Origin of the sequence: Sphingomonas glaciei, from assembly GCF_023380025.1 — a bacterium.
GTDB lineage: Bacteria > Pseudomonadota > Alphaproteobacteria > Sphingomonadales > Sphingomonadaceae > Sphingomicrobium > Sphingomicrobium glaciei.
Map to the genome: position 1 here is coordinate 284,844 of NZ_CP097253.1, position 57,671 is coordinate 342,514.

Annotated in this window: 49 protein-coding genes and 1 pseudogene (2 of these 50 cut by a window edge); 38 read left to right on the forward strand and 12 right to left on the reverse strand. The window is 66.6% G+C overall.

Translation table 11 applies throughout. The features are described from left to right. The 15 genes from M1K48_RS01295 to M1K48_RS01365 all read left to right on the forward strand — a co-directional run. Nucleotides 1-603, forward strand: partial view of a TonB-dependent receptor gene (locus M1K48_RS01295; protein WP_319941186.1) — the end only. The gene continues 1,533 nt to the left of window position 1, outside the view; the window shows 603 of its 2,136 coding nt (coding positions 1,534-2,136); the start codon falls outside the window, past its left edge; it ends in the stop codon at nt 601-603. A gap of 158 nt (nt 604-761) precedes the next feature. After that, nucleotides 762-1,514 (forward strand): DUF2569 domain-containing protein, encoded by a 753-nt coding sequence (locus M1K48_RS01300; protein ID WP_249504089.1) that lies wholly within the window; start codon nt 762-764, stop codon nt 1,512-1,514. Between the two features lie 401 nt (nt 1,515-1,915). Continuing rightward, a complete protein-coding gene (locus M1K48_RS01305; RefSeq protein ID WP_249504090.1) occupies nt 1,916-2,128 on the forward strand; it encodes a Flp family type IVb pilin in 213 nt (70 codons plus the stop codon). Between the two features lie 98 nt (nt 2,129-2,226). Next, nucleotides 2,227-3,168 (forward strand): Flp pilus assembly protein CpaB, encoded by a 942-nt coding sequence (cpaB, locus tag M1K48_RS01310; RefSeq protein ID WP_249504091.1) that lies wholly within the window; start codon nt 2,227-2,229, stop codon nt 3,166-3,168. Continuing rightward, on the forward strand, nt 3,161-4,642 hold the full coding sequence (locus tag M1K48_RS01315; RefSeq protein WP_249504092.1) for a type II and III secretion system protein family protein: 1,482 nt from the start codon (nt 3,161-3,163) through the stop codon (nt 4,640-4,642). The genes cpaB and M1K48_RS01315 overlap by 8 nt, the downstream gene beginning before the upstream one ends. Next, nucleotides 4,632-4,925: a hypothetical protein gene (locus tag M1K48_RS01320; RefSeq protein ID WP_249504093.1), complete on the forward strand. Its 294-nt coding sequence runs from the start codon at nt 4,632-4,634 to the stop codon at nt 4,923-4,925. The genes M1K48_RS01315 and M1K48_RS01320 overlap by 11 nt, the downstream gene beginning before the upstream one ends. Before the next feature lie 10 nt (nt 4,926-4,935). Continuing rightward, on the forward strand, nt 4,936-6,606 hold the full coding sequence (locus tag M1K48_RS01325) for a TadE/TadG family type IV pilus assembly protein (RefSeq protein ID WP_249504094.1): 1,671 nt from the start codon (nt 4,936-4,938) through the stop codon (nt 6,604-6,606). Beyond that, a complete protein-coding gene (locus M1K48_RS01330) occupies nt 6,603-7,139 on the forward strand; it encodes a TadE/TadG family type IV pilus assembly protein (protein ID WP_249504095.1) in 537 nt (178 codons plus the stop codon). Before M1K48_RS01325 ends, M1K48_RS01330 begins: the two co-directional genes overlap by 4 nt. Further along, on the forward strand, nt 7,136-7,750 hold the full coding sequence (locus tag M1K48_RS01335) for a TadE/TadG family type IV pilus assembly protein (RefSeq protein ID WP_249504096.1): 615 nt from the start codon (nt 7,136-7,138) through the stop codon (nt 7,748-7,750). Before M1K48_RS01330 ends, M1K48_RS01335 begins: the two co-directional genes overlap by 4 nt. 10 nt (nt 7,751-7,760) lie before the next feature. Then, nucleotides 7,761-8,966 carry an AAA family ATPase gene (locus tag M1K48_RS01340; RefSeq protein ID WP_249504097.1) on the forward strand — a complete coding sequence of 402 codons (1,206 nt, stop codon included), beginning with the start codon at nt 7,761-7,763 and terminating at the stop codon, nt 8,964-8,966. 87 nt (nt 8,967-9,053) lie between these two features. After that, a complete protein-coding gene (locus M1K48_RS01345) occupies nt 9,054-10,361 on the forward strand; it encodes a CpaF family protein (RefSeq protein WP_319941215.1) in 1,308 nt (435 codons plus the stop codon). Then, nucleotides 10,361-11,362, forward strand: coding sequence for a type II secretion system F family protein (locus tag M1K48_RS01350; RefSeq protein WP_249504099.1), 1,002 nt, complete (start codon nt 10,361-10,363; stop codon nt 11,360-11,362). The genes M1K48_RS01345 and M1K48_RS01350 overlap by 1 nt, the downstream gene beginning before the upstream one ends. Before the next feature lie 4 nt (nt 11,363-11,366). After that, the gene (locus M1K48_RS01355; RefSeq protein ID WP_249504100.1) at nt 11,367-12,347 is read left to right on the forward strand and encodes a type II secretion system F family protein; all 981 of its coding nucleotides are present in this window, start codon (nt 11,367-11,369) and stop codon (nt 12,345-12,347) included. Next, the gene (locus M1K48_RS01360; RefSeq protein WP_249504101.1) at nt 12,347-13,324 is read left to right on the forward strand and encodes a LytR C-terminal domain-containing protein; all 978 of its coding nucleotides are present in this window, start codon (nt 12,347-12,349) and stop codon (nt 13,322-13,324) included. The genes M1K48_RS01355 and M1K48_RS01360 overlap by 1 nt, the downstream gene beginning before the upstream one ends. Further along, complete coding sequence (locus M1K48_RS01365) at nt 13,321-14,127, forward strand: hypothetical protein (RefSeq protein WP_249504102.1); 807 nt, start codon at nt 13,321-13,323, stop codon at nt 14,125-14,127. Before M1K48_RS01360 ends, M1K48_RS01365 begins: the two co-directional genes overlap by 4 nt. On the opposite strand, the gene M1K48_RS01370 is transcribed toward M1K48_RS01365, so the two are convergent. Beyond that, the gene (locus M1K48_RS01370; protein ID WP_249504103.1) at nt 14,119-14,643 is read right to left on the reverse strand and encodes a D-Ala-D-Ala carboxypeptidase family metallohydrolase; all 525 of its coding nucleotides are present in this window, start codon (nt 14,641-14,643) and stop codon (nt 14,119-14,121) included. The two genes, M1K48_RS01365 and M1K48_RS01370, sit on opposite strands and share 9 nt — an antisense overlap. A 307-nt stretch (nt 14,644-14,950) precedes the next feature. On the opposite strand from M1K48_RS01370, the gene M1K48_RS01375 reads away from it, so the two are divergent. The 12 genes and pseudogenes from M1K48_RS01375 to M1K48_RS01430 all read left to right on the forward strand — a co-directional run bounded on the left by M1K48_RS01375 (nt 14,951) and on the right by M1K48_RS01430 (nt 27,764). Continuing rightward, complete coding sequence (locus M1K48_RS01375) at nt 14,951-15,739, forward strand: AraC family transcriptional regulator (RefSeq protein ID WP_249505293.1); 789 nt, start codon at nt 14,951-14,953, stop codon at nt 15,737-15,739. A 236-nt stretch (nt 15,740-15,975) separates the two neighbouring features. Further along, nucleotides 15,976-16,287 (forward strand): STAS domain-containing protein, encoded by a 312-nt coding sequence (locus tag M1K48_RS01380; protein WP_249504104.1) that lies wholly within the window; start codon nt 15,976-15,978, stop codon nt 16,285-16,287. After that, nucleotides 16,284-16,652: a response regulator gene (locus M1K48_RS01385; protein WP_249504105.1), complete on the forward strand. Its 369-nt coding sequence runs from the start codon at nt 16,284-16,286 to the stop codon at nt 16,650-16,652. The genes M1K48_RS01380 and M1K48_RS01385 overlap by 4 nt, the downstream gene beginning before the upstream one ends. After that, a complete protein-coding gene (locus M1K48_RS01390) occupies nt 16,649-18,610 on the forward strand; it encodes a chemotaxis protein CheA (protein WP_249504106.1) in 1,962 nt (653 codons plus the stop codon). The genes M1K48_RS01385 and M1K48_RS01390 overlap by 4 nt, the downstream gene beginning before the upstream one ends. 1 nt (nt 18,611) lies before the next feature. Beyond that, nucleotides 18,612-19,121: a chemotaxis protein CheW gene (locus tag M1K48_RS01395; protein ID WP_249504107.1), complete on the forward strand. Its 510-nt coding sequence runs from the start codon at nt 18,612-18,614 to the stop codon at nt 19,119-19,121. Between the two features lie 83 nt (nt 19,122-19,204). Continuing rightward, entirely contained in the window at nt 19,205-21,133 is a 1,929-nt protein-coding gene (locus M1K48_RS01400; RefSeq protein ID WP_249504108.1) for a methyl-accepting chemotaxis protein, read from the forward strand. Between the two features lie 206 nt (nt 21,134-21,339). Then, nucleotides 21,340-21,486 (forward strand): annotated as a pseudogene (locus M1K48_RS14370) (hypothetical protein); the annotation flags it as partial. After that, complete coding sequence (locus M1K48_RS01410; protein WP_406697385.1) at nt 21,469-23,532, forward strand: methyl-accepting chemotaxis protein; 2,064 nt, start codon at nt 21,469-21,471, stop codon at nt 23,530-23,532. The pseudogene M1K48_RS14370 and the gene M1K48_RS01410, both read left to right, overlap by 18 nt. Continuing rightward, nucleotides 23,529-24,011 carry a chemotaxis protein CheW gene (locus tag M1K48_RS01415; protein WP_249504109.1) on the forward strand — a complete coding sequence of 161 codons (483 nt, stop codon included), beginning with the start codon at nt 23,529-23,531 and terminating at the stop codon, nt 24,009-24,011. The genes M1K48_RS01410 and M1K48_RS01415 overlap by 4 nt, the downstream gene beginning before the upstream one ends. A 61-nt stretch (nt 24,012-24,072) precedes the next feature. Next, nucleotides 24,073-24,936, forward strand: coding sequence for a CheR family methyltransferase (locus M1K48_RS01420; protein WP_249504110.1), 864 nt, complete (start codon nt 24,073-24,075; stop codon nt 24,934-24,936). Between the two features lie 3 nt (nt 24,937-24,939). Further along, nucleotides 24,940-26,022: a protein-glutamate methylesterase/protein-glutamine glutaminase gene (locus tag M1K48_RS01425; protein ID WP_249504111.1), complete on the forward strand. Its 1,083-nt coding sequence runs from the start codon at nt 24,940-24,942 to the stop codon at nt 26,020-26,022. Between the two features lie 41 nt (nt 26,023-26,063). Next, complete coding sequence (locus tag M1K48_RS01430) at nt 26,064-27,764, forward strand: hypothetical protein (RefSeq protein WP_249504112.1); 1,701 nt, start codon at nt 26,064-26,066, stop codon at nt 27,762-27,764. A gap of 13 nt (nt 27,765-27,777) precedes the next feature. Here M1K48_RS01430 and M1K48_RS01435 read toward each other — a convergent pair whose 3' ends face one another. Continuing rightward, complete coding sequence (locus M1K48_RS01435) at nt 27,778-28,863, reverse strand: AI-2E family transporter (RefSeq protein WP_249504113.1); 1,086 nt, start codon at nt 28,861-28,863, stop codon at nt 27,778-27,780. Nucleotides 28,864-29,022: 159 nt separating this feature from the next. On the opposite strand from M1K48_RS01435, the gene M1K48_RS01440 reads away from it, so the two are divergent. The 9 genes from M1K48_RS01440 (at nt 29,023) to M1K48_RS01480 (ending at nt 43,171) form a co-directional block, all read left to right on the forward strand. Next, complete coding sequence (locus M1K48_RS01440; RefSeq protein ID WP_249504114.1) at nt 29,023-29,400, forward strand: BlaI/MecI/CopY family transcriptional regulator; 378 nt, start codon at nt 29,023-29,025, stop codon at nt 29,398-29,400. A gap of 3 nt (nt 29,401-29,403) precedes the next feature. After that, nucleotides 29,404-31,224, forward strand: a complete 1,821-nt coding sequence (locus M1K48_RS01445) for a M56 family metallopeptidase (protein WP_249504115.1) — start codon at nt 29,404-29,406, stop codon at nt 31,222-31,224. A gap of 99 nt (nt 31,225-31,323) precedes the next feature. Continuing rightward, complete coding sequence (locus tag M1K48_RS01450; RefSeq protein ID WP_249504116.1) at nt 31,324-32,187, forward strand: hypothetical protein; 864 nt, start codon at nt 31,324-31,326, stop codon at nt 32,185-32,187. A gap of 109 nt (nt 32,188-32,296) precedes the next feature. After that, nucleotides 32,297-34,399 carry a TonB-dependent receptor plug domain-containing protein gene (locus M1K48_RS01455; RefSeq protein WP_249504117.1) on the forward strand — a complete coding sequence of 701 codons (2,103 nt, stop codon included), beginning with the start codon at nt 32,297-32,299 and terminating at the stop codon, nt 34,397-34,399. A gap of 165 nt (nt 34,400-34,564) precedes the next feature. Then, nucleotides 34,565-35,314 (forward strand): TorF family putative porin, encoded by a 750-nt coding sequence (locus M1K48_RS01460; RefSeq protein WP_249504118.1) that lies wholly within the window; start codon nt 34,565-34,567, stop codon nt 35,312-35,314. An 11-nt stretch (nt 35,315-35,325) separates the two neighbouring features. Continuing rightward, complete coding sequence (locus M1K48_RS01465) at nt 35,326-35,664, forward strand: P-II family nitrogen regulator (protein WP_249504119.1); 339 nt, start codon at nt 35,326-35,328, stop codon at nt 35,662-35,664. A gap of 13 nt (nt 35,665-35,677) precedes the next feature. Next, on the forward strand, nt 35,678-37,087 hold the full coding sequence (locus M1K48_RS01470) for an ammonium transporter (RefSeq protein ID WP_249504120.1): 1,410 nt from the start codon (nt 35,678-35,680) through the stop codon (nt 37,085-37,087). A 188-nt stretch (nt 37,088-37,275) separates the two neighbouring features. After that, entirely contained in the window at nt 37,276-41,757 is a 4,482-nt protein-coding gene (gene gltB, locus M1K48_RS01475) for a glutamate synthase large subunit (RefSeq protein WP_257794158.1), read from the forward strand. A 4-nt stretch (nt 41,758-41,761) separates the two neighbouring features. Next, the gene (locus M1K48_RS01480) at nt 41,762-43,171 is read left to right on the forward strand and encodes a glutamate synthase subunit beta (RefSeq protein WP_249504121.1); all 1,410 of its coding nucleotides are present in this window, start codon (nt 41,762-41,764) and stop codon (nt 43,169-43,171) included. On the opposite strand, the gene leuD is transcribed toward M1K48_RS01480, so the two are convergent. Genes leuD through ilvC form a run of 7 tightly spaced genes read right to left on the reverse strand, consistent with a single transcriptional unit; the run spans nt 43,162 to nt 50,844 of the window. After that, nucleotides 43,162-43,734 carry a 3-isopropylmalate dehydratase small subunit gene (gene leuD, locus M1K48_RS01485; protein WP_249504122.1) on the reverse strand — a complete coding sequence of 191 codons (573 nt, stop codon included), beginning with the start codon at nt 43,732-43,734 and terminating at the stop codon, nt 43,162-43,164. The two genes, M1K48_RS01480 and leuD, sit on opposite strands and share 10 nt — an antisense overlap. Then, on the reverse strand, nt 43,731-45,185 hold the full coding sequence (gene leuC, locus M1K48_RS01490; RefSeq protein ID WP_249504123.1) for a 3-isopropylmalate dehydratase large subunit: 1,455 nt from the start codon (nt 45,183-45,185) through the stop codon (nt 43,731-43,733). The genes leuD and leuC overlap by 4 nt, the downstream gene beginning before the upstream one ends. Then, entirely contained in the window at nt 45,182-46,276 is a 1,095-nt protein-coding gene (gene leuB, locus M1K48_RS01495; RefSeq protein ID WP_249504124.1) for a 3-isopropylmalate dehydrogenase, read from the reverse strand. The genes leuC and leuB overlap by 4 nt, the downstream gene beginning before the upstream one ends. Then, nucleotides 46,273-47,853: a 2-isopropylmalate synthase gene (locus M1K48_RS01500; RefSeq protein WP_249504125.1), complete on the reverse strand. Its 1,581-nt coding sequence runs from the start codon at nt 47,851-47,853 to the stop codon at nt 46,273-46,275. Before M1K48_RS01500 ends, leuB begins: the two co-directional genes overlap by 4 nt. Continuing rightward, nucleotides 47,850-48,107, reverse strand: a complete 258-nt coding sequence (locus tag M1K48_RS01505) for an ACT domain-containing protein (protein WP_249504126.1) — start codon at nt 48,105-48,107, stop codon at nt 47,850-47,852. Before M1K48_RS01505 ends, M1K48_RS01500 begins: the two co-directional genes overlap by 4 nt. Then, entirely contained in the window at nt 48,104-49,795 is a 1,692-nt protein-coding gene (ilvG, locus tag M1K48_RS01510; RefSeq protein WP_249504127.1) for an acetolactate synthase 2 catalytic subunit, read from the reverse strand. Before ilvG ends, M1K48_RS01505 begins: the two co-directional genes overlap by 4 nt. Before the next feature lie 2 nt (nt 49,796-49,797). Next, nucleotides 49,798-50,844, reverse strand: coding sequence for a ketol-acid reductoisomerase (gene ilvC, locus M1K48_RS01515; RefSeq protein WP_249504128.1), 1,047 nt, complete (start codon nt 50,842-50,844; stop codon nt 49,798-49,800). Nucleotides 50,845-51,220: 376 nt separating this feature from the next. Between ilvC and ilvD the strand changes: the two genes are divergently transcribed. Beyond that, complete coding sequence (gene ilvD / locus M1K48_RS01520; RefSeq protein WP_249504129.1) at nt 51,221-52,894, forward strand: dihydroxy-acid dehydratase; 1,674 nt, start codon at nt 51,221-51,223, stop codon at nt 52,892-52,894. On the opposite strand, the gene thrC is transcribed toward ilvD, so the two are convergent. The 3 genes from thrC to M1K48_RS01535 are packed head-to-tail and all read right to left on the reverse strand — an operon-like array spanning nt 52,891 to nt 56,899. Continuing rightward, entirely contained in the window at nt 52,891-54,192 is a 1,302-nt protein-coding gene (gene thrC / locus M1K48_RS01525; protein WP_249504130.1) for a threonine synthase, read from the reverse strand. The genes ilvD and thrC overlap by 4 nt on opposite strands. Continuing rightward, on the reverse strand, nt 54,189-55,136 hold the full coding sequence (locus M1K48_RS01530; RefSeq protein WP_249504131.1) for a homoserine kinase: 948 nt from the start codon (nt 55,134-55,136) through the stop codon (nt 54,189-54,191). Before M1K48_RS01530 ends, thrC begins: the two co-directional genes overlap by 4 nt. Before the next feature lie 8 nt (nt 55,137-55,144). Further along, entirely contained in the window at nt 55,145-56,899 is a 1,755-nt protein-coding gene (locus M1K48_RS01535) for a homoserine dehydrogenase (RefSeq protein WP_249504132.1), read from the reverse strand. A 403-nt stretch (nt 56,900-57,302) separates the two neighbouring features. Here M1K48_RS01535 and M1K48_RS01540 point away from each other — a divergent pair, with 403 nt between their 5' ends. Continuing rightward, nucleotides 57,303-57,671: the 5' portion of a GntR family transcriptional regulator gene (locus M1K48_RS01540; protein ID WP_249504133.1), read on the forward strand. It continues 345 nt past the right edge of the window; the window shows 369 of its 714 coding nt (coding positions 1-369); its start codon is at nt 57,303-57,305; its stop codon lies off the right edge, out of view.

Sequence of the window (57,671 nt, forward strand, 5' to 3'; positions counted from 1 at the left end):
AAGTCGGTGCAATATGAGATCGGGGCCAAGGCCAGGATCGGTCGGCTGAACGGCAGCATCGCCGCCTTTCGGATCACCCGTCCGACCGCCTTCGCAGTGCCCGATGCCGCCAACCCCGGGCTGCTCCGCTTCGGGCAGTTTGGCGACCAGCGCAACCAGGGGGTCGAGCTGACGGTGGACGGGGAGCTGAGCCCGGGGCTGCGGCTGATCGCCGGCGGGTCGTGGATCGACGCGGAGCTGCGCCGGACGCCAGGAGGACTGCAGGACGGCAGGGACGCGCCGGGAGTGCCCAACCTCCTCGCCAATGCCAATGTCGAATGGGACGTGCCGGCGCTGAGCGGGCTGACGCTGACCGGGCGGGTGGTCGCCACCGGCAAGCAGCCGGTCGACGCCGCCAATACGCTGGAGATCGGCGGGTGGACCCGGTTCGATCTGGGCGCGCGCTATGTCGCGCTGGTCGCCGACCGGCCGCTGACCCTTCGTGCGGGCGTCGATAATGTGGCGAACAGGCGTTACTGGGCGTCGGCGTTCGAGACCTTCGGCACCTCGCTGCTGCAGGGCCAGCCGCGAACCGTCCGCTTCTCCGCCTCGATGGACTTCTGATTGGCGGCGGGCGACGCTTGACATCGGTCGCGGCTTGGAACCCTTTAATGCCCCGCGACATTAACCATGTTGAAAGAAGGTCGGTGGGATAGGGGCGTTTGGCTGTTGGGAATCAGGACAGGCGCGTGACCATATTCCGTCATCCTCTGGTTCGTTCGGTGAACGACCAACTCCATGCCCGCTCGCTGACCCTGCTGTCGGGGCTTGAGAATAATCTCGCGCCGATCGCCATCTGGTGGATGACCGTGGTCGCGCTGGCCGCCGCCTTGCGGGTGGCGGTCAGTCCGCTGGCTTCCGTGGGTCCCGCCAGCATCGCGCCTTACCTTCTGCTGGTGTGCGCGCCGGCGGCGAGCTTCCTGCTGGCGCTGCGCTGGTTCGCCGACGGACCGGTGATGCCGCAGCCGAGCCTGCGCCTGGCGCGGGTCGGGCGCTGGCGCGACGTGCCGCGGGCGGAGGCGGAGCGTCACCGGCTGTACGGCACCAGCGGGATCATGGTCAGCCTGCTGATCGGCATGCTGATGAACGTGCCGGTTCGGGCCGCCGAATATCTGGTCACCATGCCGGCTATCCCACCGCACGTGCCCGGCTGGCTAGGCGTGCTTCACCAGGCGATGACGCTGGACGTGGTGATCCTCAGCAGCCTGTATGTCGTGGCCTTCGCCATGGCCCTGCGCCGGGCACCGATATTCCCGCGCTTCCTGCTGTTCGTGTGGCTTGTCGACGTCTGCGCGCAGCTGCTGATCGCCCAGGCGGTGATGGCGACGGCGGTGCCGGCGAATGTTGCGGCCTCGCTTCACGAGCTGCTGCAGGGGAACATCACCAAGGTCGCGATCAGTGTCAGCCTGTGGCTGCCCTACCTGCTGCTGTCGACCCGCGTGAACGTCACTTTTCGCCACCGGGTGCCGCGCTAAGCGCTTGGGAATGCACTGAGTCGTTGCTGCGCCGTTCTGTTTGAACGCGCGATCAGGGCGCCTCGCCGCCATTTTCGTCCCACGATGGAACAAATGCGACAAACCGTTTTCTGGAAGAATTCCAACGAAACTGCTGCCAATTCAGCAGGTTAGTGATCCATGTTCGCATTGTTAGCATTAACCTGGATTAAAATTATTCGTTGACTCTCAATGGTGGTTAGCAGTTTCTTAAGGCAGCCGAGCGGGCCAAGGGGGCGCAATCGGGGTGTCGTAGCGGAGGGTCGGTGAAGCGATCGGCCGTTACGACACCGCCAAAGATTTTGAAGTTCAGCCCCCGCGGTGCGTGACGCTCATCTGAGGCGTCCCGATACACTGGACGTCTCCTGGAAAGGGGATTTTCCATGACCTTCATTAACATGCTTCGTGACGAATCCGGCGCCTCGGCGGCCGAATATGCGCTCATCCTCGCCATCGTCGGTTCGCTGATCGCAGCCTCGGCGCTCGCGCTCGGCAACAACATCGGTGAGGCCATGGACGGCGCTGGCAATCGTATTTGCGATCCGGCTGGCGCTGCTCCCGACCTTTGCGGCGGCGTAGTGGAAGAGGGCGACTGAGGGTCGCAGGGGATCGCCGGACACACCGGCGGTCCCCTCTTTTCTAAGCGTGCAACGAGTTTGCGTAAGCCTTTGATGCGTTCAGAAGGCGGGGGAAAATGAAGAGACAATCCGTGATTGCTCTGGCTGCTGCGCTGGTCTTCGGACTGGTCGCCGTATTCCTGGCCAACACCTATCTCCTCGCCGGCCGCAACGCCCAATCTCCTGACGGAACGACCAAGATCGCGGTGGCCAATGTGCCGCTCGACTTCGGGACCGAACTCAAGCCGGAGATGATCCGGCTCATCAATTATCCGACCGACGCGCTTCCCGCCGGCAGCTTCCAGAGCGCCGCAGAGCTGGTCGGAGGCAAAAATCGCCGAGTGGTGATCGCGCCGATCGCGGTCAACGAAGCGATCCTGGCGACCAAGATTTCGGGCAAGGGCGCCGGCGCCTCGATCGCCGCGCTGCTGCCCGACGGCAAGCGCGCGGTGTCGGTCCGGATCAACGACGTGTCGGGCGTGGCCGGTTTCATCCAGCCCAGCGACAGCGTCGACGTCCTCATCACCCGCGAAATCGCCAACGGCGAAAGCCGGCAACAGGTCACCGACGTGTTGCTGCAGAACACCCGGGTCATCGCCATGGGTCAGCGCGCCAAGAACGAGACGGGCAAGCCGGCGGTGGCCAAGACCGCGACGCTGGAAGTGACCCCGATCGACGCGCAGAAATTGGCGCTCGGCCAGCAGGTCGGCGACCTCAGCCTCGTGCTGCGCAAGCCGGGCGAACGCGACGATGTCAGCCTGGTCGAGACCGTCAGCCTCGATGACCTTCGCTACGGCACCTTCGCCGGTACCTATGGCGGGGCGATGCGCGCCGCCAACCTGACCATGCAGGCAGCCCCGCAACGCTGGCGCCCGGCGGCGATCGCCGCGCCGCGCCAGCCGGCTCGCCAGCCCGCCCGCGCCGCAGCCGCGCCGCGACCGGCGCCGGTCCGCAACAATGTCGACGTGGTCAGGGGGACCACCGAAACCAGCTACGAAGTAGGGGGTGCCAGTGGCTAAGGGGATGATGCTCGCGGCGCTTGGCGCCGGAGCGCTGCTGCTGGGGGCAGCGCCGGCGGCGGGGCAGGTCGCCGCGATCAGCACCGCCGAGGGGATGCATGCGGGCGAACTGGTCGTCCCGGTCGCCAAGAGCCAGGTGCTGCGCTCGGACCGGCCGTTCGCCAAGGCGCTGATCGGCAACCCGGAAATCGCCGACATCCTGCCGCTGAACAGCACGTCGCTGTACGTGCTGGGCAAGAAGGCGGGGACCACCAGCCTGACCCTGTACGACCGCAACAGCAACCTTATCGCGGTGATGGACGTGGCGGTCGGGCCCGACGTGCTCGGGCTTCGCCGCCAATTGTCCGAACTGCTCCCCGCCAGCCAGGTCGGCGCGCGGCTGAGCAACGATTCGATCGTGCTGGAAGGGATCGTGCCGAGCGGCCCCGCCGCCGACCGCGCGGTCCAGCTTGCCAGCACCTATGCGCCGGGCAAGGTCGTCAACCTGCTGTCGGTCGGTTCCTCGCAGCAGGTGATGCTGGAGGTCCGCTTTTCGGAGGTCAAGCGATCGGCGCTGCAGCAAATCGGGGTCAGCACCTTCGTCGGCTCGGACGGCGGCAAGCTGACCGGGGCGATCGGGGGCGGGGCCGGGCTGGTCGGCGGTGGCCCGCCGACGCTGGCGGCGATCACCGACAGTTTCGGGATCATCTCCCGCACCTTCCGGGCGTTCGGGACCAACTTCAACCTGACGCTGGACGCGTTGGAGCGGAAGGGGGCGATCACCACGCTGGCCGAGCCGACGCTGATCGCCTTGTCGGGTGAGACGGCGAACTTCCTTGCCGGCGGCGAATTCCCGATCCCGACGGTACAGGGTAGTGGCGGGTCTGATGATGGCGGCGGCGGCAGCCGGGCGATCACCGTCGAATTCAAGCCATTCGGCGTCAGCCTTGCCTTCACGCCCACCGTGCTGGCCGACGGGGTCATCAACCTGGTCGTCGCGCCGGAAGTCAGCTCGATCGATCCATCGGCCTCGGTGATCATCAACGGCCTTCGAGTCCCGGGATTGCAGACCCGCCGCGCCAAGTCGGTGGTCGAACTGCGCGACGGCGAAAGCTTCGCCATGGCCGGCCTGATCCGCAAGGACTTCCAGGACACCATCCGCCAGGTCCCGCTGCTGGGCTCGCTTCCGATCATCGGCAGCCTGTTCCGCTCCAGCGGCTTCCAGCGCGAGGAAACCGAGCTGGTGATCATCGTCACGCCGCGGCTGGTCCGGCCGGTGCGCCCCGATCAGGTGAGGGCGCCGACCGACCGCGTCCAGCCGCCGGCTCCCGCCGACCTCATCCTCCTTGGACGCACCGACACGGGCGTCGGGCCAGCGCCCGAGGTCGGGGTCAACAACCCGCCGCCGGCAACCGGCGGGGCAGGTGGGATGGCCGCCAAGACGGCGCCCAAGGGTCCGACCGGTTTCGAAGGGGATTATGGCCATGTGCTCTAAGCTGTTGCCGATCGCGGCTGCCGCACTCCTCCTGACCGGATGCAACACAATCGATGCCCGCACCGGGTCGGCCGATCGCCAGTTCGGCGAGGCGGTGGCCTGGAACAAGGCGGTGCAGACCATCAACCCGGATCCCGTCTACACCGCCGAGGCGACCCCGGCGGGGAGCGACGGCGCCAAGGCGGCCGCAGCCAGCCAGCGTTACCGCACCGACAAGGTCAAGCAGGTCGAGGCGATCGGCACCTCGAGCGGCGGCGCGGCAAGCGGCAGCGGGCCGCAATAGGGAGTGTGCAATGCTGCGCTCGATCAAGAGACTGGCCAGGGCGAAGCAGGGATCGGTAGCGCCGATCGTTGCCCTGTCGCTGGTCGGCCTGATCGCGGCCGGCGGCCTGGCGGTTGATTTCGCCCAGCTCGCCAATCTCGATACCGAATTGCAGAACGCCGCCGACCAGTCCGCGCTGGCCGGAGTGACCCAGCTGGACGGGCAAGACGGCGCGATGCAGCGGGCAAGAGCCGCTGCGCGGGCGCTGGTCGCCAACGATACCCGCTTCGCCAACGACGCCAACGCCGACGGCCAGGCGGCGACAGTCGCCAACATCTATTTCTATGCCTCGAGCCCGGACGCCGAGGCAGACGAGAACCGGATCGAGGATACCGCACCGAGCGAAGGGGAGGCCGATCCGGACAGCCTCGCCAAGTTCATCCGGGTCGACATTACCGCCCGCCAGGCCCGCTACGCGATGACGCCGATCGTCGGGCTGGTGAACTCCGGCAACATCGCGGCATCGGCCGTCGCCGGGCTTGGCTCCGCCATCTGCAAGACACCCCCGGTGATGATCTGCAATCCGGCCGAGACCGGGGCCGAAGCGGAGGATGTGACTCCTGGTTTCGACGCGTCGCTGTATATCGGAAAAGGGCTTCGACTGGTGTCGGTCGGCGGTGGCACGGGGGGATGGGCGCCCGGCAACTTCGGCTATCTCGACTCGAACGGTGGATCTAACGGCGCCCCTGGACTGCGAGAGGCGCTCGGCTGGACGGCACCGCCGGGGGAGTGCCAACCCGGTAATGGTGTCGATACAAAGCCCGGCGCAACCGTCACGGTCACCGACAGCCTGAATACCCGCTTCGACATCTACGACGGGGATGTGAGCTGTCCATCCGGCGGCAACTGCCCATCCTCGGTGAATGTGGTCAAGGACACCAATCGGCCGGGGAACGCCAACGGCGGCAATGCCTGCAAGCTGCATAATCAGGGCTGGAGCCTGCCCAATACCGGTGTCCGCTACTACGGGTACGATTACCCGCGAACCAATGCGGCGTTGCCGACGTCCATCATTCCGCTCGCCATGGGGCATCCGCGGGATATCTGCCACTCGGTCGGCAGCGGAGTCAGCGGACACTGCAATGGACCGATCGGCACCGGCGTGTGGGATCGCGACGCCTATTTCCGGACCAATTACCGGCGTTCCGACGGGACGTACTGGACCGGCGGAACCGCTGCTGGATCGTGGCAGGATAACACCGATCTGCCGGCCAATGCGACGCGCTACGCGGTGTACGTCTGGGAAATCGCGAACCGCGGCGACGTGATCGACGGCGTAACCGTGCTGGGGCCCCGGGTGGCGTCTGGAACCGGCGCCAACGCTGCCACCGCTTACGGTCAGTCGCAGTGCAGCATCCCGAAGGGGCAGGGCGCCCCGCTGGAGCCCGGCGAGAACACGATCGACCGGCGTCGCATTTCCGTGGCCGTCGTCAACTGCCTCCGCGAAGGGGTGAATGGCGCCGAGGACGACCTCGAAGTGGTCAAGTGGATCGACGTCTTCCTCGTCGAGCCGTCGATCAATCGTGAGCGGACCGGCGCAGGGGACGTTTATGTTGAGGTGATCGGCGAGACTTTGTCGGGGGCGGCAGGCTCGACCGGGGGGCAGGTGGTCCGCCGTGACAAGCCGTATCTCGTGAAATGACCGGGCTTCGCGCCATCGTCCGCTGCGAGCGCGGTGCGGCCGGGGCCGAGATGGCGCTGGTATTGCCGCTGCTGCTGGTCCTGATGGTCAGCGCGTTCGAGCTCGGCAATTATTTCCGCGAGTGGCATACCCTTTCCAAGGGCGTGCGCGACGGTGCCCGCTTCGCCGCACGCCACGACTTCGCCGACTTCGATTGCGGAACCGCGACCGCTGCGGACAACGTGGTTACCGCCACCGAGGAAGTGGTGCGCACCGGCGTCGCGAGTGGGACCGCCGACCTCTTGCCAAACTGGGACAGTGCCGAAGTCGTGCTGTCGGTCGAGTGCTCGTCGAGCGTAATAACTGGCGTCGATGGAGACGGCGAGGACATCAACGAGGAACTGGCCGGGATCTACCGCGGTGCCGAGGATGGCGCGCCAGTGGTGACTCTGACCGTTCGCCTGCCCTATCGCGGACTGTTCGGTCAGTTCGGCTGGAACGGCTCCGGCCTCAATATCGCGGCAAGCGAGCAGGCAGCGGTGATGGGCGTATGATCCGCGCGCTGCTCAAGGACCGCAGGGGCGGCGGCGCGGTGGAGTTCGCGCTGGTTCTGCCGATCCTGCTGACCTTCCTCTTCGGGATCATCGATGCTGCCCGCCTGGCGTGGGACTATAACCGCATCGCCAAGGCGACCCAGATGGGCGTGCGGATGGCCGCGGTTACCGATGTCCTCGACAGCGGCCTCGAAGCGGAAAGCTACGTCGGGTTCGTCACCAGCGATGGAAGAACTCTCACCCAAGGCGACCGCATCCCGCAGGACGCGCTAGGGCAGCTGGTTTGCACCGAGGATGGCTGCTCGTGCGCCGAGGAAGGGACTTGCCCCGACGCTGGCACTTTCAACGGTGACGCCTTCGCGGACATCGTGGAAAGGATGGCCGCCATCTATCCCGAGGTCACGTCGGACAAGGTTCGCATCACCTACAGCGGCTCGGGCCTCGGCTATGCAGGCGATCCGAACGGGATGGACATCTCTCCGACTGTCACGGTCAGCATCGTCGGAATGCAGTTTGAGCCCATTTCCCTGCTCGCTTTGGTCGCTCTCCCGCTTCCCGACTTCCGCACCAGCCTGGTGATGGAAGACGGCGTCGGCAGCACCAGTAATTGAGGTCAGACAAGTGAGCGCCATGAACCAGCAGGATACGGCCAAGGCCTGGCGCTTCCAGGGGCGCGAGGCCGAGATCCACCTGTACCTCAGCGCTGCCGAGGGCGACATTGGCGCGCTAATGGGCGCGCGGGTGCTCGGCCTTCCGCTGACTCTCAGCATCGTGCCGGTGTCCGACTGGATCGATGCCACCGACATGGCGCGCGCGGCGGTGGCGGTGGTCCAGGTCGACGCTGATTCACCTGCGTCGATCAAGCGGTTCGAGCGTCTTGCGGCGGCCAATCCCGACACGCCGCTGATCGCCGCCGCCTTCAATCCGCCGCTGGCACTGGTTCGATCGCTGCTGCGCAGCGGGGCCCACGATGTGCTTCCGCTGCCCTTGTCGCTCGATGATCTCGTCACCTCCATCGCCCCGCTGGCCGAGCAGGTGCAGCAGAAGGAAGTCCATGCGCTTGCCGGCAAATCGCGGCTGATCACCTTCAGCAAGGCGCGGGGCGGAAGCGGCGCCACCGCGCTCGCCACCCAGCTTGCCTGCCGCTTTGCCGCGCGCGAGGCGGCGGCGGGCCGTGAAGCCTGCCTGATCGACCTCGACGTCCAGTTCGGCGATGCTGCCTTCCAGCTTGGGCTGACGCCCAAATTCTCGCTCACCGACGCGGTCGCGGCGGGATCGCGGTTGGATGGCGAATTGCTTCGGTCGATCACGACGGTCCACCCGAGCGGCCTGCATGTCCTTGCCGCTCCCGACGAGATGCTGCCGCTGGAAGGGCTCAACAACGACCAGGTGCTGGCCGTCGTTGAGCGCGCGCAGCGGGCGTTCGGGACCGTGTTCGTCGACCTTCCCGCCAACTGGACCCACTGGTCGCTGTCGCTGGCGGCGCGTTCAGACCTGATCCTGCTGGTCGCCGACCTCAGCGTCGCGGGACTGCGCCAGGCGCGGCGCCAGCTGGACCTCCTGCAGGAACAAGAACTGGGCGAGGTGCCGCTCGAGATCATCCTCAATCGTCACGAGAAGAGCCTGTTCGGGTCGGTCAAGTCGGGCGATGCCACAACGGCGCTGGGGCGCGACGCGCGTTTCACCGTCGCCAACGATCCCGCCACCGTCAACGCCGCCATCGAGCGCGGCGTGACGGTCGATGAGGTCAAGCGGAAGAGCGCGTTCGGAAGCGACCTCGACCGGCTCGACAAGGCGCTCGTCGATATCCTCGGACTGGAGCGCTGATCCATGTGGCAGATTCGCAAACCCCAGCAGCACCAGGATAGTCCGCCGGACGAGGAGAAGGTGGTTCCGCTCGAAGAACGGCGGCTGATGAATGTCGGCGATGCTGGCGCCTTTGCCAGCCGCGACGCTAACACCGAGCTCAAGGTCGCGCTTCACCAGCGCTTGCTCGACCTCATCAATCTCGCGGCACTCGAGACTATGTCGCGGGCGCAGATCCAGGACGAGATCGGCGAGATGGTCCAGGAGGAGCTCGCCAAACAGAACCATGCGCTGAACCAGATCGAGCGGCGCCAGCTGGTCGACGACGTCATCGACGAACTTCTCGGCCTCGGTCCGCTCGAGCCGCTTCTCAAGGATCCGACGATCACCGACATCCTGGTCAACGGCCACAAGCGGATCTTCGTCGAGCGCTATGGTACGCTAGAACTGAGTTCGGCGCAGTTTAAGGACGACCGGCACCTCATCCGGATCATCCAGAAGATCGTGTCGGCGGTCGGCCGGCGGGTCGATGAAAGCTCGCCGCTGGTCGACGCGCGGCTGGCCGACGGAAGCCGCGTCAATGCGGTGGTTCCGCCGCTGGCGATCGACGGCCCGCTGCTGTCGATCCGCAAGTTCGCCAAGGTGCCGATTTCGATGGACCGGCTGGTCGAGATCGGGTCGATTCCGCAGGCCATCGCCGAGGTGCTCCAGGCGATCGTGCGGTCGCGCCGCAACGTGCTGATCTCCGGCGGCACTGGCTCGGGCAAGACGACCATGCTGAACGCGATGTCGGCGTACATCGGCAACAGCGAGCGGATCGTCACGATCGAGGACAGCGCCGAACTGCAGCTCCAGCAGGTGCATGTCGCGCGGCTGGAAACCCGGCCGGCCAACACCGAAGGCAAGGGCGAGATCGCGCAGCGCGACCTGGTCAAGAATGCGCTGCGCATGCGGCCCGACCGGATCATCGTCGGCGAAGTGCGCGCCGGCGAGGCGTTCGACATGTTGCAGGCGATGAACACCGGGCACGACGGGTCGATGACCACGGTCCACGCCAACACCGCGCGCGACGCCGTGTCCCGTGTCGAGCAGATGATCGGCATGTCGGGGATCGACATTCCTGCCCGCTCAGCCCGCGCGCAGATCGCCTCGGCGATCAACATCGTGCTTCAGCTGGTGCGGCTTGCCGACGGCCGCCGCCGCCTGATCAGCGTGTCCGAGATCATCGGCATGGAAGGCGATGTGATCACCATGCAAGAGATCTTCCGCTTCCGGCAGACCGGGCGGTCGAGCGATGGCGAAGTGCTCGGCCGGTTCGAGGCCTCGGGCATCCGTCCCCGCTTCCTCGAGGACGCGATGAGCCACGGCATCATGCTGTCGCCCGACCTGTTCCGGCCGGACGTGAGGTTCGATTGATGACCGACAGTCTGCTGCGCATCCTGATCCTGGTGCTGGTCTTCGCGGCGGTCCTGCTGCTGGTCGAGGTGCTGCTCGGCGGATACCTCCGCGCCCGTTCGCGCGACCGGTCGATCAACCAGCGCCTGCAGCTGATCGGGCGCGGACAATCGCGCGCCGACACCTTCAGCACCTTGCGCCGGCACAATCTCGATATCGTCAGCCGGGTGCCTGGGCCGTTCAAGGGTGCGGTGCGCAAGCTGGAGCGGACGTTGCTGGCGACCGGATTGCTGATGCCGACCGGGCGCCTGCTGCTGCTGCTCGGGCTGGCGCCGGTGATCCTCATGGCTGCCATCGTCGTCATCATGCTGGCCGCCGGCGCGCCGATCGGGGCCGGCCGTCTGCTGCTGGTCGGCACCATCTCGATCCTGATCGGCACCTTCTTCCCGCTGATGATCCTGTCGCGACGAGCGCAGAAGCGGCGCAAGAAGATGCAGGAGCAATTCCCCGTCGCGCTCGATGTGTTCGTCCGCGGCCTTCGCGCTGGGCATCCAGTGGCGGCGGCGCTGGACCTGCTGACGGTCGAAATGCCCGATCCGATCGGCTCGCAATTCGGCCTGGTGGTCGACGAGGTCACCTATGGCGCCGAGCTTCGCGATTCTCTCGCGGCGTTGGCCGAGCGGTGGGACCTCGACGACATGCGGATGTTCGTGGTCAGCCTGTCGGTGCAGAACGAGACGGGCGGCAATCTGGCCGAAATCCTCGAGAATCTGTCGCGCGTGATCCGCGATCGTCAATCGATGCTGATGAAGGTCCGGGCCCTCTCCAGCGAGGGGCGGATGACGGGCGTGATCCTCACCCTGCTTCCGGTCGCGACATTCAGCGGGCTGTTCCTGCTCAACGCGAAATTCTACCTCGACGTGGCCGACGATCCGTTGTTCGTCCCTGGCTTCCTTGGTCTCGTCCTGCTGTACTGCATCGGATTCTTCTCGATCCGGCGCCTGGTCGATCTGAAGGTATAGGGCCATGGTCGAGCTGCTTGCCCAGAACCAGATCGCGCGCATCAGCCTGCTGGTGCTGCTGTTTGCCGCCGTCGCCAGCGGGGCCTATTTTGCGGTCAACTGGCTGGCGATCCGGCGCGACCTTCGCCGGCGGCTCGAACCCGCCGGCGGCCATGCCCCGGTCGACTTCGCCCCGGGCCAGAGCCTGCGCGGCGATCCGAGTGCAGGGGCCTGGGGCAAGCTGATCGCCAGGATCGAGCAGTCCGGCCTCAGCCTTGCCGATACCAAAGACCGCGAGCTCCGCCAGCGCCTAGCGGCGGCGGGGTTCACCAGCCCGATCGCGCCGAGGCTGTATACCCTGATCCGGCTGTGCCTGGTGCTGTTGCTGCCGGTCGCGGTGCTGGTTGTGAACTGGCTTTCGGCCGACCCGCCGAGCATGATGGTGATCTACGTCGAGGCAATGGTGGCGGCCCTTGTCGGGCTCTACGTCCCGACCCTGGTGGTGCAGGCGAAGAGCGATCGTCGGCGCCAGGCGCTGGTCAATGGCTTTCCCGACGCGCTTGACCTGATGCTGGTCTGCGTCGAGGCGGGCCTGGGTCTCGAGGCGGCATTCAACAAGGTCGGGCAGGAGATGGTCCAGTCTCACCCGCTGATCGCCGAGCAATTGAGCCTCCTTGTCCTGGAATTGCGTGCCGGACGGAGCCGCGAGGATGCGCTTCGCCGGCTCGCCGACCGCGCGGAAGTAGACGAGATCCGCGCCTTCGCGACCCTGCTCATTCAGTCGACCAAGCTGGGTTCGTCGATCGGCCAGACATTGCGCATCTATGCCGCGGAAATGCGCGAGAAGCGGCGGATGCGGGCTGAGGAAAAGGCCCACAGGCTGCCGGTGCTGCTGTCGATCCCGCTGGTAGCCTGCATGCTGCCGGTGATGATCGGCGTGTTGATGCTGCCGGCCGTGATTCGGGTCATCCGCACCATTCTTCCAGCCATGCAGGGGGCAAGCTGATGAGGAAGATCCTTGCGATCGCGGTGGCGGCGCTCGCCGCTTCCGGTTGTACCAACGGCGGAACGCTGACCATTAGGCCGACGGGCAACGCCCTGGCGCAGGGCGCGCAGTCGTTGCAATTCCGGGTCAACGAAGCGCAGGCCCATCTCGCACTCGGCAACGTCGCGCTAGCCTCCGAGGGCTTTCGCCGGGCCTTGCGCGACGATCCCGCAAGCGTCGCCGCGCTGGTCGGACTGGCGGGCTGTTACGATCGCATGGGCCGCTTCGATCTGTCCCGCCTGCACTATGAGCGCGCGCTGGCGCTGCAGCCGACGGACGGCGGCATCCTTGCCGCCTTTGCCGCCTCGCTCGATCGCTCGGGCGCGAAGGAGGAAGCGGGAAGGGTGCGGACGGAAGTGGCATTGCGGGCCCGGCCGGAAGGCCGCGTCGCTCCGGACCTTACCGCGCTTGTCGCCGCGCTCGACCTTGACCGGTCGTCGGCGCTTACCGAGGGCGGTGTGCTGTCCTGGCTGTCGCCCGCGCCACAACATCCGCTCGTCAAGCTGGCGCAGGAACACAAGGCCGGGCCACGGCTGGAGCGGTCCGATCTTGGCGAGGTCATCCTGCTCACCGGCAAGGCACCGCATTGGCAACCGCTGCCGACGCCGAAGCTGGCACGGGCCCGCGAGGTCAGGCCGCCGCTCGGGATTGGCAGCGCACCGGTGCGGATCACCATCCTCAACGCCGGTACTGGCGAAGGTCGCGCGGCCGAGACCCGGCTCCGGCTCCGGCAGTTGGGCTGGACCGGCATCGCGATCGCTAACGCCGTCCGGGCGCTCGACCGGACCGAGCTCGTCTATCCAGCGGCGCTGGAGCAGGAAGGCAAGCGGCTGGCCCGGCAATTGAAGGTATCGTCGCAGGCGCGGCGGTCGGACACGGTGGATCGCATCATCCTCCGGCTCGGCCGCGACAGCGCGGGCAGCGCCGGACGCACATGATCCTGGCGCTCGCCGCGCTGCTGGCGATGTCACCGCCGGCACCCGTGGCCGACCCGGTGGGCGAGGCCGCCAACGCCCTGTCGCACGGGCGCGGGGTGCAAGCCCGCGAGATGATCCGCGCCGCCGTCGCCAGCGGTGCGTCGGGCGCCGCGGTCGACCGCCTGCTCGCCGACCTCGCCTTTGCCGAACGGCGCTGGCCCGAAGCCTCGGCCCGCTATGCCGCCTTGATGGAGGGTGGCGACCGAAGCAGCCATGTCCTCACCCAAGCCGGGATCGTCGCGCTCGAGCAGGGCGACCAAGCTGCGGCGATCCGCTTGCTGGACCGGGCCGGGGCAATGCCGGACGCCGGATGGCGCGCCCTGAACGCAAGGGGCGTGGCCGCCGACCGGGCGCAGGACTGGGGCACGGCCGATGCCGCCTATGCGCGGGGGTTGCGGATGGCTCCGGCATCGCCGGAGTTGCTCAACAACCTTGGCTGGTCGCTGTTGCTGCGCGGACAATGGAGCGAGGCGCAGCAGCGCTTTGCGCGCGCCGCGGCATTGGCCCCGGCCAACCCGCGCATTGCTGCCAATCTCGACCTTGCCGACTCGGCGCTGCTTGCCGACCTGCCCGTCCGCCGCGCGGGCGAGAGTGGAGCGCTCTACGCCGCCCGGCTCAACGATGCCGGGGCGCTCGCGCTGCGCGTTGGCCACCTCGGCAAGGCACGCGCCGCCTTCGCACGTGCGCTTGAGACCGATGATCGCTGGTTTGCACGGGCCGCCAACAACCTTGCGCTGACCGGCGCTGCCGCTCTTTCACCGTAGCGAGGCGGTCTGCCTGTCGGAGCTGGTCACCGGCATCGTCACGAAGCGAAAATAGTCCGCCTCGCGGCTGACCTCTGCCAGCTGGTCAGTCCGGCTGCGCTGGCGCGGCGTGACCGCTCCGTCGCTGAAGGCGAAATGGCTGTGATCTCCCTCGTCGAGGGATTCGATCAGGTGATAGCCACGCCGCCTGAGCTCGGCTGCTAGAGCGGCATGGCTGACGCTGGGCGAACGGGCGACATCCATCGCGCGGCCGAGCAGGTGCCAGCTGTTGGGCACACCGCCCACGCGGCGATTGCGCTCGGCCGAGCGGATGGTGCTGGTCACCCGGCCGTAGCTGCGGGCGACGCCGGCGGCTGCAGCGAGATTGAAGCGGACCGTGCCGAGAGGCAACTGCCGGCGTGTCGTGACCGGCGACGAGGTAGCAGGAGCGGGCCGCTGCACCGACCTGATCCCGAAATCGGTTGCAGGGATATCGACCGCTGCTCCAAGCAGCATCACCAATGCCAAAGTTATCATCAGCCCCTCCCCAATGACCGGGAGACTATAGCTTGATCCCGCATCTGCGTCAGCATGAAATCGCATCTTCGGGGAGTCGGCGGTCGTGCCCGATGGCACACTCCGGACTGCCATGAGGCAGCTTCGGCGGCTCGGGCCGTAAGGCGCGCGATCTTCTCTACACGAGGATGAGACAAACGAGGTCAGAACCGCAGTTTTTTGGAGAATAAGCAATCTTCGCTTATCGATAGCCATGGCTTCTACTGCATTGATCGACCTGGATCAGGGTCAGACTCGTCATATTGATGTACAGCGCTTGCCGATCGTGATGAATGGATTGCGGATCGAGCATATTCAGCTCGGGACATCCGCCCCCTACGAGTTCCGGAGCGTCGGATCGGCGCATTATATCGCTCTCCACGACCTTGCCCTTCGCGACGGTGAAGTGACCGTAGAAGGTCTCGCGCCGGTCCGCGGCAGGGATCTTCGCGACACGCTTACTTATGTCCCGCAGGGGCGTGCGATTTCCGGCTGGGCCGCGCCGGTCGACCGCGACAACAGCTTCACCGTGTTGACCTTCGAGCCGGCTCTGATCTCGGAAGCTCTGGGGGAGCGCTACCGCCGGGAGGCCCCCGGGCCACTGGTCTATGCCCGCGATCCGGCCCTGCTTCAATCGATGACGAAGCTGCGCCGGGTCGCCCGGTCGGAGCATCCAGATCGCCTCTATGCCGAAACGCTGTCCCTGGCTGTCGCGCTCGAGATATTCGGCGCTGTCGAGAGCGAGCATCGCGGACGCCTGTCGGCGCAGCAAGTCCGCCGCCTGACCGACTTCATCGATGCCAGGCTCGGCGGCAGTCTGACGCTTGGCGACCTTGCGGGGGCGGTCGGACTGAGCGGATCGCATTTTTCCCGCACCTTTACCGCTACCTTCGGCCGCGGCCCGCATCAGTTCACGCAGGAACGCCGGATCGCCAGGGCAGTCGAACTGCTTCGTCACAGCGCCAAGGAACTGGACGAGATCGCGAGCCTGACCGGCTTCGAAACCCCTTCGTCCTTTCGCCGCAATTTCAAACGCGTGACCGGCCAGACGCCGTCGTCATACCGGCGTAATAATTGACGGGCTGGCGGGCGCCCGACTTGCATGAACCCCGGGTGCCGGGAGGGCGCTTGTCGAGGCTTCCCGAGCGATGGGCCCTCCGTCCGATGTCCGGGATAAGGGGCTGACCGCAAATTTGCAGGCCTTTGCGCCGCAGGTCCGCGTGACCCTCTAAAACTCGCAATAGAGATCGTGAGAAACGCCCGGGCACAGCTCGGCCCGTAACGCTTGCGGCGCAAGACTCATGCGAGGCATTCGTGACTGAAGTTTTGAGGGTACCCAAGTCGGTGACGATCTCGTGCTCGGCGGCCTTCGCCCGGGACGTGGCGGGCAAGCTTGCGGAGCATGATGGGCTTTCACTGGATCTGGACGGTCTGGAGGAAGCCGATCTCAGCTTCATCCAGATCCTTCTGTCCGCACGCGAAACCGCGGCACAATGCAACAAGAGGTTGCGATTGGGGCGCCCGGCGCCCGAAGCCGTGCAGCACCTGCTCGAGCGCGGTGGTTTCCTCGACGGAGCCGGCGCGGACACCCAGGGCTTCTGGTCGGGAGAGGTTGCCTCGCAATGAGCGCCTCGATCCTCACGGTGGACGATTCGCCGAGCCTGCGCATGGCGATCCGCATCGCGCTGACCGGCGCGGGCTATGCCGTGACCGAAGCGTGCGACGGGCTCGACGGGCTCAGCAAGTCGCGAACCGCCAAGTTCGACCTCATCATCACTGATCAGAACATGCCGAACATGGACGGCCTTTCCATGATCCGGGAGCTGCGAAGCGACCCTTCGCAATGCGGGACGCCGATCATCTTCCTTACCACCGAGTCCGAGGAAAGCATGAAGCAACAGGCGAAGGCGGCCGGCGCTACCGGCTGGCTGGTCAAGCCGTTCGTGCCCGACCAGTTGATTAGGGTTGCGCGCAAGGTGCTCGGCCGATGAGCGCGAACGACCCTGCAGCCGCCTTCCTGACCGAAGCGGGCGAGTTGCTCGACGGGGTCGAGCAGGCCCTGCTCGATCTGGATCACCGGCTCGACGACCGCGACCTTATCGATACGGTGTTTCGCGGCCTGCACACGCTCAAGGGCTCGGGCGCCATGTTCGGCTTCGAGCAGTTGGCGAGTTTCACCCACCATTGCGAAACCGCCTTCGACCGCGTGCGCAAGCAGCTGACGCCGGCGAGCCGCGACCTGGTCGCGGTGGTCCTTGCGGCGCAGGACCACATGCGCACCCTGCTGGAAGACAGCAGCGACGACACGGTCGCGGCCGGCGCAGCGATCCTCGAGCAATTGCGGGGCGTTATGGACCGGGCGTCCGAGGTCACGGAGCGCGCTTCTCCACCGCAAAACGGCTGGCATCTGAACTTCTGGCTGCCCGTCGAAGCCATGGCCAACGGCACCAATCCGCTGGTGCTGCTCGACGAACTGCGCGCGCTTGGCGAATGCCGGGTCACCGCGCTGACCGACCGGGTGCCGCCACTGGATGAACTGGCCGCGACGGATTGGCACATCGGCTGGTCGGTCGAGTTGCGCGGCGACATCAGCCGGGGCGACATCGACGACGTCTTCATTTTCGTCAGCGACGACATGGAGCTTCACCTCCAGTCGCTGAGCGGCACTGACAAGCCGGGCGCGATCGAGGTGGAGAACGAGCCGGCAGCAGGTGGTGATCAACGGGTCAAGGCTGCGAACGATGGCGGACCCACGACCGGAAAGACGGCGGATACCGTCCGTGTCCCGGCTGAACGCCTCGACCTGCTGATGGACCGTGTCGGCGAGTTGGTCATCGTCCAAAGCCGTTTGTCTCAGCTGGCGCAGGGCGGCACTGGGGCCGCTACGCCAACCCTCCATTCCATCTCGGAGGATATCGAGCGGCTGGCGGGCGAATTGCGCGACACCATGATGGTGCTGCGAATGGTCCCGGTCGCCAGCCTGTTCGGACGCTTCCGGCGCCTTGTCCACGATCTGGCGCGGGACACCGGCAAGTCGATCGAACTCGTCACGGAGGGCGAGACCACCGAGGTCGACAAGACGGTCATCGAGCGGCTGGCCGACCCGCTGATTCACCTTATCCGCAATTCCTGCGACCACGGTCTTGAGGGAGCCGGAGAGCGAGAAGCCGCCGGCAAGCCGCCGACCGGCCAGATCAAGCTGTCGGCGCGCCAGGCGGGCGGCGAGGTCATCATCGACATTCGTGACGACGGCCGCGGCATCGACCTCGAGCGGGTTCGCGCCAAGGCCGAGGCGCAGGAACTGGTCGCGCCGGGCCAGACGTTGAGCGATCACGACACCCTGCAGTTGATCTTCCACCCTGGTTTCTCGACCGCCCAGCAGGTCACCAGCCTGTCAGGTCGCGGCGTCGGCATGGACGTCGTCAAGCGCACGATGGAAAGCCTGCGCGGGACGATCGATGTCGCCAGCGTAGCGGGTCGCGGATCGACCATCTCGCTGCGGATTCCGCTGACCCTCGCGATCATCGACGGGCTGCTGATCCGCGTCGGCACCGCGCGCTACGTCATTCCGCTGTCGGCAGTCGAGGAATGCATCGAGCTCAGTACCGACGAGGACCGCCGGTCGGAAGGACGCAGCCTGATCACGCTGCGCGACCAGCTCGTGCCCTTCATGCGCCTGCGCGAACTGTTCGCCAGCCAAACCTCGCCCGACCTGCATCAGAAGATAGTCATCATCTCCACTGGCGCAGAGCGAGTCGGACTGGTGGTGGATCAGATCATCGGCAGTCACCAGACGGTGATCAAGCCAATGTCGCCAGTTCACGGCGACGTCACCATCTTCGCCGGTGCGACCATCCTGGGCGATGGCAGCGTGGCGTTGATACTCGACGTCGCCCAGCTCCTGTCACTTGGCCAACAGCAGGAGGAACGGCTTCGCGCCGTTGCATAGCATGGGACAGAGAAACGATATCGGATGGAGCGAGGCCGGGGAGCTGGAGGTGCTGACCTTCGATCTTCACTCCGAGACCTTTGCCCTCGAAGCCGTATTGGTGCGCGAGATACTCGACCTGCTTCCCGAAACTCCGGTGCCCGGCGCAAACCCGCTGGTCGGAGGCGTGGTCAATTTCCGCGGCAAGATCATTCCGATCGCCGACCTGCGGCCGGCGTTCGGCTTTCCGGTAACGGAGGCGACGATCGACAGCCGCATCGTGGTGATCGAAATGGCGGTTGGCGACGGATCGATCCAGGTCGGTATCCGGGCCGACCAGGTCCATGAGGTGGCGACCCTTCGGCGCGAGGCCAGCGAGGCGCCGCCGGTGGTCGGGCTACGGTGGAGACCCGACTTCATTCGCGGGATGGTCCGCCGCCCTGGCGGCGGCGTCGTCCTCCCCGATCTCCCTTCCATCTTCGGCCCGCTCCTCGGCGGACCTGCCACGCCAGAGCTGGCGTCGGTACGGTGAGAAGATCGGACCGGTTTCCCATCAAGGAATGACGATGACGCCGCGGATCGCGGTCGTCGACGCTTTGCGAGAGGTTGAAGGCGATGTCTTTTCAATGGATTGGCGGAGTGAATTCGGATGCCGTGAAAGGCGAGCTCGTGCGCCTGGAAGCCGCTATCGCACGCGGTGAATTGAACGAGCGGGCACAACTCGCCGACGCCAATCGCCAGACCGATCAACTACTGGAAGCCATCAACCGGCTGCTCGATCGGGCACTGCGGCCGATCGACGACCTCGAGGATGCAATTGTCGCCATGGCCACTGGCCACGCCGCCGGCGATATCGACCTGACGATCCCCGTCGAGCGTTTCGCGGGCAAACCGGCGTTGGTGGCACGCCGGGTCAACGAACTGGTGGCGAGCCACATCGCGGTGAAGAAGCTGGCGATGGCATGCATCAAGGAGTTCAGCGAAGGCAATTTCGATGCTCCGATGGAGCAATTGCCGGGCAAGAAGGCCTTCATCAACGACACGATCGAGACCCTGCGCGGTAACCTTCGCGGCATCATCGCGGAGATGCGCCACATGGCCACTGAGCATGACAAGGGCGATATCGATGTCTTCGTACCGGCCGAGAAGTTCAAGGGCGATTTCGGTCTCGTCGCGCGCGGCGTGAACGAGATGGTCGCCGCGCACATCGCCGTGAAGAAGAAGGCGATGGCCTGCATCAAGGAATTCGGCCAAGGCAATTTCGACGCGCCGCTCGAGCAGTTCCCCGGCAAGAAGGCTTTCATCAACGAAACGGTCGAGACGTTGCGCGGCAATCTCCGCGACATCACCAGCGAGATCGAGCGGCTTATCGACGAAGCGACGGCGGGCAACCTTGCCGAGCGCGGCGACGATGCTCGCTTCGTGGGAGATTTCGGCAAGCTCGTCAGCGGTATCAACGGCATGCTCGACGCGATCCTGCTGCCGATCGTCGAAGGCAATCGAGTGCTCGACCGGATCAGCACCGGCGACCTCACCGAGCGGGTCGAGATCGCCTGCGAGGGCGATCATCAGAAGATGAAGGATTCCGTCAACGCGCTGGTCGACAGCCTTCGCACGATCGTCGGTGAGGTGAGCAGGGCCGCCGACAACGTCTTTGCCGGCAATCAGGAATTGTCCTCCAGCTCTGAACAGGTTTCGCAAGGCGCGACCGAGCAGGCGGCGGCGACCGAGCAGGCCTCGGCCTCGATGGAAGAGATGGCGGCCAACATCCGTCAGAATGCCGACAATGCCACGCAGACCGAGAAGATGGCGCGCCAGTCTGCCCGCGACGCGGAAGCCAGCGGGGTCGCGGTCGACAAGGCGGTGCACGCTATGCGAACGATCGCCGAGAAGATCGGAATCGTTCAGGAGATCGCCCGGCAGACCGATCTGCTGGCGCTGAACGCGGCTGTCGAGGCGGCGCGCGCGGGCGAGCATGGTCGCGGCTTCGCGGTGGTTGCCTCGGAGGTTCGCAAGCTTGCCGAGCGCAGCCAGAGCGCGGCGGCCGAGATCAGCACCGTGTCGTCCGAGACGGTCAAGGCTGCGGTCGATGCCGGCGAGATGCTGACCAAACTGGTGCCGGATATCCGCCGCACCGCCGAACTGGTGCTCGAGATCAGCTCGGCTTGCCGCGAGCAGGACATCGGCACGAGCCAGATCAACGAGGCGATCCAGCAGCTCGACCAGGTAACCCAGCAGAACGCTGACGCGTCCGAGCAGATTTCGACCACTTCGGAACAACTCGCTTCCCAGGCGAGCGAGCTACAGACCAGCATTGCCTATTTTCGCCTGGAGAGTGGAGGCCCTGCGCCAAGAAGCGCTGCTGCGCCGGCTCGCAAGCCCGCCCCGGTGGCCAAGAAGGCGATCGCCAAGCCGAAGCCCAAGCTTCGCGCTAAGGCAAACAGCGTTGCCGATCAGCAGGCCAGGGTCACCGGCTTCGCGCTTGATCTCAGCCAGGGTGGTCCGGACGCGGACGACGCCAACTTCGACGCCAAGGCCGCCTGACGGCGCTCTCCCGCTTGCAACCTCAACGACGATTTTAAGGAAGCTCCACCATGTCCTTCGCGTTGTTCGACCCGATTTCGCACGATCTACTCCTCGCCGAACTCGCCAGGGTCGGCGGCCAACTGGCGGAAGGCCGGTTGGCCGAACGCACCGACCCTTTGCTCGCAAAGGGCCGAACCAGGGATGCGCTCCAGGCCATCAACGAGATGCTCGACCAGGCACTCCGCCCAGTCAGCGCGCTCCATGAAGGGTTGGCGAGCGTCTGCGCCGAGCATGAACGGGGCGACATCGACGTCATCCTTCCGATCGACCGCTTTCACGGCGACTGCGCCACGATGGCGGGGCAGATCAACGACCTGGTCGCCAGTCACATCGCAGTGAAGAAGCAGGCGATGGCTTGCATCAAGGAGGTCGGCGAGGGCAATTTCGAAGCGCCGATGGTGCAGTTGCCGGGCAAGAAGGCCTTCATTAACGAGACGATCGAGACCCTGCGCGGCAATCTCAAGGGGCTCATCGCCGACATGCGCCATATGGCGGCCGAGCATGACGAGGGCGATATCGATGTCTTCGTACCGGCCGAGAAGTTCAAGGGCGATTTCGGTCTCGTCGCGCGCGGCGTGAACGAGATGGTCGCCGCGCACATCGCCGTGAAGAAGAAGGCGATGGCCTGCATCAAGGAATTCGGCGAAGGCAATTTCGATGCGCCGATGGAGCAGTTGCCGGGCAAGAAGGCCTTCATCAACGAGACGATCGAGACCCTGCGCGGCAACCTCAAGGGGCTCATCGCCGAAATGCGCCACATGGCTGCGGAGCATGACAAGGGCGACATCGACGTCTTCGTGCCGGCCGAAAAGTTCAAGGGCGATTTCGGGCTGGTGGCGCGCGGCGTGAACGAGATGGTCGCCGCGCACATCGCGGTGAAGAAAATGGCGATGACCTGCATCAAGGAATTCGGCGAGGGGAATTTCGACGCGCCGATGGAGCAGTTGCCCGGCAAGAAGGCGTTCATCAACGATACGATCGAGACGCTGCGCGGCAACCTGCGCGACATCACCGACGAAATCGGGAGATTGATCGCCAGCGCGACGATCGGGGACCTTGCACGGCGCGGCGAAGCGGGACGCTTCGTGGGTGATTTCGCCAAGCTGGTTAGCGGCATCAACGGCATGCTCGATGCGATCCTGTTGCCGATCGTCGAAGGCAATCGGGTGCTCGACCGGGTCAGCACCGGCGACCTTGCGCAGCGCGTCGAAATCGCCTGCGAGGGCGATCACCAGAAGATGAAGACGTCGGTCAATGCACTGATCGACAGCCTCCGCCTCAGCGCTTCCCTGGCCGACCAGATCGCCGACGGTGATCTGACGGTCGATCACCGGCCGCTTTCCGACAACGATACGCTTGGTCTCGCCCTTGTGCGCATGGTGGAGCGGCTGCGTGAAGTGGTCGGCAATGCCAATACGGCTGCGGACAGCGTGTCCTCGGGCAGCCAGCAACTGTCGGCCAGCTCCGAGCAGGTCTCGCAGGGCGCGACCGAACAGGCGGCCGCGACCGAGGAAGCCTCGGCCTCGATGGAACAGATGGCGGCCAACATTCGCCAGAATGCCGACAATGCCACCCAGACCGAGAAGATGGCACGCCAGTCGGCCCGCGACGCGGAAGCCAGCGGAGTGGCTGTCGACAAGGCCGTCATTGCGATGCGAACGATCGCCGAGAAGATCGGCATCGTCCAGGAGATCGCTCGCCAGACCGACCTTCTCGCGTTGAACGCAGCGGTCGAGGCTGCGCGCGCGGGCGAGCATGGTCGCGGCTTTGCGGTGGTCGCCTCGGAGGTTCGCAAACTTGCCGAACGCAGCCAGAGCGCGGCGGCCGAGATCGGCTCGGTGTCTGCCGACACCCTCAAGGCCGCGGCCGAGGCGGGAGAGATGCTGACCCGGCTGGTGCCCGACATCCGTCGTACGGCCGAACTCGTCCTGGAGATCAGCTCGGCCTGCCGCGAGCAGGATATCGGCGCAGCCCAGATCAACGAAGCGATCCAGCAGCTCGACCAAGTGACGCAGCAGAATGCCGACGCCTCCGAGCAGATTTCCACGACGTCGGAACTGCTCGCGACGCAAGCGGAGCAATTGCAGGGCAGCATTGCTTACTTCCGGCTTGCCGATGGAAAGGATCACCGGATCCAGGCGAAGACGGCGACCACCGGGCGCCTGCCTTCGGGCTCGGCCGAGGCCAGGGCAAAGCCCGCGCGGCAGCCCAAGGCGGGGCAGGCCGGCAAACCCAAACGTCAGGCCCGGGGCGAGACGGTGGCGGGACAGCAGGCGCGGATCAACGGCTTTGCGCTCGATCTCAACCACGGAGGCCCCGACGGCGATGACGCCCAGTTCGAAAGCCGGGCAGCATGAGTGGGGACCATGAACTGCAGGCCGTCACCTTCGGCCTCGATGCAGAACGCTTCGCCATCCCCGTATCGCTGGTGCGCGAGATCCTCGACTATCGCGAGACCTTTCGGATTCCGAACGGCCCCGATTACCTGCTTGGACTAACCGAATTGCGAGGGGAGGGGATCACCACCGTCGACCTTCGGCTCTGCCTCGGCCTGACGTCCGCCGCGCACACGCTCAGCACGCGGATACTGGTCGTCGATGTCCCACTTGCCGAACGGGTCATCACGCTCGGCCTGGTGGTCGATCGCGTGCTCGACGTCAGCACGTTCAAGGCAGACGAGGTCGGGCAGGCGCCGGATATCGGGTCTCGCTGGGCATCCGACTACATCGCCGGGATCGCCCGGAGCAACGAGGGCTTCGTCGTGTTCCTCGACATCGTCCGGATCTTTTCGGGCATGGATCTGACCCCGAACGTCCCCGTCGTCGCGGCTGCCTGACCGGGCCGGCGAAAGTGCCGCTCCGCATTCCCTCGAACCCCTATCCTCGCGGAGCCTGATCATGCTTCCTTCGGCGCAACTCTCTCACGCCCCGCCTTTGCTGTCGGACCGGATCAGCCAGCGCAATTTCAGTGCCCTAGCCCGCTACATCCACGAGACCGCTGGGATCCGGATGCCCCCGAGCAAGAAGACGATGCTGGAAGGCCGGCTGCGTCGTCGCCAGCGGGCGATCGGCGCCGCCACGCTCGATGACTATTGCGACTATCTCTTCGCCGAAGAGAATATCGAGTTCGAGAGCGAGTTCCTGATCAACGCCGTCACCACCAACAAGACTGACTTCTTCCGCGAAGCCTATCATTTCGATTACCTGCGCAACGTCGCTCTTCCCGGCTTGATCGAGCGGGGGGTGACTAGGCTTCGCGCGTGGAGTGTCGCCTGTTCAACCGGAGCTGAACCCTACACGATGGCAATGACCATCGACGACGCCTTCGCCGGCACCTCGGGGGCCAGCTTCACGATCCTTGCGACCGACCTCGACACCGAGGTGCTCGAGATCGCACGGAGCGGCATCTACCCTGCCGAGTTCGCCGATCCGGTCCCCCCCGCCTTGCGCAAGCGCTACCTGATGACGTCGTGCGATCCGGCTCGGCAGGAAGTCAGGATCATTCCCGCGCTGCGGCGCAACGTCGCCTTCGCCCGGCTCAACCTGATGGACAGAAACTATCCCGTCGGGGAGCCGATGGACGTGGTGTTCTGCCGCAATGTGCTCATCTATTTCGACCGCGAAACCCAGCTCAAGGTCGTGTCGCGAATTGTCGAGAAGATGGCGCCGGGCGGACTGCTGTTCCTCGGCCATTCCGAGACGATCGTCGGCCATGACCTGCCGATCGCACAGATCGGCAACACCATCTTTCAACGGAGCTGACGCATGGCGCGACCTGCCAACAAGATCCGGGTGCTGATCGTCGATGACTCGGCGATCGTCCGCAAGATCATGACCGAAGTGCTGGAAGCCGATCCCGAGATCGAGGTCATGGGAACCGCCTCCGACCCCTTCGCCGCGGCCAAGCGGATCCAGATCGAAATGCCCGACGTGATCACCCTCGACGTCGAAATGCCGCGGATGGATGGCATCACCTTCCTGCGCAAGCTGATGACGCAATGCCCGGTTCCGGTGGTGATGTGCTCTTCCCTGACGGAAAGCGGGTCCGAGACCCTGCTCCAGGCGATGGAAGCGGGCGCGGTCGACATCATCCTCAAGCCCAAGGTCGGCGTCGCGGATCATCTGGCCGAGCATAATTTGCAGATACGCGATACGGTCAAGGCAGCCGCCAAGGCGCGCATCCGCGGCCGCGCCCATGCCAAGCCGCTGGTACCGCAGGAAAAGCTGACGGCCGATGCGGTCCTTCCCCCGCCGACCCGGAGGGCGATGAGCCAGACTACCGAGATGGTGGTGTGCCTGGGAGCCTCGACCGGAGGAACCGAGGCATTGCGCCAGGTTCTTGAAGTGCTTCCGGCCAATTCGCCGGGGATCATCGTCGTCCAGCACATGCCCGAGCATTTCACCCGCGCCTTCGCCAAGCGGCTCAACACCCTGTGCCAGGCCGACGTGAAGGAGGCCGTCGACGGCGATGCCGTCTTGCGGGGCCAGGTCCTGATCGCGCCGGGGGGCAAGCACATGATGCTCGAGCGGCGCGGAGCCCGCTATTACGTCTCGGTCCGCGACGGTCCGCTGGTGTCGCGGCATCGTCCCTCGGTCGATGTCCTGTTCCGTTCGGTGGCGCAGGCGGCCGGGTCGAATGCGGTCGGCGTGATCATGACCGGCATGGGCGACGATGGCGCTCGCGGCATGCTTGAGATGAAGCAGGCCGGCGCCCGAACCTTCGCGCAGGACGAGGCGACGTCGATCGTGTTCGGCATGCCCAAGGAAGCGATCGCCCATGGCGGAGTGGAGAAAATCGTGCCCCTGGGCCTGATCGCGCACGAACTCCTGCAGGCTTCCGCCCGGTGAGCGGCGCGGCCTGCCACACGGCGATTGCCTGACCGGCGCTCATGGCTAGCGAGGCGATCACTGCCGGACCAGCGGCACCGACCGACGTCGATGTCACCATCGATCTGGTCGCGGGAAGGCTCGACTCCGCCTTTCTCGAGGCCGGAAGCGCCCTCGCCAGTGCCTACGACCTCGTCGAGACATTGATCGCCAGCCTTTCGGGGGTGGCCGGTGCGCTCGATCGTGGTGCCGCCAGCCGGGCCGTCGCCAATATGCAGGCGATGGGCGGGCGCATCGCGCAGGTCCCACAGATCGTGGCCGGGCGCGCCGCAGCGCTTGCGGATATCGCCGCCGCCGGCGCGCAGGTCGATCAGCAAATGTTCGGCGTTCGCCGGACTATCGAATTCCTCCGGATCTGCGGGCTCAACATCAAGGTTGCATCGGGCGGTCAGCAAGGCTTTTCCGGTTTCGCCGATCAGATGCTGGCCAGGCTCGACCTCAGCGAAGTCGAGATCAGCGCGATCCGCCGCGAAGCAAAGAAATTACAGGCGATGATCCCAACGGTCGTTGCCGGAGATCGCAGGCTCGCCGCGGAATGCGCGGCGATTGCCGCCGACGTTCCGCGCAACCTCGAGGCCAATGCGCTGGCGCTTCAGGATTACCTGAACGCAGCCGACGAACAGTCGGTGCAGGTCACGGCCATCGCCTGCCGCCTGCGCGCCCAGCTTGCCGAGGCGCTGGGGGCGATCCAGATCGGCGACATCACTCGCCAGCGGCTGGAGCATGTCGCCACCGGTTTCCGCCTGCTTGGGGCGTATGGCGATGCGTCGGGGGGAGAGTCTCCTGCGCAGGCTCCGGGCGCCGCTCAGGTATTGGGCTTGCTGCAGGCCCTCTGTGCCGCGGCGGTCGAGGACTTCGAGCGCGAGAGCCGCAAGCTGTTCGATTGCCAGCGGCTGATCGGGGTCGACATTGCCGAGGTGCTGGCATTGCGCCAAACCCAAGGAAGCGTCGCGACCAGTGGCGACCTGCTCCGGGCGCTTGAAAGCGAAGTGGCCGGTATCGGCTTGCTGACCCAGGGGTTGCGAGAGGCCGACCGGCGATCCCATGCGCTTGGCGGCGAAACCATCGCGACGGCTCAATGTCTGGGCCAGCGCCTGGCGCTCATCGATCGGATCACCGCCGAGGTCGACAACATGGCGTGGAACACCGACATCCGCTGCTATCGCATGGGTGACGCGGGCAGAGGTCTCGCTCGTATCGCCCAGGAAATCCGCGGGCTGGTCGGCACGCTGGAGGAGATTTGCAAGCGGGTCGACGCCGCCGTCATCCAGGTCAACGGCGCGGCGATGAGGATCGCCGGCGACATCGCGCTGGACGAGGGCGACGGGCAAACGCTTGAAGAATCCCTGGCCATCATCGGCGAAGGAGCAAAGCGAGCCAGCGCTAGTCTGGCGCAGCTCGACCGGCAGGCAAATTGTGCGGCGGAGGTGGTGGATACGGCAGGGGCGGCGATCGCCAGGATCGAGGAGCTTTGCACGCCGCTCCAGGCGATGGCGGGCGAGCTCGACCGGGCGGCCGGGTCGCAGCCGTTTGCGGGGATCGTGGACGTCGACGAGGCACGGGCGCTGCTCGACGGCATCTACCGTCTCTACACGATGGAGAGCGAGCGCCAGATCCACCGCCGTTTCCTGCCGTCCGCTTGCGAGCAATCCGCGAATGTCGAACCGACACCGGACGATGACGATGATGACGGGCTTTTCTGAGTGTCGCCGCTGATCAAGCGCCGGGACGCGAGGGCGGTGTCGTTCCCCTGGTTCGCTTGCGGACCGCGGCGGGGGTTCCGTCGTTCGACAGCACGACCGCTACCCAGCGGGAATTGTCGAATTGGGCGCAGATCAGCATGAGCGTGAGCGTCAGTGGCACGGACAGGAACGCGCCCGGCATCCCCCACAGGAATGACCAGAAGGCGAGCGACAACAGGGTGGCGACCGGACTGATGTTCTGGGCGTCGGCCTGCATGCGCGGATAGACAAGGTTGCCGATGATGAAGGCGACCAGCTGGATCCCGCCGAAGATGATCAGCGCCGGGGTCAGCGTCGGGAATTGCAGCAGCGCAAAGGCGGCGGGGGCGAGCGACCCGGCAGTCACTCCGACAATCGGGATGAACGACAGCAGGAACAGCAGGAAGGTCCAGAACAAGGCGTTCTCGAGCCCGACGGCAAACATCACGATGCTGGCCCCGGACGCCAGCATCACGCCAGTCAGCGTCTGCACCCAGACATAGGTCTCGATGTCCTTGCCGACCTGGCCGATACCCTGGAGGATCGAGCGTGAGCGCGCGCCGTCGCCCGTCGAGCCGCGAACCTTGCGGGTGACCTTTCGGCGCTCTGCCAACAGAAACGCGAAGTAGAGTATGACCAGTAGAAGGGTCGAGACCAGACCCTGCACACCGCCCAGCACCCGTCCCGCGACCTGGGGCACGTTGATGTTGCCGACCACGCCGGTCAGCTGCAGTGGTTGTTCGAGCTCCAGGGAGCGGCTGAGGTTCGCGAGGATGGCGTCGATACGGGTGTAGAGGGCAGGGGCTTGCGCGGCGATTTCGCTGACACCTTCGATCAGGACCATCATCGCCACGCCCAGCGTGACGATGATCAGAACGGCGGCGAACACCATCACCAGCCAGGTCGGCATCCACGGCCAGCGCTTGTCGATGGCATGGATCAGCGCCTGGACCAACACCACCAGTACGGCGGCGACCACCAGCGGCGTGATGATGTCCGCCAACCAGTGCAGCAGCCACAGCCCCGCCGCGACCCCAATCAGGGTGAGGGCGGCAGAATTGGGACGTGCAGGTGAATTCATGACCGCCAAACGAGCAACCTTCCCGATGCTTCCGTGGCCAAGCCTAGTTTCACCGCCGCCGTTCGTCGATGGCGCGAAATCGACCAACGACCGGCGGCAACGCTTGCCTTCAAGCTACAAATGTAGCACACGCTACAAATGTAGCCTTGGAGCCTGAATGTGCTGAACCGTCTTCCTCCCAAAGAACGCCAAATCGTCGACCTGCTGTATCAACAGGGCGCGATGACTGCCGCGGAAGTGACCGATGGCCTGCCCGGCGCGGTGAGCGGATCGGCGGTTCGCACCATGCTCAAACGACTCGAGGACAAGGGCTTCGTCCGCCGCGAGGAGCATGAGCGTGGGTTTCTCTACAGCCCGGCGGTGTCGGACCAAACCGCGCGCAAGTCGGCCTTGTCGGACGTGGTGCGGGTGTTTTTCAACGGCTCGCCGACCAGCGCCGCCAGCGCGCTGCTCGGGATGTCGGACGGGATCGAGGCAAGCGAGCTCGACGCGCTCGAGAAGATGATCGCGCAGGCCCGCAAGTCGAAGGGGATGTAAGCCATGGAACTGCTTGTCACCTTTGCGCTGAAGTCGGTGCTAATCGCCGGCGCCACGCTTGCCATGCTTCACTTCCTGCGCGGCCGATCGGCGGCGGAGCGAGGGATGGTGGCGCATCTCGGCCTCCTGTCCCTGGTCCTGTTTCCGCTCGGCGCGATGTTCCTGCCGCAGCTGGTGGTGAGCGCGCCGCTGATGGACGCCGCGCCGACCATGCCCGCGCAGCTGCCCGTTGGCCCGATCAGCGACACCCCGCCGCTGCCGGCCGCCGAGACCTTCCAGACGGTTGCGTCGCCCGAGCCGTGGTGGCCCTTGTTGTATGGCATCCCGGTGGTCCTGCTGCTGGCGGTGACCCTGCTTGCCGTGCTTCGGCTGGTCACGCTGCGGACCAAGGCCTCGGTGCTGGTCGAGCCGTCGTGGCTGAGCGCGCTCGCCCATGCCCAGCGCCGGATGAACTTCAAGAACGGCACCGCGCTCCTCACCAGCGGCGACCTTAAGTCGCCGATCAGCTGGGGCCTGTTCCGGCCGGTGATCCTGCTCAACGAGGAAGCGCTGGGCGCCAAGGCCGAGGCCGAGGCGATTATCGCGCATGAGCTGGCGCACGTCCGTGGGCTCGATTGGGCCAAGCTGCTGCTCGGCCGGATCGCGACCGCCTTGTTCTGGTTCAATCCCCTGGTCTGGATCTTGGCGCGCGAAGCCCATCAGCTGCGCGAGGAGACCGCCGACGATGCGGTGCTCGCCGCCAATGTCGAGGGGGTCGATTATGCCCAGTTGCTGGTCGGCGTCGCCCGCCACGACTGCAAGGGCCTGCTGCTCGGCGCCCATGGCGTCGCCCCGGGCAAGGGCAGCCTGACCCGCCGCGTCCAGCGGGTGCTCGACGGCACCCTGCCGCGTACCCCGATGGGCAAGGGCTTCGCCGCCGGCCTGTTCATGGGCGTGGTCGCTGCGGCGACGCCGCTGGCCGCCATTACCTTCAGCCCCCGGGCCAGCGACGGCGCGTCCGAAGCGGGCTTGTCGGTGGCCAAGGCCAGCCCGGCGGACTCGCTGCCATCGCTGGTCGCGCAATCGGTCGCCAATGCCACCGTCGTGACCACCGAAGCGGTCAGCGTCGCGGTCAGCGGCAAGCAGGCGGCGCTCGCCAGCGCGGCGGCTGCCAGCGACGCCGCAGCCACTGCCGTCGATCGCCGCGCTGTGGCCGAGGAAGCGCGCATGGAGGCAACCCGCCTGGCGATGGTCCATCCGCACCCCGCCCCCAATCCTCCGGCTGCACCGTTGCCGCCGGTCCCGCCTCGGCGCGGCAGCGTCGACGAGGCGATTGACCGGGCCATCGCCAGCAAGGCGCTCGGCATCACTCCGGAATATGCCGCCTCGATCCGCACCGCACTTGGCGGCCTGCACATCGACGATGGCGACCTGATGGGCCTGCGCGCGGTCGGTGCGACGCCCGACTGGGTGCGCGCCATGGCCCAGGCCGGCTACCGCACCAGCGATATCGGCGACCTGACCGGCGCGCGCGCGGTGGGTGTCAGCCCGACCTATGTTGCTGACCTCGCCAGCGCAGGCCTGCGCAATGTGTCGCTCGGCGACCTGACCGCGATGCGGGCGCTTGGCATCACCGGCGCCTCGATCAAGAAGCTGCGCGAAGCCGGCTACACCGGCCTGACGCCAGACCGGATCATCGAGCTGAGGGCCGTGCGGATCAAGGAATTCGCCACCGGGCGGAGCCTTCCGCCGCACAACTGGCCGCCCAACCTGCCGCGACGACCGCGTTCCGAAACGCCGGAGCCGCCCGAAGCGCCTGAGCCGCCCGAGCCCGACGCCGACTAAGCGCCGACCCGAAATTCCTCATTGCCGCCGCGAACAAGCGCCCCACCAGGGGTGAACGGGACCGGCTTGCCTGCACTCTTCGAGACAAGGAGCACCACCATGCACCGTTCGCTCTCCATCTGCCTGGCCCTGATCCTCGCCACGCTCAGCATCGCCACCACCGGCTTCGCCGCGGAAGGCGGGACGCTCCGCTTCGAACTGTCGGGAGCGAGCCGCGACAGGCTTCAGCTGTCGCTCAGCCGGATCGTATCCGCCAATCGCACCTCAGGCTCTTCGTTTGAGGTGCGCGAACTTGCCGGTTTCGACCGCGCAGCCTTGCAGGGGCGTGACGGAACGCCGGTCGGCTTCACACTGGTCCGGGAGGCGGGTCGTCTCGACTGCTCGGGCCGGACCGCGAACCGCCGGGCCACGGGCAGCTGCCGCTTCACGGGCGATCCGGCCTTCGCCGCCTACCTCGTCGCGTCGGGCATCCGCCAGCCGACCGAGGGCGAGTGGATCGACCTCACCATGGTCGGCGCCAAGCGCTCGCTGGTCGATGCGCTGAAGCGCGGCCGATACACGATGCCGACCCCCAACACCCTGGTCGGGATGAGCGCGCTGGGCGTGTCGCCCGACTATATCGCCGCCATGGCCGCCGCCGGCTACCGGCCGCGCAAGACCGAAGACTTCCTGCCCCTGAAAGCGCTCGACGTGTCGCCGGCCTATCTCGGTTCGCTGAAGCGGGTCGGTTATGACCGCGTTCCGGTCGAGGAGGTCATTCAGCTGAGAGCACTGGGCATCACGGCCGATTTCATCGCCGATTACCAGCGCCACGGCTTCCGTGACCTGTCGGTCTCGCGGCTGGTGCAGCTCAAGGCGCTCGGCATCCGTCCGCAGGAATTGGTCCGGCAAACATCCGGGCGGCGGGTGAGCCTGGTCACTGAACAGGATGCGCCAGTGATCATGAGTGCCCTGCTGCCCTAGAACGGCAGGTCACTCGTCGGTCTGTCGAACGGGACCGGTCGCTTGCAACTACTGCGCATCGCACATCGCGAAAATGCGCTGAAAAAGAATCCGAACAGGGGAAGAAGTTATGCGTGGTTTTCACCGCCGGGCGATGTTGCTTGGCTATGCGTCGACGATGGCATTGAGCGCGCCGGCGCTGGCGCAGGAAGCGTCGCCGCCCGCCACCGGCGATGCCCCCGCTCCGGTGTCCGCCCCCGCTGGCAACAAGCGCGTCTACACCCCCGCCGACTTCACCCGCTTTGCTCCGCGCACCGCGCTCGACATGCTGAACCAGGTGCCCGGCTTCTCCATTCGCGGCGAGGACACCAGTTCGCGCGGGCTTGGCCAGGCCTCGGGCAATGTGCTGCTGAACGGCAAGCGGATCAGCGGCAAGTCGACCGATCCGGTCACTGCGCTGCAGGCGATCCCGTCCGGCAACGTCACCCGGATCGAGATCGTCGACGCGGCGGAGGTGGATGTGCCGGGGCTGACCGGGCAGGTCGCCAACGTCGTTTACGAGGCCAAGAAGAAGATCGGCGGGCAGTTTAGCTATCGGCCCGAATTCCGCGCCCATTATGCCGATCCGCTCTACACCCGCGGCGACGTGTCGGTGAGCGGCACCAGCGGCCCGATCGAATATACCCTCAGCCTCAAGAATGACGCGAGCCGCAGCTCGGCCGGCGGTCCGACCATCATCAGTCGCGCCGACGGCAGCCTGTTCGAAACCCGCGACGACAGCTGGACCGGCAATTTCGATCAGCCGCAGATCAGCGGGCAGTTCAAGTGGGACGGGCCCGGCTCGTCGGTCGGCAACCTCAACCTGCTGGGACGGTCGTTCAACTATCGCTTCGAGGAGATCAGCAAGCGCGACCGGGCCACCGGTGCCGACGTCGAGCGGTTGCTCAGCCAGCGCGAGAAGGGCAAGAATTACGAGGCCGGCGCGGACTATGAATTCGCGCTCGGCGGCGGGCGTTTGAAGTTCATCGGTCTGACCCGTTCGTCGGACGAGCCATTCTTCCAGTCGGCGCTGCTGACTTATACCGACCTCAGTCCGAACGCGGGCAGCCGCTACGTTCAGGACGGCCGATCGAAGGAGTTGATCGGCCGCAGCGAATATCGCTGGAAGTGGGGCAAGACCGATGTCCAATTGTCGGGCGAGGCGGCGTTCAACAGCCTCGACCTCGTCTCGAAGCTCTACTCGCTGAATGCCAACGGCAGCTATGTCGAAGAGTTCTTCCCCTCGGGCACCGGCAAGGTCAGCGAGGATCGCTACGAAGGTCTGGTCACCATCGGGCGGCCGCTGTCGAAGGCCCTGTCGGTGCAGCTGGTGGCCGGCGGCGAGTGGTCTACCATCGTCCAGGAGGGTCCGGGCGGAAAGGAGCGCCGCTTCTTCCGGCCAAAGGGATCGCTTAACTTCGCCGCGCAGGTGACCCCGACCTTCAATGCCAATTTCAAGATCATCCGCCGGGTCGGACAACTCGACTTCGGGCAATTCCTTGCCCGCGTGTTCCTCGACAACGACAATCAAAATGCCGGCAATCCCGATCTGGTGCCGACTCAGCAATGGCGCTTCGAACTGGAGCTGGCCAAGGATCTGGGGCGCTATGGCAAGACCCGGCTCAACCTGGTCGCCGCGCTGTTCGAAGATTACGTCGACATCATTCCGATCGGTCTGACCGGAGAGTCGCCCGGCAACATCGACAAGGCGCGAGCCTATGCGATCGACTGGAACAGCACCTTCCAGCTCGACCCGCTCGGCATCAAGGGGGCCAAGGTCAACCTCAGGGCGCTGGTCCAGTTCAGCAACATCCGCGATCCGCTGACCGGCGAGAAGCGACCCTTGTCGAGCTTCACCGACCGCCTGATCGTGGCCGATTTCCGCCACGACATCCCGGGCAGCGATTGGGCCTATGGGGTGAATGGTGAGTATAGCCACGTCACCCGCGCCTTCCGTCTCAACGAAGTCGGACGGCAGTTCGAAGGGCCCGTTTGGGTCGGCGTATTCGTCGAGAACAAGGATGTGCTCGGCCTCACCGTCCGCGCCTCGGCAAGCAACCTCATCAACGCTCGCAGCCGGTGGGACCGGGTGGTCTACACCGGGCGACGCAACAATTCCCCGATCGACTTCGTCGAGACTCGCAATCGCCTGATCGGACCCATCTTCTCGTTGAGCGTTCGCGGTACATTCTAGGAGAGTCCGCAACGGGCGACTTCAAAGTCGTCACATTGGTGAAATATTCTCACGCACCTGCAGCATAATTGTGCGCTGCAGCAACGATGTGCATCATCCGCTCGCCGGCAGGAGTCGGAACGGGATCCCAAAAGGGGCCCGGTCGCCCGATCAGGGGGTGCAAAGATGCGACAACTTGCGATGATGATGACGGTGGCGGGTTTGCTAACGCTGCCGTCGGCCGCGGCCGCCCAGGATGCAGCGGCCAAGGCGCCGCCGACCGTGGTCGTGTCTGGCGGCGCGACCCTGGTGTCCGATTATCGCTATCGCGGCGTGTCGCAGACTGACCGGCGGCCTGCGCTCCAAGGGAGCCTGGGCGTATCCCTCGACAACGGGCTGTACGCGAGCATCTGGGGATCTTCGATCGACGATTATGTCGCCAACGGGTCGGACCAGGAGATCGATTTCGCCGTCGGGTTCAAGCGCAGCGTCGGCGCGACCACCTTCGACGTCGGCGTGCTCTATTATTACTATCCAAGCTCGGGCGGCATCAACACCGATTTCGTCGAACCCTATGTCGCGGTCAGCCAGACCTTCGGACCGGTCACCGCCAAGGCTCTGGCCGCCTATGCGCCCAAGCAGAACGCGCTGACGGTCGGCAATGGCAAGGAGGATAACCTCTACCTCGCGGGCGACCTTAGCGCCGCCGTGCCCAATTCGCCGATCAGCGTCACCGCGCACGTCGGCCGCAGCTTCGGGCCGAGCTACATCACGCTTGGCAAGGCGCATACCGACTGGAGCCTGGGGGCGAGCGCGACGATCAAGGGGCTGACCGCCGGCATCGCCTACGTCGACACCGACGCCTACTTCATCACGCCAAGCGGGCGCAACGCGAGCAAGGCCGGCATCGTCGCCTCGCTCGGCGTGGCTTTCTGAGGAGGGCGGGCGTGAAGTTCATCATCGCATATATCAAGCCGTTCAAGCTGGAGCCCGTCCGCGACGCGCTTCAGGAAGCCGGGATCGAGGGCATGACCGTGTCCGAGGTGCGCGGCTTCGGCCGTCAGAAGGGGCAGCCGGTCTTCTATCGTGGCGCTGAGTACAACACGACCTTCGTCCCCAAGATCAAGCTGGAGATCGCGGTAGCCGATGACCAGGCGCATGGCGTGGTCGAGATCATCGCCAACATCGCCCGGACGGACTCGATCGGCGACGGCAAGATTTTCGTCCTCGACCTCGAATCCGCGCTTCGCATCCGCACGGGGGATACCGACCATGATGCGCTCTGAGGGGAGGGGGAGAATGAATTTTGGACACTGGCTCGGGCGGGGTTCGGCGGCGCTGCTGCTGGCCGCACTCGCCGCGTCGCCTGCATGGGCGCAGGAAGCGGCGGCTGCGGCCGCGGCGGCTCCACCAGCACCAGACAAGGGCGACACGACCTGGATGCTGATCTCCTCGGCCCTGGTGCTGATGATGTCGGTGCCCGGGCTGGCGCTGTTCTACGGCGGGCTGGTCCGTGCCAAGAACATGCTGTCGGTGCTGATGCAGGTGCTGACGATCGTTGCCATTGCCGCGCTGGTGTGGGTCGGCTGGGGCTATAGCCTGGCGTTCACCGCCGGTAATCCCTTCATCGGCGGCTTGTCCAAGGCGTTCCTGAGCGGGGTCGACGCGACCACGCTGGCGGCGACTTTCTCCAACGGGGTCTACATCCCGGAATATGCCTACATCGTGTTCCAGATGACCTTTGCCTGCATCACTCCGGCACTGATCGTCGGGGCGTTTGCCGAGCGGGTGCGCTTCTGGCCGCTGATGCTATTCGTGGTGCTGTGGCTGACTGTGGTCTATTTCCCGCTGGCGCACATGGTCTGGTACTGGGCCGGCCCGGACTTCCTGCCCAACCAGCCGGGCGACTGGGGCCTGATCTATGGCTGGGGCGCGCTCGACTTCGCCGGCGGCACGGTGGTGCACATCAACGCCGGGATCGCCGGTCTGGTCGGCTGCCTCGTGATCGGCAAGCGGATCGGCTACAACAGCGAGCCGCTGGCGCCGCATTCGCTGGTGATGACGATGATCGGCGCTTCGCTGCTGTGGGTCGGCTGGTTCGGCTTCAACGCCGGTTCCAACCTTGAGGCCAACGGGGTCACCGCGCTGGCTTTCGTCAACACCTTCGTCGCCACCGCGGCAGCGGCGCTGACCTGGGCGGGGATCGAGCAGCTCATCCACCGCAAGTCCTCGCTGCTGGGCGGGGCGACCGGCGCAGTGGCCGGGCTGGTCGCGATCACGCCGGCGGCAGGCTTCGGCGCTCCAGGGACGTCGATCCTCCTCGGCGCTGTAGCCTCGGCGGTGTGCTTCTTCTTTGTTGCCAAGGTGAAGAACCGGTTCGGCTATGACGACTCGCTGGACGTATTCGGGGTGCACTGCATCGGCGGGATCGTCGGGGCGATCGGGACCGGCATCGTGGCCGCCCCCTCGCTCGGCGGGCAGGGCTTCTTCGACTATACGGTGCTGCCGGCTGTTCCCGGGACCTACGACATCGCCGCTCAGCTGCTGATTCAACTCAAGGCCGTGGCACTGACCCTGGCCTGGTCGGGGGGGCTGTCGTTCGTCCTGTTCTTCGTCATCGACAAGACCATCGGCCTGCGCCCGACCGTCGATGCCGAGCGCGAAGGGCTCGACATCTCCTCGCACGGGGAGCGCGCCTACAACCTTTGACCAGTTTGCGCCGGCCCTATCCTCCTCCAGGGTCGGCGCAATTCACTTTGCCGAACGTGCCGATCACTTAGCCATACAGGCCGTGAAGTTTTTTGCTTTGCGAATGGGATCCATTCGTGCACTTTCGCTGCAGCGCAACATCCTGGTTGCGGCGGCGGAGCAAGGCTCGGTAACGTAGGGACTGGCGGTTGGACGAGTGGACGGCAGGCAAGGGGCTGTATGACCCCCGGCACGAACATGACAGTTGCGGCATGGGCTTCGTCGCGCACGTCAAGGGCGTGGCCTCGCACGACGTCATCGACCAGGGCCTGCAGATCCTCGCCAATCTTCACCATCGCGGCGGGGTAGGGGCCGATCCCGACATGGGGGACGGCGCGGGCTGCCTGATCCAGATGCCCGACGCCCTGTTGCGCGACTGGGCCGGCGCGCACGACATCGTACTGCCGCAGTCCGGCGAATACGCTGTCGCCATGTGCTTCCTCCCGACCTGTGAAGAAAGCCGGACGGTCGCGCAGGATCGCTTCGTCCACTTTGTCGGCAAGGAAGGCCAGCAGTTCCTAGGCTGGCGCGACGTTCCGGTCGATCTCAGTGACCTTGGAGCCAGCGTCCGCGCAACCGTTCCGGCCATCCGCCAGGCCATCGTCGGTCGAGGTCCCGCAGTGCGCGACCAGGATGCGTTCGAGCGCAAGCTCCTGACGATCCGCAAGCAGACCCAGAACCCGCTGGCGGCGCTGGCCAAGGCGAGGGACCTGCCGGGGCTGGCCGATTTCTACATCGCCAGCTTCTCGACCCGGACCCTGGTCTACAAGGGGATGCTGCTGCCCGATCAGGTCGGCAGCTTCTACCAGGACCTGCGCAATCCGCTGACCCGCTCTGCGCTGGCGATGGTGCACCAGCGTTTCTCCACCAACACCTTCCCCAGCTGGCGGCTTGCGCACCCCTACCGGTTCATCGCCCACAACGGCGAGATCAACACGGTGCGCGGCAACGTCAACTGGATGAACGCCCGCCGCCGGACGCTGGAATGTCCGCTGCTGGGTGCCGATCTCGACAAGCTATGGCCGATCATCCCGCACGGGCAGTCGGACACCGCCTGCCTCGACAATGCGCTCGAGTTGCTGATCGCCGGCGGCTACTCGCTGCCCCATGCGGTGATGCTGCTGATCCCCGAGGCCTGGGCCGGCAACGAGCTGATGGATCCGAAGCGGCGGGCCTTTTACGAATATCACGCCGCCTTGATGGAGCCGTGGGACGGCCCGGCGGCGATCGCCTTCACCGACGGGCGGCAGATCGGCGCCACGCTCGACCGCAACGGCCTCAGGCCCGCGCGTTTCCTGGTGACTGACGACGACCTGGTGGTGATGGCGTCAGAATCGGGGGTGCTTCCGATCCCCGAGGAGAAGATCGTCCGCAAGTGGCGGCTCCAGCCCGGCAAGATGCTGCTGATCGACTTCGCCAGGCAGCGCATCGTCGAGGATGAGGAGATCAAGGCCGAGCTGGCCGATGCCGAGCCTTATGGCGAATGGCTGCGGGACACTCAGTTCAATTTGCAGGACCTGCCGGCGGGAGAGAACCCGCTGACCCGCCCGCCGAGCGACGAGGTGTTCCACCGCACTCAGTTGAGCTTCGGCTACACCGACGAGGACCTTCGCCTGTTCCTCAGCCCGATGGCCGGCCAGGCCGACGACCCGATCGGATCGATGGGCACCGACACACCGCTTGCCGTGCTGTCGGCGCGGCCTCGGCTGCTGTACGACTATTTCAAGCAGAGCTTCGCGCAGGTCACCAATCCGCCGATCGACCCGATCCGCGAAAGCATGGTGATGAGCCTGGTGTCGATGATCGGCCCGCGGCCCAACCTGCTCGGACGCACGGCCGGTACCCACAAACGGCTGGAGGTAAGCCAACCGATCCTCACCAACGAGGATCTGGAGAAGATTCGCTCGATCCATAACACGCTCGATGGCGCCTTCCGCACCGCCACGCTGGACGCGACCTGGCCGAGCGGCGGCGATGCCCAGTCGCTAGAAGCGGCGGTTCAGCGCCTGTGCTGGGAAGCGACCGAGGCGGTGCTGGCGGACATCAATGTCCTGGTGCTGTCCGATCGCAATGAGGGTGCCAACCGCATTCCGATCCCCGCGGCGCTGGCCACCGGGGCCGTCCACCATCACCTGATCCGGCAGGGCCTGCGCATGCAGACCGGGCTGGTGGTCGAGACCGGGGAGGCACGCGAGGTCCACCATTTCTGCGTTCTCGCCGGCTATGGCGCTGAAGCGATCAACCCCTGGCTTGCCTTCGACGCGATCGAGGATTTGTGCGAACGCGGCAAGCTGGCGGTGGCGCCCGAACAGGGCTGCGCCAATTACATCAAGGCGATCGACAAGGGCCTGCTGAAGGTCATGTCGAAGATGGGGATCTCGACCTTCCAGAGCTATTGCGGGGCGCAGATCTTCGACGCGGTCGGGCTCAACTCATCCTTCGTCGAACGCTATTTCACCGGAACGTCGACCAGCATCGAGGGCGCTGGCCTGGCCGAGATCGCAACCGAAAGCGCCGAGCGTCATCGCCAAGCGCATGCCCCGGCGGTCGGGCCGCTCAATGTCGGCGGCATCTATGCGCTGCGGACCGGCGGCGAGGCGCATGCCTGGACCGCTACCGGGATCGGCAATCTGCAGCATGCGGTGCGCGGCAATCTGCCCGATCGCTATCGCGCCTTCGCCGAGGAAGTGAACGCGCAGAACCGCCGCCTGCTGAGCCTGCGCGGGCTGCTCGAACTGCGGTCGGCGGGCCCGGCGGTGCCAATTGAGGACGTCGAGCCGGCGTCGGCGATTGTACGCCGGTTCGTCACCGGGGCGATGAGCTTCGGGTCCATCAGCCGTGAGGCGCACACCACGCTGGCCAAGGCCATGAACCGCATCGGCGGCAAGTCCAACACCGGCGAAGGCGGGGAGGAACGCGAGCGGTTCGGCACCGACGAGCGCTCCGCCATCAAACAGGTGGCGTCGGGCCGTTTTGGGGTCACCGCCGAATATCTGGTCAATGCCGACGAACTGCAGATCAAGGTCGCGCAGGGGGCCAAGCCGGGCGAGGGCGGACAGTTGCCCGGCCACAAGGTCGACGCGCACATCGCCGCCGTGCGTTACTCGACCCCCGGGGTCGGCCTGATCTCCCCACCGCCGCATCACGACATCTATTCGATCGAGGATCTGGCCCAGCTGATCCACGATCTGCGCCAGGTGAACCCTTCCGCGCGTGTCTCGGTCAAGCTGGTGTCGGAGGCCGGGGTCGGCACGGTTGCCGCCGGCGTCGTCAAATGCACAGCCGACCATGTCACAATCTCGGGCTATGAGGGTGGCACCGGCGCCTCGCCGCTGACCTCGCTGACTCATGCCGGTTCGCCGTGGGAGCTCGGCCTCGCCGAAGCGCAGCAGACCCTGGTGCTGAACGGCCTTCGCGACCGGGTGACGCTGCAGGCCGACGGCGGGCTGCGCACCGGGCGTGACGTCGCGGTCGCGGCGCTGCTTGGTGCCGACGAGTTCGGCTTTGCCACCGCGCCGCTGATCGCCGCCGGCTGCATCATGATGCGCAAGTGCCACCTCAACACCTGCCCGGTCGGGATCGCCACCCAAGACCCGCGCCTGCGCGCCAAGTTCACCGGCGAGCCCGAGCATGTGATCAACTATTTCTTCTTCGTTGCGGAGGAATTGCGCGAGATCATGGCCGGGCTCGGCCTGCGCTCGCTGGACGAGATGATCGGTCGCACAGACCTGCTCGCGCCGCGATTGTCGGTGGAGGGGCCCAAGGCAAGCGGCATCGATTTGTCGCGGCTGCTCCACCGCGCCGACCCGCAGGCGCCGCGCCGGTTCGGGAAGGCCGTGCCAGCGCTGGTGCATCGCCGTATCGACGAGGCGATCGTCGCGGCGCTCGATACTCCGTTCCCCGCCAGGCTGGAGCTGGCGGTGGGTAACAGTGATCGTTCAGTCGGCGTGCATGCCTCGGGCGAGATCGCGCGGCGGCATGGCCATGAGGGCCTGCCCGAAGGCGCGATCCATATCCGCCTGACCGGCACGGCGGGGCAAAGCTTCGGCGCGTTCCTGGCGCACGGTCTGACGCTGGAGCTGGTCGGCGACGCGAATGATTATGTCGGCAAGGGGCTGAGTGGCGGGCGGCTGATCGTCCGCCAGCCACCGACCTCGAACCGCGATTCAGCGGGCAACATCATCGTCGGCAATACTTGCCTTTATGGCGCCACCTCGGGCGAGGCCTATTTCTCGGGCGTCGCGGGTGAGCGGTTCGCGGTGCGCAACTCGGGCGCGGTCGCGGTGGTCGAGGGGACCGGCGACCATGGCTGCGAATATATGACGGGCGGATCGGTGGTGGTCCTCGGCCCGGTCGGGCGCAACTTCGCGGCGGGCATGTCGGGCGGCATCGCCTACGTCTGGGACCCGGGGCGGAAGCTGGAGGCGCAGTGCAACCTCGCCGGAGTTGCGCTGGAAGAGTTGGACGATCCCATGTTCGTCCGCGATCTGATCGAGCAGCATCGGTCGTTGACCGGCAGCAAGGTCGCCGGCCAGATCCTGGCCGACTGGGAGCGCGTGGCAGGACAGTTCGTGCAGGTGATGCCGCACGAATATCGCCGCGCGCTCGCGCTGGCCGTGGCGGCGGAGTAATCCCATGAACAACCCCACCGGTTTCCTTGATATCGACCGCGAGGACCGTCGCTATCGCCCGATCAGCGAGCGGCTGAAGAGCTGGAGCGAGTTCGTCGAGCCGCTGCCCGAAGGGACGGTCGCGCGCCAGGCGCAGCGCTGCATGGATTGTGGCATTCCCTTCTGCCATTCGGCCTGCCCGGTGAACAACCTCATCCCCGACTGGAACGACCTGGTCACGTCGGATGACTGGCAGGCCGCGCTCGACCGGCTGCACGCGACCAACAATTTCCCGGAGTTCACCGGCCGGGTCTGCCCTGCGCCGTGCGAGGCGGCGTGCACGCTGAACCTCGAGGATCGGCCGGTCACGATCAAGACCATCGAATGCGAGATCGCCGACCGCGGGTTTCGCGAAGGCTGGGTCGCCCCGCGGCTGGCGAGCAGGGGTACGGGACGGCGGATCGCGATTGTCGGGTCGGGTCCGGCGGGCCTTGCCTGCGCGCAGCAACTGGCGCGGATGGGCCATAATGCCACGGTGTTCGAGAAGACCGACCGGATCGGCGGCCTGCTGCGCTACGGCATTCCCGACTTCAAGCTGGAGAAGAGGCTGATCGACCGCCGGGTCGCGCAGATGGAGCGCGAGGGCGTGCTGTTTCGCACCAACGTCGACGTTGGCCGCGACCTGCCGCTGGATCGCCTGCTCGACGATTATGAGCTGGTGGTGCTGGCGGTCGGTGCCGAGCGCCCCCGCGACCTCGAAGTGCCGGGTCGCGACCTGCCCGGCATCCACTTCGCGATGGAGTATCTCTCCCAGCAGAACCGCCGCGTGGCGGGCGATGCGGAGGAAGCAGCGGCGCCTGCCGGCACGATCAGCGCGACCGGCAAGCATGTGGTGGTGATCGGCGGCGGCGACACCGGCTCCGATTGCATCGGCACCGCCAACCGCCAGGGGGCGGCGTCGGTCACCCAGCTGGAGATCATGCCGAAGCCGCCCGAGCGCGAGAATAAGGCGCTGACCTGGCCTTTATGGCCGCTCCGCATGCGCACCTCTTCAAGCCAGGAAGAAGGTTGCGAGCGCGATTTTGCGGTGCTGACGACTGCCTTTGTCGGGAACGGACGGGTCGAAGGCCTGCGCTGCGCGCGCGCCCATTGGGAAGGCGGCCAGCTGCGGGAGGTCGAGGGTTCGAGCTTCGAGCTCAAGGCCGATCTCGTCCTCCTCGGGATGGGATTCACCGGGACGACCTTCCCGATCGAGGATGCGGGCCTGCAAGGGGAACGCGGCGTGATCGCGGCCGATGCCGAGCGCTTCGCCACCAGCCGGTCGCGGGTGCTGGCCTGCGGCGACGCGCGGCGCGGGCAGTCGCTGGTGGTGTGGGCTATCCGCGAGGGCCGCGACTGCGCCGCCGCGGTGCACGAGGCATTGGCTCAGGCCTGAGCCTGCTCGCTCGCGCGCTCGAACGCGCTAATAGCGGCTTCGCTTTGCAGGGTCAGCGCGATCTCGTCCTGTCCGGCAAGCAGGCACTGGCGCCGGAACGGGTCCATGTGGATCGGGTAGAAGTGCCCGTTGGCCGACCGGACCAGTTGCTGCTCGAGGTCGACCGTGATGGCGTGATCGGGTGCGGCCTCGATCAGGCTTTGCACCGCTGCCTTGTCGAGGCTGATCGCGGCGATGCCGTTCTTGAAGGCGTTGCTGGCGAAGATGTCGGAGAAGCTCACCGCGATGACCGCGCGGACGCCAAGATCGGCCAGCGCCCAGGCGGCATGTTCGCGGCTCGACCCGCAGCCGAAATTGGCGAGCGCGAGCAAAATCGGCGCTCCAGCGAAATGGGGATCGTCGAAGACATTGCCCGGTTGCGCGCGCAACGCCTCGAAGGCGAAGCGGCCGAGGCCTGCGCGGGTGACAGTCTTGAGATGCTCGGCCGGGATGATCAGGTCGGTGTCGATATTGTCGAGCGCGAGCGGATAGGCGCGGCCGCAGACCCTGGTGAACGGCGTCATGCCGCCATCTCCTGGCCGACCGGGGGCAGATCGCGGACGTCGGTCAGACGACCGGCGACGGCGGCGGCGGCGGCCATGGCGGGCGACATCAGGTGGGTTCGCGCGCCCGGTCCCTGGCGGCCGACGAAGTTGCGGTTTGAGGTGGATGCGCAGCGCTCGCCCGGCGGCACCTTGTCCGGGTTCATCGCCAGGCACATCGAGCAGCCGGGCTCGCGCCATTCGAAGCCCGCGGCGAGGAAGATGCGGTCGAGCCCCTCGGCCTCGGCCTGGCGGCGGACCAGACCCGAGCCGGGCACGACCAAGGCCTGGCGCAGGCTCGGGTGGCGGCGGCGGCCATCGAGCACCGCGGCGGCGGCGCGAAGATCTTCGATCCGGCTGTTGGTGCAGCTGCCGATGAACACATGGTCGATGCCGATGTCCGCCAGCCGCTGGCCAGGCGACAGGCCCATGTAGGCGAGCGCGCGGGCAGCTTCCTCGCGCCGCGCCGGATCGGTGAAGGAGGTGAGTTCGGGAACGCGCGCACCGATCGGCAGCGCCTGATCGGGAGAGGTGCCCCAGGTGACGGTAGGGGCGACCTCTTCAGCGCGGAAGTGCAGCGAGCGATCGAAACTCGCGCCCTCATCGGTCCGCAGCTCGCGCCAGCGTTCGACCGCGCGGTGCCATGCCTCGCCCTGCGGCGAGCGTGGACGGCTTTTGAGATAGGCGAAGGTCTTGTCGTCGGGTGCGATCAGGCCCGAGCGGGCGCCGGCCTCGATCGTCATGTTGGCGACCGTCAGCCTCCCCTCGACGCTCATCGCCTCGAAAGTCGTGCCGCGAAATTCGATGACATGCCCGGCACCGCCGCCGACGCCCAATCGGGCGATGATCTCGAGGATCAGGTCCTTGGGCGTGACCCCGGGCCCCAGAGCCCCGTCGACCCTGACTTCCAGCGTGCGCGAGGGCATCAGCCACAGCGTCTGGGTCGCCAGCACATGTTCGACCTCGGTCGTGCCGATCCCGAACCCCAGCGCGCCGAGCGCTCCGTGGGCGGCGGTGTGGCTATCGCCGCAGACAATGGTGGTGCCCGGCAAGGTGAAGCCCTGCTCCGGCCCCACCACGTGAACGATACCTTGATCGGGCGACAGTGCGTCGATGTACGGAATGCCGAACTCAGCCACATTCGCTTCGAGCGCGTTCAGCTGCGCCGCGCTGGCGGGATCGTCGATTGGTAGCGGTCCACCATTTTGACGCACGCGCGCGGTGGTGGGCAGATTATGGTCGGGCACCGCCAGCGTCAGGTCGGGCCGCCGCACCCTTCGACCTGCGGCGCGAAGGCCCTCGAAAGCTTGCGGCGAGGTCACTTCGTGAATCAGGTGGCGGTCGATGTAGAGCAGCCAGGTGCCGTCCTCGCGGCGCTCCACGACGTGGCTGTTCCAGATCTTCTCGTAGAGGGTGAGGGGAGGCGCGTTCATCCGCAGCATCCGCGGTTGGTCATGAACAGGTGGCGCAGGCCGCTGTCGCGCCGGGAGCGGACCTCCAGCCTGTCGCGCACCGCGGCGCCGAAGCCCGAGGTGCTCGCGTCGCCGCCGAGGTCGGGTGTCCGGCAGCCCGACAGGAGGGTCGCCTCAAGCGCCTCGCGCAGCACCGCACCGGCGTCGCCAAGGCTAAGCTCGTCGAGCATCATCGCGGCACTGGCGATGGCGCCGGATGGATTGGCGATGTCGAGCCCACCGATCTGGGGGGCAGAGCCGTGGATCGGCTCGAACAGTCCTGGTCCGCCGGACCCGAGACTTGCCGAGCCAAGCAGGCCGATCGAGCCGCCGATCACCGACAGCAGGTCAGACAGGATGTCGCCGAACAGATTTTCGGTCAGGATCACGTCGAAGCGGCGCGGCTCGGTGATCACCGCCATCGCGCAGGCGTCGACGTAAAGATGGTCGAGCGCGACGTCGGGATAGGCCTTGGCGATCTCGTCCACGGTCGACCGCCACAGCCTGGAGGTGGCCAGCACATTGGCCTTGTCGACCTGCGTAACTTTGCCTTTGCGACTGCGCGCCGCGCGGAACGCGACGTGCGCGACCCGCTCAATTTGCTCGCGGGTGTAGGTGCAGAGGTCGGAGGCCTGGTCCTCGCCGAGGCGATGCTCGCCGTAATAAATGCCGCCGGTCAGTTCGCGCACGACCAGGATGTCGGACCCGCTGGCGACCTCGCTGCGCAGCGGCGACCATTGCCCGCCCTGCAGCACCTCGACCGGGCGAAGATTAGCGTAGAGGCCAAGTTCCTGCCTGATCTTGAGCAGTCCAGCCTCGGGCCGCTCCGCGCAGCCGTTCCAGCGATCGCCGCCGACCGCGCCCAGCAGAATGGCATCGGCCTTTTTGCACGCCGCGAGGGTCGATGGCGGAAGAGGCTCGCCATGGCGGTCGATCGCCACGCCGCCGAAGTCATGCTCGGTGAAGCGCAGGCCCAGTCCGCGCTCGGCCGACAGAAGGTCTAGGCAGGCGACCGCCTCGCGGGTGACTTCGGGACCGATGCCGTCACCGGGGAGGACCGCGATGTGGATCATGCCGCCTGCTCCTGTTCAACCCGCGCCGCTGCGATCGCCTTGATCGCCTGCGCGTTGCTGACCGCGTCGATGTAGGCCGACACGCAGCAGGGCAGGATATCGCGCGCACGGGCTCGGCCGGCATAGACTTCGCCGTCGACCTCGACAGTCATCTCGACCAGCACGCTGGCGCCCTGGCCGTCAGGGGCGGGCTGGTCCGGGTCGGCGGCGATATATTGCATCTCCAAGCTGTCGACGCGCGCCGCGGTGCCCATCATCTGGCTGACCGCGGCAAAGGCGGCGTCGAGCGCGCCCGGCGCGCTGGCGATATCGGTCACCCGCCCGCGGGTTCCGTGGTCGAGCTCGACCCGCGCGACCGGCCAGCTGTTGGCCGATACCGGGCTTCGGATATCGACCTTGGTCAGCTTCCACAGCGCCTGCGGGCGGTGCGTGCTGGACTCCGCGAGCAGGGCGGCGAGCTTGGCGGTGTCGACGATCCCGACCTCGTCCGCCACCAGTTTGAAGGCGGCAAAGGTGCGGTCTAGCGCTTCGCCTTCGAGCACCACGCCAAGCGCCCGCGCGCGTGCGGCCAATGCGTGGCGCCCGCTATGCTTGCCCAGCACGATGCTCTCGGTGACCAGCCCGATGTCCTCGGGCTTCATGATCTCGTAGGTGGCCCGGTTCTGCAACACGCCATGCTGGTGGATGCCCGATTCGTGGGCAAAGGCATTGGCGCCGACGATCGCCTTGTTGCGCGGCGGGGGCGCATTGGTGATCTGCGCCAGGGTCCGGCTGGCGGCCATGATACGGGTCGAATCTACGTTGGTATCCAGCCCGTAGAAGTCGTGGCGGGTGCGCAGCGCCATCACCACATCCTCCAGCGCGCAATTGCCGGCCCGCTCGCCGATGCCGTTGACCGCGCACTCGACCTGCCGAGCGCCGCCCCGGATCGCGGCCAGCGAATTGGCCACCGCCATGCCGAGGTCGTCGTGGCAATGAGTCGAGAAGATGACGCCGTCCGAGCGATCGACTGCGCCATCGAGGAAGCGGAACAGGTCGGTGATCTCCTCGGGCGTAGTGTAGCCGACGGTGTCGGGGACGTTAAGCGTCGTCGCGCCTTCCGCCGCCGCCACCGACAGCGTTTTGGCCAGGAAGTCGCGCTCGGTCCGGATCGCGTCCTCGGCGGAGAATTCCACGTCGTCGAAATGGTCGCGGGCGAAGGCAACCGAGCTTCGGATCGCTTCCAGCACCTGCTCGCGGGTCATTCGAAGCTTGGCTTCGCGGTGGAGAGGGCTAGTCCCGATGAACACATGCACCCGCTTGCGCGCGGCGGGAGCGAGCGCGGTCACCGCCGCCAGGATGTCTGGCCGGGTCGCCCGGGCCAGCGCGCAGATGACCGGACCCTCGACGCCGGCGGCAATGTCCATGATCGACTGGGCATCGGCCGGAGAGGAGGCAGCGAAACCGGCCTCGATCACATCGACCCGAAGCGCCGCGAGTGCCCGCGCCATGCGCAGCTTGGCATCGGGCTGCATTGAGAAACCGGGTGCCTGCTCGCCGTCGCGCAGGGTGGTATCGAAGATCAGGATCCGGCTCATGGTCGCGCACTCGGTTGGCTGGGAGAAAGGGTGACCGACGACACGTCGAACAGATTGCCGACCTGCCGCGCGACGATGTCCGGCTGGCGGCCCGCATCGCGCGCTTCGATCAGCATCGACAGCGAGGAAGATCGCTGCGGCCGTTCAGACAGGGTCAGCTCGTGGATGCGGTAACCGCGGCGCTCGATCAGGCCGAGGATGCGTAGCATGGCACCCTCGGCGGGGACGAAATCGACGTCGAGGCGGGCGTTCACCAGCGTTTCTCCAGCATTTCGACATTGGGGCTGTTGGGCGGAACCAGTGGCCAGACATTCTCGCGCGGGTCGATCCGCACGTGCATCAGGATTGGGCCTCCGGTGCCGAGCAGGCGCGCGATCCCGCCTGCGACCTCGTCCCGGCAGTCGATAGTGAAGGCCTCGATCCCGAAAGCGTGCGCGACCTCGGAGAAAGCGGGATTGTCGCTGAGGTCGATCTCCGAGAAATTCTCCTCGAAGAACAATTCCTGCCACTGGCGGACCATGCCCAGCTGCGAATTGTCGATCAGCACGATCTTGAGCGGCAGGCGGTAGCGGCGCAGGGTCGCCAGTTCCTGGATGTTCATCATAAACGAGCCGTCGCCCGACACGGTGATCACCGTCGCATCCGGCTCGGCCAGCAGCGCGCCGATCCCGGCCGGAACGCCATAACCCATCGTGCCGAGGCCGCCGCTGGTGAGATGGGCCTGCGGACGCGAGAAGCGGCAGTGCTGCGCGACCCACATCTGGTGCAACCCGACGTCGCAGGTGAAGATGGCGCCGTCGCCCGCCTTGTCGGCCAGCGTCTTGAGGAGGGCAGGGGCGTAGATGCCCTGGCCCGGCGCATCGTAGCGCGGCGCCCACAGCCGCTTGCGGCCTTGGCAATGTGCCAGCCAGTCGCCGACGTGAGGCTGCGCCGAGAAGCCGTCGAGCGCGGCCACGATATCGCCCGCGAAGCCGACCTCGGCCCGGCGCAGCTTGCCGATCTCGGACGGGTCGGCGTCGAGGTGGATGACCTTGGCGTTGGGCGCGAAGCTGGCGAGCTTGCCGGTCGCGCGGTCGTCGAACCGCGCCCCGATGCAGATGAGCAGGTCGCATTCCTCGACCGCGATGTTGGCCGCGCGCGACCCGTGCATGCCGAGCATGCCGATAAAGGTCGGGTCGTCGGTCGGGATACTGCCCAAGCCCTTCAGGGTCGCGACCGAGGGAATGGCGGTGCGGGCCACGAATCGCCTCAACGCATCCTCGGCGCGGGCCATCGCCACGCCGCCGCCGACATAGAGCAGGGGCTTGACCGCCGCCGCGATCAGCGCGTCGGCCGCGGCCACTGCGTCGCTGTCGAAGGCGATCGCCTTCGGCTGGTGGACGGGGAGCTCAGCCCGCGTCGCAAAGCCGTTGGTGACGTTCTTGGGCAGGTCGATCAGCACCGGCCCCGGTCGCCCCATCGTGGCGATGCGAAAGGCTTCGGCGAACACGTGCGGGATGTCGGCGGGGTCGCGGACCAGGAAGCTGTGCTTCACGATCGGCATCATCAGCCCGAAGGTGTCAATCTCCTGGAAGGCGTCGGTCCCCATCAGCGTGGTCGGGACCTGCCCGGTGATCGCCACCATCGGCACGCTGTCCATGAAGGCGTTGGCGATGCCGGTGATGAGGTTGGTCGCGCCCGGCCCCGAGGTCGCCAGGCACACCCCGGCCTGGCCAGTCACCCGCGCATAGGCATCGGCCGCCAGCGCCGCGGCCTGTTCGTGGCGGACCAGGATGTGCTTGAGGCTCGATCCGGTCAGCGCGTCATAGACCGGCATGATCGCGCCGCCGGGATAGCCGAAGATATATTCACTCCCCGCTGCCTCCAGCGCCTCTACGACGAGCTGTGCGCCGAGGACCTGCTGGGGCAGCGGGGCAGGCGGCCTGGGAGCTGGGGAGAGCATTCTCAGGCTGCCTGTGACTGGGGTTGCGGCGCCGCCTCATCGGGCGCCTCGACGGCCGGCTGCTGCAGCCAAGCCATGTGCTTGCGCAGCTTGGCGCCGACCTGTTCGATCGGCTGGGCGAGGTCGGCATCCCACATCCGCTGATACTCGGGCTTGCCGGCGGCGCTTTCGGCGATCCACTGGCGGGCGAAGGCGCCGCTTTGGATGTCGGCGAGGACCTCGCCCATGCGGGCGCGGGTTTCATCGTTGATGACCCGCGGGCCGGAGACGAAATCGCCATATTTGGCGGTCTCGGACACGAAGTGCAGCATCTTGGCGAAGCCGCCCTCGTACATCAGGTCGACGATCAGCTTCAGCTCATGAAGGCATTCAAAATAGGCGACTTCCGGCTTGTAACCGGCGTCGACGAGCGTCTTGAAACCGGCGGCGACGAGTTCGGTCGCACCGCCGCACAGCACCGCCTGCTCGCCGAAAAGGTCGGTTTCGGTTTCCTCGCGGAAGCTGGTCTCGATCGCTCCGGCGCGGGTGCCGCCGATCCCGCGCGCATAGGACAGGGCCTTGGCCCGCGCTTCGCCGCTCGCATCCTGCTCAGCCGCGAACAGACAGGGCACGCCGCGACCGATCTCATATTCGCGGCGGACCAGGTCGCCGGGGCCCTTGGGCGCGACCAGGATGACGTCGATGTCGGCCCGCGGCCGGACCTCGCCGTAGATCACCGAAAAGCCATGCGCGACCAGCAGCGCGCCGCCTGCCTTTAGGTTGGGCGCGATGTCGTCGGCATAGACCCGGCGGTGGCTCATGTCGGGGGTCAGCAGGCAGACCAGTTGGGCCTGCCGTGCCGCTTCGGCCGGCGAGAAGGTGGCGAAGCCGTTGTCCTGCGCCCGCCGTTCCGCGCCGCCGCCGCCCCGTGCGCCGACGATGACGTGATAGCCGCTGTCGCGCAGGTTGCGGGCATGGCTGCGCCCCTGGCTGCCATAGCCGATGACCGCGATTGTCGCCCCGCGCAGGGCATCGTGGCGGGCGTCGTCGTCGGTGTAGATGCGTTCCATCGGGTCTTCCTTCTCGCGCAAAAGAAAACCCCCGCTCTGGTGAGGAGCGGGGGCCGTGAATTCCTGTGTCCGGTTGGACGTTGGCTTCAGGTCGCTCCTCCATGTCGCTCGGTAAGTACGAGCGCCACGAGGAGAAGGCGCACGTCGACTGTCGCAAGAATCATAATGTTCGAAGCGGCAGTCAGCGTCAGCACCAAGGCGATCCAATCCGTTGTTCAGGGCCGATACGGGATCCCGAATGAGGCGGGTATGCTGACGTTGCTGACGTCATGCAAGCGCTAATCGTGGCGATCGTATCCCTTTTGACACTTTCCTGCGAACCGTGGCCGTGCTTCAACAGATCGGCATTCGGACCCGGCAGGAGATAGTTTCGACAATGACGCAGGATGGCAGGCTTCCCTCGCGTGAGATGGTGGAGGGGCCTTCGCGGGCGCCGGCGCGGGCGATGCTCCACGCCGCCGGGTTCGATGCGTCCGCGCTGGCCAGGCCGATGATCGCGATCATCCACAGCTATTCCAACGTCACTCCCTGCAACATGCACCTTCGCGATCTGGCTCAGCATGCGGCCGAGGGGATCAAGGCAGCGGGCGCCACCCCGGTGGAGTTCAACACCATCGTCGTCACCGACGGGATCGCGATGGGTACGCGGGGCATGCGCGCCTCGTTGATGAGCCGCGAGGTCATCACCGACAGCGCCGAGTTGGTCGTGCGCGGCCACTCGATGGACGCGGTGCTGTTCATCGTCGGCTGCGACAAGACCATCCCTGCCGCCGCGATGGCAGCCGCGCGGCTCGATCTGCCCAGCGTCATCCTCTACGGCGGATCGATCCTGCCAGGCCGCCACGGCGGCAAGGCGATCACCATCCAGGACGTGTTCGAAGCCGTCGGCCTGCATAGCGCCGGCGGGATCGACGATGCCGAGCTGCACGCGGTCGAAGCCGCCGCCTGCCCCGGTGCCGGTGCGTGCGGCGGCCAGTTCACCGCCAACACTATGGCCCTGGCGATGAGCTTCCTTGGCCTGTCGCCGATCGGGCTGAACGACATTCCAGCGGTGCTCGCCGAAAAGGCGCAAGCAGCCAGGGAGGCGGGGCGGCTGACCGTTGAGGCCCTGGCGGCGGGCCGCAACTCGCGGCAGATGATCACCGCGACCGGCCTTCGCAATGCCGCCGTCGCCGGCACCGCCACCGCCGGATCGACCAACCTCATCCTCCACCTGTTGGCGATTGCGCGGGAGGCGGGCATCCCCGCGTCCGAATTCGGCATCGACCTGTTCGACGAAGTGTCGCGCGCGACCCCGGTGATCGCCGACCTGAAGCCCGGCGGACGCTTCATGGCACCCGACATGTCGGCGGCGGGCGGCACCGCGTTTCTCGGTCGCCGCCTGATGGAGGCGGGGTTGATCGAGGATGCGCCGACGGTGACCGGGCAGAGCCTGTTCGACTGCTTCGTCGACGCCTCCGAAACGCCGGGCCAAGAGGTGATCGTCACCGCCGACCGGCCGATCAAGGAACGTGGCGGGTTCGGCATCTGCTACGGAAACATCGCGCCAGCTGGGTGCGTCGTGAAGCTGGCCGGACACGGCAAGTTGCGCTTCGAGGGACCCGCCCGCATTTTCGATGGCGAGGAAGCTGCCTTTGCCGCCGTCACCGCTGGGGCGATCGAGGCCGGGGACGTCGTAGTGATCCGCGGTGAAGGACCGGCCGGCGGCCCTGGCATGCGCGAGATGCTGGGCGTCACCGCGGCGATCCAGGGGCGCGGACTAGGCGATCATGTCGCGCTCATTACCGACGGCCGTTTCTCAGGCGCAACCTACGGCTTCATGGTCGGCCACGTTTCGCCTGAGGCGGCGCGCGGCGGACCGATTGCGCTGCTTCAGGACGGTGACCGGATCCTGATCGACGTTGAGCGGCGGGTGGTCGAGACCAATGCCGATCTTGCTGCTCGTCCCGCGCGCGACTGGCCGGTGTCGCCCGAGGCGACCGGGGCCTTTGCCAAATATGCGGCGTCGGTCGGCTCGGCCTCGCAAGGCGCGGTGACGCTGCCGGACTAGGCGGCGACCCGCTGCTGGTCGAGCAGGGCGGCAAGTTCGGGCATGCGCGCGGCGATTTGCTGCTTGGCGGTCGGACGATCGTCGATCGCGGCGAGCGCCGGGCTGGGTTCGATTTCCCGGCCAATCAATGGCTCGACGATCTCGGCGAATTTGAACGGGTGCGCGGTGGCCGCGGCGACCCACAGGCGTTCGTCGCGGGCTGGCGCGGCAAGTCGCCGCCACGCCTCCGCCGCGATGGCCGAATGCGGGCACCAGACATAGCCGTTTTCACGATAGTCCGCGGCGATGCGGTGCCGGATGGCCTCATCGTCGACCAGTTCCACCGTGACCTCGGCTGCGCCGTCTCCAAGCGCAGCGACCCGCTCGAAGTTGCTCGGGGCGCCGACATCCATGGCGTTGGCCAGCGTCGCGATCGACGGCCGCGCCGCGTAGCGACCGCTCTGGTGCCAGTCGAGCAAGGTGCGGTTGGCATTGGTGGCGAGGACCACCGGACCGACCGGCGCCCCCATCGCCCTTGCCAGCAACAGCGCGAAGCCGTGACCGAGATTGCCGCTGGGAATGAGGAAGCCGGGGCGTCCGTCTCCGCCTAAGGCGGCGGCTTCGAATGCGGCATGCGCGCAATAAGCGACCTGCGGGAGAAGTCGCCCGAGATTGATGCTGTTGGCCGAAGTCAGCCGATGCGCCGCGCTCAGTTGCGGGTCGGCGAAGGCTGCCTTTACCAATGCCTGACAATCGTCGAAGTCGCCGTCGACCTCGACCGCGGTGACATTGGCGCCCCAGCAGGTGAGCTGCCGCTCCTGGAATGGCGAGACCCGGCCCCGGGGGTATAGGATCACGCCGCGGGAGGAGCGGCGCCCCACCGCCGCGCAGCCAACCGCGCCGCCGGTATCGCCGGACGTCGCCGCCAGCACCGTCAGCGGTTCTTCGCCAGCTAGGCGATCGAAGCAGGCCATCAGGAAACGCGCGCCGAAATCCTTGAACGCGCCGGTCGGCCCGTGGAAGAGCTCAAGTGCGCGGAGCCCGACATCGTCGCCGAACGGAGCGACCAACGGCACCGGAAAGGTGAACGCCTCGGCACAGATTGCGTCGAGCTCCCCGGCAAGCGGGTCGCCGTCAAAGAATGGCCTGAGCCAGTCGGCCGCAAACGCCGCAAGTGGGCGTCCCGCCGCAAATTTCGATGGCTCGTGCAGCGGAATCGCTTCGGGCATGAACAGGCCGCCGTCGGGTGCGACTCCAAGCCGAAGGGCCTGCGACAGGGAAACCGGCGCCGTGTCGCCGCGCGTGCTGACGAACCTCATGCGGCGACGCGGCCGCTGTCCTGCGCCACCACTTGCACACCTTCGCCGCCAAGCGGAGCGCGGTACCGGGTGACCGGCATGCCGCCTTCAGCGAAGGCGGCCTCCATCGCCTGTTCGACCCGGCCGGCGAGGTGGCGTTCGGCGAGGGCGAATACCGATGGCCCCGACCCCGAGAAGGAGCAGCCGAGCGCGCCGGCCGCGGCCGCGGCCCGCTGCACTGCTGGCAGGCAGGGGAGGAGATGCACCCGCTGCGGCTCGACCAGCAGATCCTCGAGGCCGGCCCTGACCAGCGACAGGTCGCCGATCGCGCAGCCGGCGACGAAGGCGGCGACCCTGCGGCTATGCTCGACTGCCACGCGCATCGGAACGTTGGCGCCGAGCAGGGCGCGTGCTTCGCGCGTCTCGATCTTGGCGGAAGGGTGGAAAAGGATCGCGACCAGTCCCTCGGGGACGGGCAGGCGGCGGATCAGCGGCGGCTGCTCCGCGCCGGCGAGGACCAGCCCGCCGAACAGGCTGGCGATCACATTGTCCCACGGCGGCGGATCGGACGAGGCGCGCTCGCCCTCGATAGCGAAGGGCAGCAACTGTTCGGTCGTAAAGGGGTGATCCAACAGGGCGTTGACTGCGGCAGCGGCGGCGACGGCGGAGGCGGCCGATCCGCCCATTCCCGCCGACAGCGGAACGCCCTTGTCGATGGCGAGCGAGACGCCGAACGGAGTGCCCGCGGCCTGCAGCACTGCCTGCGCCGCGGCCAGCGCGGTGTTGCGGTGCGGTTCGGCGGGCAGGTCGGCGAGCAATCCCGACACCTGCGCCAGGCGCACGCCGCGCGCCTCCTCGCGGGTGGCGGTGACAACGTCATGCGCGGCGGGGAAGGCGAGGCCGAGGATGTCGAAGCCGACGCCGACATTGCCGATGCTCGCCGGCGCGCTCGCCGTGGCGGACATTCGCGGCGTCACGCGCTCAGCTTCAGCGGTCCGCTCACCGTCCGCTCCTTGCCCAGGATGGCGCGCCGCGCGTCCAGCACGTCGGCCATCACTGCAGTTGCGGTCGGCCATCGTCCTGCGCCCTTGCCATGCACCTGGTGCATTTTGCCGCCGGCGTCGGTGACAAGGAAGCGATTTTCTTCATTGTGGACGCTCGCCAGCACATGGTCGGCGGGAAGCGCCACTACCTGGACGCTGGCCACGGCCGATCCGTCGGGCTCAAGCCAGCAGCGGCCCACCTGTTTCAGCACCTCGCCGCGGCGCTGTGCTTCGGCCGCCGCACCCGGCGCCAGGTCGCGCAGCGATTGCTTGGGGATCAGGCTTGGCGGAAGCGCGACGCCGAATGCCTCGCGCACGAGGATCGACAGTTTGTCGGCCGCGTCATGTCCGTCGACATCGCCCGAGGGGTCGGCTTCGGCGAACCCAAGCTCCTGCGCGGTGGCAAGCGCCCGATCGAAATCCCAGCCTTCCGCCAACCGGCTGAGCAGGAAGTTACAGGTGCCGTTCATCACCCCCTCGACCGCCGCCACTTCGCCCTTCAGGCGGCGAAGCGTTTCGACGATCGGGGCGCCGCCGCCGACCGCCGCCGAGAAGCGCAGGCCCCCGCCGTGCCGGGCGGCGCAGGCGTGCAGCGAGTCCCAATGCTTTGCGAGCGCCGCCTTGTTTCCGGTCACGACCTCCGCGCCGCGCGACAGGGCGCGGTGCATGGCGTCGGCGGCAAGATCGGTGCCGCCGATCAGTTCGACCAGAAGTTCGGGCTCGTCGGCCAGCGCCTCGTCGAGGTCGCGGGTATATTCGCCGGGTCGTGACGAGCGCGGCCGCTGCACCAGCACCGGTCCGAGTTCGAACACGTCGGGCTGCGCTTCGAGCAATTGCTTGACCCCGCCGCCGACGGCGCCGCAGCCGAGAAGCGAAAGGCGGACGGCATCGCTGCGCAGCGGCGCCGAGGGCTTGGCACCCAGGTCGCAGATCACGGTGGCTTCGCACGAGCCGAGCGCCGCGACTTCGACCAGCACCTTCTTGTCGGCCGCCACCCGCAGTGCCTTGGGCTGGACCAGCCCGTCGCTGGCGACCTCGGCCTCGGCATAGCTCAGCCGTTCGAACCGGCGGGCACCCGGTACTTCGCTCGGGTCGGCCTCGTACACGCCGTCGACATCCTTGATCAGCCGTACCCGATGGGCCTGCAGGCGATCGGCGAAGAACACTGCGCTGAGGTCAGTGCCGCCGCGGCCGAGGGTGACGACGCCATGCTCCTCATGGTCGGCGATGAAGCCGGGAACCACAACCACATCCTGCTGCTGAAGCGCGGCGAGCACGTGGGCGGCATCGAGATCGACGAGGTCGGAATCGAGGGCGGGACCTTCCGCCACCAGCTTCATCTCATGCGGATCGAGGGTCGCCGCACGGACACCGACCTTGGCCAGCGCCAGTGCCAGCAATGCGGCCGAGCGGAGTTCCCCGACGCGGGCCAGCCGCGCCACGAGATTGGCCGGAGCCGCTTCGCCGCCGACCCGCTCGGCCTGGCCCAGCAGCGCGTCGGTGTCGCCGGCCAGCGCAGAGACGACCGCGACGACCTTCTCGCCCTCGCGGACATGGGCGTAGATTTCCTGCACCACCCGCGGGAAGTCGCGCTCGTCGCGGACGACCGAGCTTCCGAACTTGAGCACGCACAGGGCGTGGGCTGGTGGCAGGTGATGGGCTTGAAGGTGAAGCTGCTGGGACATGGGTGGGATCGCTTTCGGCTGGAAAAAGAACAAGAAAAAACCCGCTCTCCGGGTGGAGGGCGGGTCGGGTGAAACCTGGTTGTCAGACCAACGTCAGCCGCTCGCGCCCCACGGGTGCAGTGTGGTGATAATGGTCATGGTGATGGCGGTACGGCCGGCGCACGACACCGCGGCGCCGAAGGGCGCGAGGGCGGCAGCGAGGAGCGATTGACCTTGCATGGGATCCCAAAGCTGTCAGCAACGACCAACCCTGTCAACCCACGCCCGGTAGAATTCAGGATCGATCGCTCATAAGCGGCTGAGCCGACCCGCAAAATTTCGATCTTTTGGGATCCCTCGCGCCGGTGGACGACAGGCGGCGTCATCAGTAAGAAGCCCGTCGGAGCGAGGGAATGAAATTAACATGATGGTTGAAGGGCACGGCGCGGCCGGCCGCGTGGCCCGGCATATCCGGCAGCTGATCGTCGAAGGCGTGCTGGAGCCCGGCGCGCGGGTGGCCGAGGCGACGCTGGCCGAACGGCTGGGCGTGTCTCGTACCCCCGTCCGCAATGCGCTTCCCGTGCTTGCCAGCGAGGGCCTGCTGGAGCCGGTCGGCAAGCGCGGCTTTGCGGTGCGTGCCTTTACCAAGGAGGAGAGCTACGCCGCGACCGAGCTGCGCTGCGTGCTGGAAGGCTATGCCGCGCGCAAGCTCGCCTTGCGCGAAGACCGCGCCCCGGTGGTCGAGCAACTGCGCGAGGCGATGACCGACGGCGACGCCATCTTCACCAAGGGC

Bases quoted from the DNA above. Each gene is read 5' to 3' on its own strand.
- M1K48_RS01345 (WP_319941215.1), top strand. From the start codon at position 9,054: ATGAATGTCGGCGATGCTGGCGCCTTTGCCAGCCGCGACGCTAACACC.
- M1K48_RS01385 (WP_249504105.1), top strand. From the start codon at position 16,284: ATGAGCGCCTCGATCCTCACGGTGGACGATTCGCCGAGCCTGCGCATG.
- M1K48_RS01335 (WP_249504096.1), top strand. From the start codon at position 7,136: ATGATCCGCGCGCTGCTCAAGGACCGCAGGGGCGGCGGCGCGGTGGAG.
- M1K48_RS01455 (WP_249504117.1), top strand. From the start codon at position 32,297: ATGCGTGGTTTTCACCGCCGGGCGATGTTGCTTGGCTATGCGTCGACG.
- M1K48_RS01350 (WP_249504099.1), top strand. From the start codon at position 10,361: ATGACCGACAGTCTGCTGCGCATCCTGATCCTGGTGCTGGTCTTCGCG.
- leuC (WP_249504123.1), bottom strand. From the start codon at position 45,185: ATGAACGCGCCTCCCCTCACCCTCTACGAGAAGATCTGGAACAGCCAC.
- ilvD (WP_249504129.1), top strand. From the start codon at position 51,221: ATGACGCAGGATGGCAGGCTTCCCTCGCGTGAGATGGTGGAGGGGCCT.
- M1K48_RS01305 (WP_249504090.1), top strand. From the start codon at position 1,916: ATGACCTTCATTAACATGCTTCGTGACGAATCCGGCGCCTCGGCGGCC.
- M1K48_RS01320 (WP_249504093.1), top strand. From the start codon at position 4,632: ATGTGCTCTAAGCTGTTGCCGATCGCGGCTGCCGCACTCCTCCTGACC.
- M1K48_RS01435 (WP_249504113.1), bottom strand. From the start codon at position 28,863: ATGAATTCACCTGCACGTCCCAATTCTGCCGCCCTCACCCTGATTGGG.
- M1K48_RS01535 (WP_249504132.1), bottom strand. From the start codon at position 56,899: ATGTCCCAGCAGCTTCACCTTCAAGCCCATCACCTGCCACCAGCCCAC.
- M1K48_RS01365 (WP_249504102.1), top strand. From the start codon at position 13,321: ATGATCCTGGCGCTCGCCGCGCTGCTGGCGATGTCACCGCCGGCACCC.
- leuD (WP_249504122.1), bottom strand. From the start codon at position 43,734: ATGACGCCGTTCACCAGGGTCTGCGGCCGCGCCTATCCGCTCGCGCTC.
- M1K48_RS01415 (WP_249504109.1), top strand. From the start codon at position 23,529: ATGAGTGGGGACCATGAACTGCAGGCCGTCACCTTCGGCCTCGATGCA.
- ilvC (WP_249504128.1), bottom strand. From the start codon at position 50,844: ATGGAACGCATCTACACCGACGACGACGCCCGCCACGATGCCCTGCGC.
- M1K48_RS01375 (WP_249505293.1), top strand. From the start codon at position 14,951: ATGAATGGATTGCGGATCGAGCATATTCAGCTCGGGACATCCGCCCCC.
- M1K48_RS01425 (WP_249504111.1), top strand. From the start codon at position 24,940: ATGGCGCGACCTGCCAACAAGATCCGGGTGCTGATCGTCGATGACTCG.
- M1K48_RS01400 (WP_249504108.1), top strand. From the start codon at position 19,205: ATGTCTTTTCAATGGATTGGCGGAGTGAATTCGGATGCCGTGAAAGGC.
- M1K48_RS01360 (WP_249504101.1), top strand. From the start codon at position 12,347: ATGAGGAAGATCCTTGCGATCGCGGTGGCGGCGCTCGCCGCTTCCGGT.
- ilvG (WP_249504127.1), bottom strand. From the start codon at position 49,795: ATGCTCTCCCCAGCTCCCAGGCCGCCTGCCCCGCTGCCCCAGCAGGTC.
- leuB (WP_249504124.1), bottom strand. From the start codon at position 46,276: ATGATCCACATCGCGGTCCTCCCCGGTGACGGCATCGGTCCCGAAGTC.
- M1K48_RS01395 (WP_249504107.1), top strand. From the start codon at position 18,612: ATGGGACAGAGAAACGATATCGGATGGAGCGAGGCCGGGGAGCTGGAG.
- M1K48_RS01450 (WP_249504116.1), top strand. From the start codon at position 31,324: ATGCACCGTTCGCTCTCCATCTGCCTGGCCCTGATCCTCGCCACGCTC.
- thrC (WP_249504130.1), bottom strand. From the start codon at position 54,192: ATGAGGTTCGTCAGCACGCGCGGCGACACGGCGCCGGTTTCCCTGTCG.
- M1K48_RS01430 (WP_249504112.1), top strand. From the start codon at position 26,064: ATGGCTAGCGAGGCGATCACTGCCGGACCAGCGGCACCGACCGACGTC.
- M1K48_RS01420 (WP_249504110.1), top strand. From the start codon at position 24,073: ATGCTTCCTTCGGCGCAACTCTCTCACGCCCCGCCTTTGCTGTCGGAC.
- cpaB (WP_249504091.1), top strand. From the start codon at position 2,227: ATGAAGAGACAATCCGTGATTGCTCTGGCTGCTGCGCTGGTCTTCGGA.
- M1K48_RS01480 (WP_249504121.1), top strand. From the start codon at position 41,762: ATGAACAACCCCACCGGTTTCCTTGATATCGACCGCGAGGACCGTCGC.
- M1K48_RS01330 (WP_249504095.1), top strand. From the start codon at position 6,603: ATGACCGGGCTTCGCGCCATCGTCCGCTGCGAGCGCGGTGCGGCCGGG.
- M1K48_RS01445 (WP_249504115.1), top strand. From the start codon at position 29,404: ATGGAACTGCTTGTCACCTTTGCGCTGAAGTCGGTGCTAATCGCCGGC.
- M1K48_RS01390 (WP_249504106.1), top strand. From the start codon at position 16,649: ATGAGCGCGAACGACCCTGCAGCCGCCTTCCTGACCGAAGCGGGCGAG.
- M1K48_RS01370 (WP_249504103.1), bottom strand. From the start codon at position 14,643: ATGATAACTTTGGCATTGGTGATGCTGCTTGGAGCAGCGGTCGATATC.
- M1K48_RS01530 (WP_249504131.1), bottom strand. From the start codon at position 55,136: ATGTCCGCCACGGCGAGCGCGCCGGCGAGCATCGGCAATGTCGGCGTC.
- M1K48_RS01470 (WP_249504120.1), top strand. From the start codon at position 35,678: ATGAATTTTGGACACTGGCTCGGGCGGGGTTCGGCGGCGCTGCTGCTG.
- M1K48_RS01410 (WP_406697385.1), top strand. From the start codon at position 21,469: ATGGCGGGGCAGATCAACGACCTGGTCGCCAGTCACATCGCAGTGAAG.
- M1K48_RS01460 (WP_249504118.1), top strand. From the start codon at position 34,565: ATGCGACAACTTGCGATGATGATGACGGTGGCGGGTTTGCTAACGCTG.
- M1K48_RS01325 (WP_249504094.1), top strand. From the start codon at position 4,936: ATGCTGCGCTCGATCAAGAGACTGGCCAGGGCGAAGCAGGGATCGGTA.
- M1K48_RS01355 (WP_249504100.1), top strand. From the start codon at position 11,367: ATGGTCGAGCTGCTTGCCCAGAACCAGATCGCGCGCATCAGCCTGCTG.
- M1K48_RS01500 (WP_249504125.1), bottom strand. From the start codon at position 47,853: ATGAGCCGGATCCTGATCTTCGATACCACCCTGCGCGACGGCGAGCAG.